The 43,678-nt window shown below is 66.4% G+C and carries 41 protein-coding genes and 8 pseudogenes; 20 read left to right on the top strand and 29 right to left on the bottom strand.

Going from position 1 to position 43,678, the window contains the following annotated elements:
* Nucleotides 1-102: 102 nt before the first annotated feature.
* Nucleotides 103-261, top strand: a pseudogene (locus ACIQMR_RS35995) (IS701 family transposase); the annotation flags it as partial.
* Between the two features lie 49 nt (nt 262-310).
* On the opposite strand, the gene ACIQMR_RS35990 reads toward ACIQMR_RS35995, so the two are convergent.
* The 4 genes and pseudogenes from ACIQMR_RS35990 to ACIQMR_RS35975 form a co-directional block, all read right to left on the bottom strand.
* Nucleotides 311-436 carry a hypothetical protein gene (locus ACIQMR_RS35990; protein WP_401396714.1) on the bottom strand — a complete coding sequence of 42 codons (126 nt, stop codon included), beginning with the start codon at nt 434-436 and terminating at the stop codon, nt 311-313.
* Nucleotides 437-501: 65 nt separating this feature from the next.
* A pseudogene (locus ACIQMR_RS35985) lies at nt 502-660 on the bottom strand (pyridine nucleotide-disulfide oxidoreductase); the annotation flags it as partial.
* 14 nt (nt 661-674) lie between these two features.
* On the bottom strand, nt 675-1,232 hold the full coding sequence (locus tag ACIQMR_RS35980) for an OsmC family protein (RefSeq protein ID WP_401396723.1): 558 nt from the start codon (nt 1,230-1,232) through the stop codon (nt 675-677).
* Nucleotides 1,233-1,382: 150 nt separating this feature from the next.
* Nucleotides 1,383-1,553 (bottom strand): annotated as a pseudogene (locus ACIQMR_RS35975) (helicase associated domain-containing protein); the annotation flags it as partial.
* Nucleotides 1,554-1,632: 79 nt separating this feature from the next.
* On the opposite strand from ACIQMR_RS35975, the gene ACIQMR_RS35970 reads away from it, so the two are divergent.
* Complete coding sequence (locus ACIQMR_RS35970; protein ID WP_401396711.1) at nt 1,633-2,166, top strand: transposase; 534 nt, start codon at nt 1,633-1,635, stop codon at nt 2,164-2,166.
* Between the two features lie 227 nt (nt 2,167-2,393).
* Here ACIQMR_RS35970 and ACIQMR_RS35965 read toward each other — a convergent pair whose 3' ends face one another.
* A complete protein-coding gene (locus ACIQMR_RS35965; protein ID WP_401396708.1) occupies nt 2,394-2,882 on the bottom strand; it encodes a hypothetical protein in 489 nt (162 codons plus the stop codon).
* Entirely contained in the window at nt 2,870-3,010 is a 141-nt protein-coding gene (locus tag ACIQMR_RS35960; RefSeq protein WP_245874039.1) for a hypothetical protein, read from the bottom strand. The genes ACIQMR_RS35965 and ACIQMR_RS35960 overlap by 13 nt, the downstream gene beginning before the upstream one ends.
* Before the next feature lie 663 nt (nt 3,011-3,673).
* On the opposite strand from ACIQMR_RS35960, the pseudogene ACIQMR_RS35955 reads away from it, so the two are divergent.
* From ACIQMR_RS35955 to ACIQMR_RS35940, 4 genes and pseudogenes are all read left to right on the top strand, one after another.
* Nucleotides 3,674-3,966: pseudogene (locus tag ACIQMR_RS35955) on the top strand (adenylate kinase); the annotation flags it as partial.
* 45 nt (nt 3,967-4,011) lie between these two features.
* Complete coding sequence (locus tag ACIQMR_RS35950) at nt 4,012-4,245, top strand: hypothetical protein (RefSeq protein WP_401396705.1); 234 nt, start codon at nt 4,012-4,014, stop codon at nt 4,243-4,245.
* 309 nt (nt 4,246-4,554) lie between these two features.
* Entirely contained in the window at nt 4,555-4,764 is a 210-nt protein-coding gene (locus ACIQMR_RS35945) for a hypothetical protein (RefSeq protein ID WP_401396702.1), read from the top strand.
* Nucleotides 4,765-4,895: 131 nt separating this feature from the next.
* Nucleotides 4,896-5,507: a restriction endonuclease gene (locus ACIQMR_RS35940; protein WP_401396699.1), complete on the top strand. Its 612-nt coding sequence runs from the start codon at nt 4,896-4,898 to the stop codon at nt 5,505-5,507.
* Nucleotides 5,508-5,823: 316 nt separating this feature from the next.
* Here ACIQMR_RS35940 and ACIQMR_RS35935 read toward each other — a convergent pair whose 3' ends face one another.
* The gene (locus tag ACIQMR_RS35935) at nt 5,824-6,294 is read right to left on the bottom strand and encodes a DUF5958 family protein (RefSeq protein WP_401396697.1); all 471 of its coding nucleotides are present in this window, start codon (nt 6,292-6,294) and stop codon (nt 5,824-5,826) included.
* Entirely contained in the window at nt 6,291-6,824 is a 534-nt protein-coding gene (locus tag ACIQMR_RS35930) for a DUF6000 family protein (protein ID WP_401396694.1), read from the bottom strand. The genes ACIQMR_RS35935 and ACIQMR_RS35930 overlap by 4 nt, the downstream gene beginning before the upstream one ends.
* Before the next feature lie 125 nt (nt 6,825-6,949).
* On the opposite strand from ACIQMR_RS35930, the gene ACIQMR_RS35925 reads away from it, so the two are divergent.
* The gene (locus ACIQMR_RS35925) at nt 6,950-7,888 is read left to right on the top strand and encodes a patatin-like phospholipase family protein (RefSeq protein ID WP_401396692.1); all 939 of its coding nucleotides are present in this window, start codon (nt 6,950-6,952) and stop codon (nt 7,886-7,888) included.
* Between the two features lie 560 nt (nt 7,889-8,448).
* On the opposite strand, the gene ACIQMR_RS35920 is transcribed toward ACIQMR_RS35925, so the two are convergent.
* The 7 genes and pseudogenes from ACIQMR_RS35920 to ACIQMR_RS35890 all read right to left on the bottom strand — a co-directional run bounded on the left by ACIQMR_RS35920 (nt 8,449) and on the right by ACIQMR_RS35890 (nt 17,305).
* Nucleotides 8,449-11,523: a hypothetical protein gene (locus ACIQMR_RS35920; protein WP_401396689.1), complete on the bottom strand. Its 3,075-nt coding sequence runs from the start codon at nt 11,521-11,523 to the stop codon at nt 8,449-8,451.
* A 435-nt stretch (nt 11,524-11,958) separates the two neighbouring features.
* Nucleotides 11,959-12,285, bottom strand: coding sequence for a hypothetical protein (locus tag ACIQMR_RS35915; RefSeq protein WP_401396686.1), 327 nt, complete (start codon nt 12,283-12,285; stop codon nt 11,959-11,961).
* A 387-nt stretch (nt 12,286-12,672) separates the two neighbouring features.
* Nucleotides 12,673-13,878 (bottom strand): class I SAM-dependent methyltransferase, encoded by a 1,206-nt coding sequence (locus ACIQMR_RS35910; protein ID WP_401396720.1) that lies wholly within the window; start codon nt 13,876-13,878, stop codon nt 12,673-12,675.
* Between the two features lie 28 nt (nt 13,879-13,906).
* Nucleotides 13,907-14,164 carry a hypothetical protein gene (locus ACIQMR_RS35905; protein ID WP_401396726.1) on the bottom strand — a complete coding sequence of 86 codons (258 nt, stop codon included), beginning with the start codon at nt 14,162-14,164 and terminating at the stop codon, nt 13,907-13,909.
* Nucleotides 14,165-14,313: 149 nt separating this feature from the next.
* Nucleotides 14,314-14,544, bottom strand: a pseudogene (locus ACIQMR_RS35900) (transposase family protein); the annotation flags it as partial.
* Nucleotides 14,545-14,764: 220 nt separating this feature from the next.
* Nucleotides 14,765-15,817 carry a DUF1269 domain-containing protein gene (locus ACIQMR_RS35895; RefSeq protein WP_401396683.1) on the bottom strand — a complete coding sequence of 351 codons (1,053 nt, stop codon included), beginning with the start codon at nt 15,815-15,817 and terminating at the stop codon, nt 14,765-14,767.
* 747 nt (nt 15,818-16,564) lie between these two features.
* Nucleotides 16,565-17,305 carry a hypothetical protein gene (locus tag ACIQMR_RS35890; RefSeq protein ID WP_401396680.1) on the bottom strand — a complete coding sequence of 247 codons (741 nt, stop codon included), beginning with the start codon at nt 17,303-17,305 and terminating at the stop codon, nt 16,565-16,567.
* 382 nt (nt 17,306-17,687) lie between these two features.
* Between ACIQMR_RS35890 and ACIQMR_RS35885 the strand changes: the two genes are divergently transcribed.
* Together ACIQMR_RS35885 and ACIQMR_RS35880 are read left to right on the top strand one after the other, a co-directional pair.
* The gene (locus tag ACIQMR_RS35885; protein ID WP_401396677.1) at nt 17,688-18,371 is read left to right on the top strand and encodes a hypothetical protein; all 684 of its coding nucleotides are present in this window, start codon (nt 17,688-17,690) and stop codon (nt 18,369-18,371) included.
* A gap of 355 nt (nt 18,372-18,726) precedes the next feature.
* The gene (locus ACIQMR_RS35880; RefSeq protein ID WP_401396674.1) at nt 18,727-18,891 is read left to right on the top strand and encodes a hypothetical protein; all 165 of its coding nucleotides are present in this window, start codon (nt 18,727-18,729) and stop codon (nt 18,889-18,891) included.
* Between the two features lie 92 nt (nt 18,892-18,983).
* Here the strand turns inward: ACIQMR_RS35880 and ACIQMR_RS35875 are convergent, their stop codons facing one another.
* A complete protein-coding gene (locus ACIQMR_RS35875) occupies nt 18,984-20,630 on the bottom strand; it encodes an ABC-F family ATP-binding cassette domain-containing protein (protein ID WP_401396717.1) in 1,647 nt (548 codons plus the stop codon).
* Nucleotides 20,631-21,042: 412 nt separating this feature from the next.
* On the opposite strand from ACIQMR_RS35875, the gene ACIQMR_RS35870 reads away from it, so the two are divergent.
* Nucleotides 21,043-21,165 (top strand): hypothetical protein, encoded by a 123-nt coding sequence (locus ACIQMR_RS35870; RefSeq protein WP_401396671.1) that lies wholly within the window; start codon nt 21,043-21,045, stop codon nt 21,163-21,165.
* Between the two features lie 121 nt (nt 21,166-21,286).
* Here ACIQMR_RS35870 and ACIQMR_RS35865 read toward each other — a convergent pair whose 3' ends face one another.
* Complete coding sequence (locus ACIQMR_RS35865; protein ID WP_401396668.1) at nt 21,287-21,580, bottom strand: hypothetical protein; 294 nt, start codon at nt 21,578-21,580, stop codon at nt 21,287-21,289.
* Nucleotides 21,581-22,076: 496 nt separating this feature from the next.
* On the opposite strand from ACIQMR_RS35865, the gene ACIQMR_RS35860 reads away from it, so the two are divergent.
* The 3 genes and pseudogenes from ACIQMR_RS35860 (at nt 22,077) to ACIQMR_RS35850 (ending at nt 24,901) form a co-directional block, all read left to right on the top strand.
* Nucleotides 22,077-22,466 carry a hypothetical protein gene (locus ACIQMR_RS35860; RefSeq protein ID WP_401396665.1) on the top strand — a complete coding sequence of 130 codons (390 nt, stop codon included), beginning with the start codon at nt 22,077-22,079 and terminating at the stop codon, nt 22,464-22,466.
* A gap of 524 nt (nt 22,467-22,990) precedes the next feature.
* Nucleotides 22,991-23,374: a hypothetical protein gene (locus ACIQMR_RS35855; RefSeq protein ID WP_401396662.1), complete on the top strand. Its 384-nt coding sequence runs from the start codon at nt 22,991-22,993 to the stop codon at nt 23,372-23,374.
* 506 nt (nt 23,375-23,880) lie between these two features.
* Nucleotides 23,881-24,901: pseudogene (locus tag ACIQMR_RS35850) on the top strand (hypothetical protein).
* A gap of 316 nt (nt 24,902-25,217) precedes the next feature.
* Here ACIQMR_RS35850 and ACIQMR_RS35845 read toward each other — a convergent pair.
* The 4 genes from ACIQMR_RS35845 to ACIQMR_RS35830 are packed head-to-tail and all read right to left on the bottom strand — an operon-like array spanning nt 25,218 to nt 29,118.
* Nucleotides 25,218-25,868 (bottom strand): response regulator, encoded by a 651-nt coding sequence (locus ACIQMR_RS35845; RefSeq protein ID WP_401396659.1) that lies wholly within the window; start codon nt 25,866-25,868, stop codon nt 25,218-25,220.
* A 10-nt stretch (nt 25,869-25,878) separates the two neighbouring features.
* Nucleotides 25,879-26,574 carry a sensor histidine kinase gene (locus ACIQMR_RS35840; protein ID WP_401396657.1) on the bottom strand — a complete coding sequence of 232 codons (696 nt, stop codon included), beginning with the start codon at nt 26,572-26,574 and terminating at the stop codon, nt 25,879-25,881.
* Nucleotides 26,559-28,442: a sensor domain-containing protein gene (locus ACIQMR_RS35835; RefSeq protein ID WP_401396654.1), complete on the bottom strand. Its 1,884-nt coding sequence runs from the start codon at nt 28,440-28,442 to the stop codon at nt 26,559-26,561. Before ACIQMR_RS35835 ends, ACIQMR_RS35840 begins: the two co-directional genes overlap by 16 nt.
* A gap of 25 nt (nt 28,443-28,467) precedes the next feature.
* Nucleotides 28,468-29,118 (bottom strand): transposase family protein, encoded by a 651-nt coding sequence (locus tag ACIQMR_RS35830; RefSeq protein ID WP_401396651.1) that lies wholly within the window; start codon nt 29,116-29,118, stop codon nt 28,468-28,470.
* Nucleotides 29,119-29,359: 241 nt separating this feature from the next.
* Here ACIQMR_RS35830 and ACIQMR_RS35825 point away from each other — a divergent pair, with 241 nt between their 5' ends.
* The 6 genes from ACIQMR_RS35825 (at nt 29,360) to ACIQMR_RS35800 (ending at nt 34,283) form a co-directional block, all read left to right on the top strand.
* Nucleotides 29,360-29,710, top strand: coding sequence for a transposase (locus ACIQMR_RS35825; RefSeq protein ID WP_401396648.1), 351 nt, complete (start codon nt 29,360-29,362; stop codon nt 29,708-29,710).
* Nucleotides 29,691-30,083, top strand: a complete 393-nt coding sequence (locus ACIQMR_RS35820; protein WP_401396646.1) for an IS3 family transposase — start codon at nt 29,691-29,693, stop codon at nt 30,081-30,083. The genes ACIQMR_RS35825 and ACIQMR_RS35820 overlap by 20 nt, the downstream gene beginning before the upstream one ends.
* On the top strand, nt 30,080-30,319 hold the full coding sequence (locus ACIQMR_RS35815; RefSeq protein WP_401396643.1) for a DDE-type integrase/transposase/recombinase: 240 nt from the start codon (nt 30,080-30,082) through the stop codon (nt 30,317-30,319). Before ACIQMR_RS35820 ends, ACIQMR_RS35815 begins: the two co-directional genes overlap by 4 nt.
* Nucleotides 30,320-32,139: 1,820 nt before the next feature.
* A complete protein-coding gene (locus tag ACIQMR_RS35810) occupies nt 32,140-32,736 on the top strand; it encodes a GNAT family N-acetyltransferase (protein WP_401396640.1) in 597 nt (198 codons plus the stop codon).
* A gap of 430 nt (nt 32,737-33,166) precedes the next feature.
* Nucleotides 33,167-33,706, top strand: coding sequence for a winged helix-turn-helix domain-containing protein (locus tag ACIQMR_RS35805; RefSeq protein WP_401396638.1), 540 nt, complete (start codon nt 33,167-33,169; stop codon nt 33,704-33,706).
* A 238-nt stretch (nt 33,707-33,944) separates the two neighbouring features.
* Nucleotides 33,945-34,283 (top strand): transposase, encoded by a 339-nt coding sequence (locus ACIQMR_RS35800; RefSeq protein ID WP_401396635.1) that lies wholly within the window; start codon nt 33,945-33,947, stop codon nt 34,281-34,283.
* Here the strand turns inward: ACIQMR_RS35800 and ACIQMR_RS35795 are convergent.
* Together ACIQMR_RS35795 and ACIQMR_RS35790 are read right to left on the bottom strand one after the other, a co-directional pair.
* Nucleotides 34,233-34,733 carry a hypothetical protein gene (locus ACIQMR_RS35795; RefSeq protein WP_401396633.1) on the bottom strand — a complete coding sequence of 167 codons (501 nt, stop codon included), beginning with the start codon at nt 34,731-34,733 and terminating at the stop codon, nt 34,233-34,235. The two genes, ACIQMR_RS35800 and ACIQMR_RS35795, sit on opposite strands and share 51 nt — an antisense overlap.
* Before the next feature lie 758 nt (nt 34,734-35,491).
* Nucleotides 35,492-35,686 carry a winged helix-turn-helix domain-containing protein gene (locus tag ACIQMR_RS35790; protein WP_401396630.1) on the bottom strand — a complete coding sequence of 65 codons (195 nt, stop codon included), beginning with the start codon at nt 35,684-35,686 and terminating at the stop codon, nt 35,492-35,494.
* Nucleotides 35,687-36,375: 689 nt separating this feature from the next.
* Between ACIQMR_RS35790 and ACIQMR_RS35785 the strand changes: the two genes are divergently transcribed.
* Nucleotides 36,376-36,672 carry a hypothetical protein gene (locus ACIQMR_RS35785; RefSeq protein WP_401396627.1) on the top strand — a complete coding sequence of 99 codons (297 nt, stop codon included), beginning with the start codon at nt 36,376-36,378 and terminating at the stop codon, nt 36,670-36,672.
* A gap of 9 nt (nt 36,673-36,681) precedes the next feature.
* On the opposite strand, the gene ACIQMR_RS35780 is transcribed toward ACIQMR_RS35785, so the two are convergent.
* The 6 genes and pseudogenes from ACIQMR_RS35780 to ACIQMR_RS35755 form a co-directional block, all read right to left on the bottom strand.
* Nucleotides 36,682-37,851: a sensor histidine kinase gene (locus tag ACIQMR_RS35780; protein WP_401396624.1), complete on the bottom strand. Its 1,170-nt coding sequence runs from the start codon at nt 37,849-37,851 to the stop codon at nt 36,682-36,684.
* A 423-nt stretch (nt 37,852-38,274) separates the two neighbouring features.
* A pseudogene (locus ACIQMR_RS35775) lies at nt 38,275-38,664 on the bottom strand (transposase).
* 5 nt (nt 38,665-38,669) lie between these two features.
* On the bottom strand, nt 38,670-38,936 hold the full coding sequence (locus ACIQMR_RS35770; RefSeq protein ID WP_401396621.1) for a helix-turn-helix domain-containing protein: 267 nt from the start codon (nt 38,934-38,936) through the stop codon (nt 38,670-38,672).
* A 269-nt stretch (nt 38,937-39,205) separates the two neighbouring features.
* Entirely contained in the window at nt 39,206-40,132 is a 927-nt protein-coding gene (locus tag ACIQMR_RS35765; protein ID WP_401396618.1) for a S1C family serine protease, read from the bottom strand.
* Between the two features lie 664 nt (nt 40,133-40,796).
* Nucleotides 40,797-41,354: pseudogene (locus tag ACIQMR_RS35760) on the bottom strand (transposase family protein); the annotation flags it as partial.
* A 1,375-nt stretch (nt 41,355-42,729) separates the two neighbouring features.
* A partial coding sequence (locus ACIQMR_RS35755; protein WP_401396615.1) for an IS3 family transposase occupies nt 42,730-43,678 on the bottom strand: 949 nt, incomplete at its 5' end.

Here is a 43,678-nt window from a genome sequence, read left to right as displayed (position 1 = left end):
GGTCCTGTACGGAAAGCTGCCCCGGGGCGGTGACATCGAGGAGATCGACGAGCTGGTTCGGGGCGCGGTCACCGCGATGTGCCGCCCGTAGTCCGGCCCTAAAGACCGCTCACCTGCAACGAGATCCAGCACCCATTCACCGCGCTCGTCGTCTGGCTCGTCCACGACGCGGCCCACCGGCTCGACTGGTCCCACTGGCGGCGCCGCCACCAGGCCCGATCGCAGGCCAGCCACTATCAGCGACAAGCCACTCAGACGTGAAGATCGCGATCTACAGCTGGAGTATTAGGGGCTGGTAGTGGCGGACGACTCAGCCCAGGTAGAAGTCCCTGCGGGCGGCAACGAACGCCTTGATCGACTGGGCGGGGACGCCCGTCACGCGCTGGACGTCGTCGCTCGTGCGGTCGTAGCGGTCGTCTCGGTGCAGCTGGGCCATGGTGGCGACGGGCTGCTGACAGCGGCAACGTCCGTGGTGAGTGAAGGCCACCTGGGTTACGGGAGGTTGTCGGCGGTGGCTGCGTGCCCACTCCACCGGGCGCCGTCGGCCGGTTCGTCCCTGGCGCCGGCGCCGATGACGGCACCAGCGATCCTGGCCTGGTACGTGTTCTGGTGGGTGGCAAGGCGCCGGTTGACGTCGCCGAGGGCTGTAGACGAGCCGTCGACTGGTGTCTTGTTCAGGTGAGCGTCGTGACGACGTCGACCGGGTTGACGAGGGTGTCTCGGATGGTCGAACGCCTCTCGACGAGGGCGATGAGTTCCTCGAGTTGCTTGCGTGTGGTGTTGGGGGCGTCGAGGTCGACACCGATGCGGATCTGCTGGAGTCCTGGACGGACCGACGCGTCGATCCCGAGGAACCCGCGCATGTCGAGGTCGACTTCGAGCTCCAGGCGGATGCCCTTGAGCTCGATGCCACGCAGGGCGGCGTGCGCGGTGATGGTGACGGTGTAGCAGCCTGCGAGCGCGTGCAGCACGTACTCCGCGGGCGTGGGTGCGGTGTCGGTGCCCAGCGCCGCGACTGGCTCGTCGCTGGTCATCTCGAACTTCGCGACGCGCGTCGCATCGCGCTCGCCTCCCTGGCTCAAGGCGCCCGTCCGCGTGGTGATCCGGTAGCCCCCCTGCCACGAACCGTCGACTGCGAAGGTGGCCCGGGCGAGCGTGGGATTGGTCCGCAGGGTGTCGATGCTGTCCTGCAGCGCGTCGACGTCGATCTCGTTGATGACGGACATCGGCATGAAACTCCTTGTGGGCAGGGATGAGAAGGGAAGCATCGTGGACGGGCGACGGCCACCGCCGGGCGCACCCGAGTGATGTGCCCGGCAGCGGCCGTCGCGTCGGATCACTGGGTGTTGTTCTTCTCGGCCTGGTCGAAGAACTTCATGGCGGTCCTTGCCCAGGCCGTTCTTCGCCCCCTTCCGCCGGAGGTTGGCCATGTGCTGCCCGACGGGCACCATCGCCTCGCCCTCGCCCCACACCGCGTCCTGACGCGGCGCGAGGTGCCCGGTGGCCCGCCGGTACGAGCGCAGCGCGGCCAGCTTGTTCTCCCACGCCTCCTTGTCGCTGAGGCGGGGGGTAGTTGGTGTATGGGGTGGTGTGTGGGCTGGGGTGTTGGTGGTGGGTTGATAACTGGGTTCGGTGGGCTGTGGGGGCTGTGACCTGGGGTTGCGTGACTTGGAGTGGGAATGGCCGGGGCGATTATGGCTGGTTTCTGCGTCTAATGGATCGGTTGTCGTTTCGCCTGGTCGGTGGGGGTGTTGTCCTGTCGAAGGACAGACCAGCACCGGCTGGCACCGCGTCACCCAGCACGGACGCGACGCCATCGTCATCGAGTTCGCCAAGTCCGACTGCGGCAGCTGCCCAGTCAAGGGCCGGTGCACCAGCGCCGCCCGCGGCAATCGCATGCTCACCCTGCGGCCCAAGGAGATCCACGAGACCACCGCCAAGGCCCGCACCGAACGCGCCGGCATCGAGGGCACCGTCAACCAGGCCCTGGACGTCACCGGCCTGCGCCGGGCCCGATACCGCGGGCTGCCCAGGGTCCGCCTCCAGCACGCCTTCTCCGCGGCCGCGGTCAACGTGGTCCGGCTGGACGCCTACTGGAGCGACCAGCCCCTCCGCCGGGTCCGCACCAGCCGCCTCGAACGCCTCGCCTACCGGCTCACCACGTAGACCTCACCAATTGCGCAGCAGAGTCCCTTCGGTTTTCAAAGACTGGTGCACGGCTCCGTCGTATAGAGCACGGATCCAGTCGTAGGCCACGTCCGTCGCTTTGGTGGGCGCAGAGCGAGCCGCCGGGGGAGATGGTCCGGCGCGGTGCGCCCTCACGAGAGGGCGGCGCTCGGACATCGGCCGCGGCACTGGAACTGTCGTCTCGACGGCCATCGGAGGGGCACGGGTCACCCGGAGACGGGCGCAGGCTCTTCCAGGGCGATTACGACCATGACGGGGAGGTCGGTGTCCTGTTGCACCACGCCGGCGGTCAGCATCCGGCCGTCCAGGATCCACTTCCGCACCGCGATGAATTCGTCCTTGTCCGCCGCCGACTGTTCGGCTTCGGTGAGGTGGTCGGCGAGCGGGGATTGTTCGATCTCGGGGAGGAGGCCGGCCAGTACCCCCTCGCCCTCTTCGTAGACGGAGTCCAGGTCGTCGAAGTAGCCGGACTCGTCGACATCGCGGATCCAGACGGCGAACGATACGCGGACCGCGCCGCTGCTGAACGCCTGAGTCCATCCCCGGATGCCGTCTTTGTGCCAGGATGTCTCCACCCCGTTGCGGGGCTTGCCTCTGGGTGTCCACTCCTGGGCCGCGAACCTTGCCGCCGCGCCCTCGGGGGTCAGCGGGACGAGGCCCCGGAGTTCTTCCAGCATCGCGTTTACTGCAGCCATGAACTCATTCCACTCATGCCGTTGCCGGGCACGTGGTACGCCTTCAGCTGCCCGCTTGCGTAGGCCTCGGGGAAGGCCTTGGACAGCACCTCGTTCACATGCGCGGCACCCCATTCATTGGACACCATATAGCGAACTCCCTTGCCTCCGAGATCCTCGTTGAGGGCGAGCAGTTTGTCGGTCTGCTTGGTGAGCCGGGCTTCGTCGTAGAAGTCGGAGTCGGGGTTGTACGGAGACTTCTCCCACTCGCCGAGGTTGTCGCCGCCGGTCCACTTGGCCTCGGTGACCCAGCCGTCCCGCGGGCCACCGTCGATGTGGACTTCCCGACCGTCGGGCAGGATCCACTGTTGTTCGTAGCTCTGGTCGGTGACGAGCCGTTGGTACCGGAACGAGGTGCGTTCGAGTTACTTCTCGGTCAGCCAGCCCAGCCCCTTGAACCGTGAATAGGGTGACAGGCCGAGGGGGTCGCATACCGTGGGGTCTGCTGCAGGTTTGGGTGACAGGTTGACCTGCCCCACATCTCAGGTTCCAGTTCTGCTGGCTAACTGACGGCCTTCACGAAAGGCTGCCGGATATGCCCCGCGCCTACCCTGCTGAGTTCCGCGCCCGCGCCATCGCGTTGGTGCGGGCAGGAGAAGAATAGAAGCAGACGGCCGTTGATCTCGGCATCCATGGCGCTTCTTCGGCACAGGCCCGCGGCAGATGACCGGTCATTGATGTTGTGCCTGGACTGGTCCTTTGATCTGAGTGTGTTCAGGCTGGTTGGCTGGTGTGGGGCGTGGGGTGCCCGGTGCCGTCGGGACCGCGATCACATCTTTCATGTCGACTACAGCCCGCCTGAAGTAGCAGGGACCTGCGATGTCTGCGGCGGTGAGTTGTACCAGCGCGATGACGACCGCGAGGCAACTGTTCCTAAGCGACTGGAGATCTATCGCAGCGAGACAGCGCCGATGGTTGACCACTACAGGCCCAGAATCTGGTGACCACGATCTCGGCCCTTGGCCACGTCCAGGAGGTCCTGGACCGCGCGCTGGTCGCGATCAGCCACAGCCAGGTCGGTACCCCCGGCACGTCCAGCTGCTGACCCCTCCGCGGTCTGGACCGTCTGGACCGAGGAATGCCGGCGGGCGTGACGCTCGACATGCCGCCCCACTTGTCGAGGAAGGTGGTCAGCTACCTCGTGTCGCTCGTGCTGGAGGCCGGCTCCGCGTTCGACCAGGACGTTCGTCTGCCGGGCGATCCGATGGGCGACGTCGGGGTGCGGTACTCCCTCGCCATCGTGGGCGAGCCCGTGGTGCTCGAGTACACCGCCCACCCCGACACGCGAGGAATCCGCATCTGGGTGCCGGACCGGTGCCACTGATCAAAAGTTCCCTTCGCGCTGTGAGTGTAGAACCAGCCGTGTTCGGGGCGCCTGTGGTCAGCGGGTCAGGCACGGGAGCCGAAGCGCGCCAGCAGCGCCTCACGCTGTCGTGGCCGAGGCCCTGGACACGCTGGCTGGGGGATATGTCGAGCTCGCTCAGGTGCAACTACTCGGTCAGGTCCAGAGCGGTTTTGTGCCATCGTCGGCCATCTGTCCCCCGCCTGATCGCTACGCCGCTAGACATGAAGGCTGGGGCTGGCGTGCCGTCATCCCCTAGTGAGGGCCGACTGGTAGGGGGAGGGTCCGACGTTGGTGACGATCAACGTGGCGGTGCTGCTCGCGGTCGTCGTGTTCGTGCGGCTGCGGCGGCGTACGCAGGCGCGCAGTCGTTTCGACGAGAAGTTGACCGTCGTCATCGTGCTGGCGCTGGGCGTCCTGATCGCTCCCACCGCGGTGGGAGCGGGCATCCTGAACGTCCTGGGGCAGTTGGTGGGCGGCGTGACGCAGGCGGGCCGGTGAGCCCCCGCGCGCGGAAGGCCCGGACGACGAGGCCCAGGCCTTCGGTGCGGCGTCCGCCGGCACGGAGGCAGACCCGCGGACCGGCCAAGCGGCGGCAGCGGCACGGGGAGGACCGGCTGGCCGGTCTTGTCGTGGCCGTGGTCCTGGCCGTCGGCCTGGTCGGGGCGGTGGTCAACTGGCTGGTGACCCACTGGTGGGTCATGGTCGTCGTCGCCGCGATCAGTGCGCTGGCCGGTGGTGGCTGGCTCTACCAGAGGCAGCAGAGGGCCCAGTGGGAAGCGGTCCGCGCGCAGGGCCTGCGCTACGGGCTGCCGCAGTTGGACGCCCTGCACCATGCCGGGTTCGAGGACGCGGTACGCGACCTGATGCGGCGTGACGGCTGCCGGGACGCGGCTCGTGTCGGGGGTGGCGGCGACCTCGGGGCGGACGTGAAGGCCACCGATCCCTTCGGGCGGCGCTGGGTGATCCAGTGCAAGCACCGCCGCAATGGTCTCGCCGGCTCCGCGGTGGGCACTCCGGACCTGCAGGTCCTCAACGGCACTGCCCGCCAGATCCACGGCGCCGACGTCGCGGTGATCGTGACCAACGGCAGGGTGACCGCGCCGGCCGTCGCCTTCGCCAAGCAGCAGCGCCTCCACGTCGTCGACCGCCATACCCTCGCGGTGTGGGCGTCCGGCTCACGTCCCCTGTGGGACCTGCTCCGGGCCGTCCCGCCACCCCGCCGCCCCACCACCCTGTCCTGAACACAGCCCACCCGAGGGAAAGACCCCGGGGCCGGGCTAGCCCTCCTGCTGCGTGACCCAGAGCGGGCAGGTCCCGGAGCCCCTTTCCAAAAGGGAGAAGTGGCTGTTGCTCCGTGCAGCATTGCCGACCGGACCCGGCGTGGAGCGAACCTCAGCATCGGCGGCCGAACGGGGTGGTGCCGGCTGAGCATGCTGTGGCGCCGGGTGGCGCGGGGCTGGCGTCGGGCACGGCGGCGCTGTGCGGTGCGCTGCGCCGGTGCGGGGGCCGGTGGGCTCGAGCGTCAAGCCGGAAGGGCGTGCACAGGGCTTTGGCGTGTCACGACGCTCGTTCCGGCTCCGACGACGCGCGCGCGTGAGCCGAGGACTGCTGCACGGGGACTCGTTTTCGCCCGTCGGCGACGGGCAGTCTGTGCCACCAGTGACCACATCCGCCGGAGCAAAAGCGCTCGCGGCGCCGTTCGTCCGCGATCGCAAGTACCGCGACCAGAAGCCGGAACGCCTTGCGGCGTTCATCGGCAGGGGTGAGACCGGCGATCTTCCCCAGTTGCTGGTTGATCTGGCCGCGGGTGATCAGAACCCCGGGCGTGTGCGTCGGGCGCAGCCCGGAGCGGCGGATGCTCTCAGGCCCGTCCTCCGTGACGGCGCGGGCCCGTATGCAGTGATGGCGCAGGAACAGGAGCACGTCGGACTGCTCCTGCTGGCCGTGCGTGTCGAACCACTCGATGCCCTGTGACATCGAGCGCAGGCCCTGGGCAAGTTCGTTGCGGATGATGTCTCGCTCGGTCATGGCTGCAGGCGCCGATGAACAAGCGGGGCGAAGGTCTCTGCGGTCTCGTCTACGAAACCGCAGAGTTCCTGTATGCCCCGCTGGCAGTCGTGTGGGTCGAGGGCTGCCGCGACCCGGGCTTCGAGCCACCGGTCCCAGGGGCCTCCCGGGGCAATGAACCGGGATGCGGAGTCGGAGTCGAGCACCTTGTCGAGGTACAGGAGTGTCCCGAGGGCGGTTGGCTGGTCGTAGTCGAGGTCGGGGCGCGACAGGTAGTGATCAAGGTAGGCGCTGAGTGGTTCGGCATCCGCTGCAGTGCCGAACTTCGCGAGGGCGACGCAGTACGCCGTGCCCGCGTACGGACCCTCGCTGGCGAGCAGGAGCCGGCCGATGAGGTCGCGGAACTCGGTTCGGTGGGCCACAGCGGCCAGCCAGGCGGCAGTCTTGCGCTCGCGCCAGCCACCCTCGAAGAGGATGCCGAGCTCTGCGGGAGTGATCTCGTAGGCAGCCTGAGCCACACCCCGCAAGAACGCAGAGCGCTCGTCGCCCACGCCTCGACGTCGCCCTGCACGCAGATCCCACCTCCGAGCAGCCCCCTGGAGTCTTGACCACGATGACGATGACTGCCACACCTTCTGCGACGCCAGAGCGCGAAGGACCACACCCGGTCTGGCGCGTGCGCACCGAGCGCGTTCAGGTCGACAGCCGCCCCGGCGCACGCACCGATGGGCTTAGCGTCGCGCTGGCCATCGAGGGCGGCGGGATGCGCGGCATCATCGCAGGCGGGATGGCCCTGGCACTGCACGAACTCGGCCTGACCAACGGCTTCGACGCCGTCTACGGCGCCTCCGCCGGCGCCGCGTCCGGAGCATGGCTGCTGAGCGGCAGCCCGCAGTCGCTGCGCTTCTGGGCGAATCCCCGCTACGCCAGAACCGCGATCCGGCACTCGAACCCTCTGCGCGGGCGGCCGCTCGTAGACCTGCACGCCTTCTACGAGGTGCTCTACCGCTACGGCGACCAGGACTTTGCGCCGATGGACTTCGCCTCGATCTTGGCCAGCGACATCGAGTACCACCCGCTGGCCACCGACGCCGCCACCGGGAGATCCACCGACCTTCGGCCCTTTGTCGGCGACGCCGCGGAGTTGCGCCTGGCGCTGCGAGCCAGCGCCGCCCTGCCTCTGCTGGCGGGCGACCCCGTGATGCTGCGTGGGCACCGGTTCTACGATGCGGGTGTCTCCGAGTCCGTGCCCTACCGAACCGCGCTGGCCCAGGGCGCGACCCACGTCATGGTGCTTCGATCCCGGCGCGAGATCGACGCGGCACGCCCCTCCCGCTCCGCCCCGGTCATCGCCAAGACTTTCCTGCGTCGTGAACCCGCAGCCTTGCGGCAGGTGTTCCTCGACCGCGCAACGCGCCTGGCCGAAGACGACGCCGCCCTGGCCCACCACCCGGCGGTCGTCTCGATCCGCCCCGCTCCGGGCACACCGCCGGTCGGCCGTCTAGCCCGCCAGAGCGACCTTCTCGAAACGGCACTGGAGGCCGGGCGCGTCGCCGTTCACGAGGCCTACAGCGACCTGTACGACGACCCAAGCCCAGCGGCTGCTGACTCCTGATGGGACGGGGCCGCCTCTTGGCAGCGGGCGGGCAGCCTGACACCCGCACAGCAGACTCCGAGTTCAGAAGGAGAGGCCGAATCGGGGGCGCCGATGGGGACGCCCAAACTGACCGGACGCTCGTCTCGACGGCGACCACATACACCAGTTGGTTACGCGCGCTTCCGGGGGCGCCTCGATCTCGGCGGTCAGCGAGCGGTGCTGCACGTTGATGAGGACGTCGCCCGGCGATTTCGGCGTCGTAGGCGGCGGTGAGCCGGGCACGCGCACCGCTTCGTTGAGCGAAACCCCGTCGCACCGCAGTGTCGGCGCTAAGAATGCTCAGATGCGTGAGGCGAGACTGCGAACGTCGAGTTCCTCAAGTACGGGCCCAAGGCCCCGACGCGTCCGTCCGGGACCGGGCAGCATCCAGCAGGCCGAGGCACCACCCAAAACACAGGTGGTGCCGGATCGCAGTGACGGATCATGCCCGCGAATAACATATGGGGCAAAATCCGCTGTCGAACGGGGTCGGCGCAGGCTTTCGAACCAACCAGACGCCGTTCCCGCGCAGTCGGACATCAGGTTTCGGGGAGCGGTGCGTCCCAGCGCTGAGCGATGGAACTGTCCAGTTCCCAGCCGTACTTCTGTAGCCTCTTGCCTTTTTTGGCCCGTCCTGCGGTTTCCAGCAGTTCGGCTTCGTCTTGCAGGCAGAGTAGGTCACCGCCGGTTTTCGCGGCGCGTTGCATCCAGGCCATGGCCTCGTCGATGTGCCCGTCCGCAGCTAGCAGGCGAGCAACTTCCCGCATGCACTTGAGGTCGCCGCCGACGGCGCGGCGCTGCATCCAGGCGATGGCGTCTTCGGTCCTGCCTGCCGCCCTCATCAAGCGGCTTGCCCTTTCCTTCACGTAGAAGCCGCCGGCTTCCGCGGCGCGTTGCATCCAGGTGATTGCCTCGTCGACGCGTCCCGCTGCTTTCAACCGCAGGGCCACTTCTTCTTGGGCTGACGGATCGCCTGCGTCGGCGAAGCGTTGCAGCCATGACGTCGCTTCTTCGGTGCGACCCGCTCTTCTGAGCAGCTCGACCGCCATCATTGCCGCACCGTGCTCGCCGGCCTCTGTCCGGGCTTGGTGGAACATCAACGCTTCATCAATGCGGCCTGCCGCCGCCAGTACTTGACCCAGACTCCGCGCGCTTGAAGGGTCACCGGTCTCGGCGATGTCCCTGAGCCAGGTGACTGCTTCTTCTAGGCAGGCGGAAGCCTCCTGCAGACGATTTGCCTCATCCAGGGGCGTGGCGGATACAGCGGCGTCCGCAGGGCGCTGCAGCCAGGTGAGGGCGTCATCGATACGTTCCGCCATCTCCACCAGATGCGACATGTCCTCGGAGAGATGGAAACCCTCCTGCCGGAGCTTTCGGTAATGCGTTATGGCCTCCATGACAAGAGAGATCGCCTTCGGAAGCCCGCCTTCACTTCCTTCCTCTCGTGCGGCGTGATCCTCAGCTTCGATGCCTCGCCGATACCAGGTGATCGCTTCATCGAGAAGTCCGGCCTCCTCGAGCATGTCCCCCGCCTCCGTCAAGGCGTTGTGCTCGCCCCTCTCGGCCCGGGCCTCGTACCAGGACAGTGCCTCCTCCGTACGGCCGGCATCTGTCAGTAGAACAACTGCCATGGTCGAGGCGACGAGGCCACCGACTTCGGTACGGGCACGCAGCCAGGTGAGGGCCTCTTCGATACCGCCAGTCTTCGCCAACTCGCGGGCTGCCGATCCGACGGCACTCAGACTGCCGGCTTGGGCGCCGGCCTGGTACCAGGCGAGGATCTCATCACCCCGGCCCGCACCTTCAAGCAACCGAGCAGCCTCCATTGGCGCACCAAGGTTTCCTTTCTCTGCACGAGCCCGTAGCCAGGTGAGCGCGTCCTCGATGCCGCCCTCTTCCGCCATCAGCCGGACTGCTGCTGTATCGGCTCCTGGATCCCAGAGGTCCTTAAGCCATTCGGTGACCTCTTCACGATGGGCCTCTCGCGGCCTTCCCTCGGCAAGAGCGCTTTCGCGGAGGGCGACCTCCGCGGCGTGCCGGTACCAATGGGTGGCTTCCTCTGTTCGGCCGGCCAGACTGAGCATCTGGGCCACCCGTCGTGGAACGGTGGCGTCACCGGCGTCGTAGGCCGCGCGGTAGAGCACGAAGGCAAGCCGCAGCAGGCCCCGAGACTGCGCGTGGAAGGCGGGGGCCGCAAGGTCGGCCCGGATGCCGTGATCAGTGAGGGCATTCCACAAGGCGTTGGGTATGACAGTGGCGTGGCGTACTTGGTGGCCGTGCTGGTCAAGAAAGTCAGCCAGTCGGTAGTGAGGCTGGGCGAAACCGGGCCGGTCCCGGCGAGGACGTATGCGAGTGAGCGGTCCACAAGCGCCGCGCAGCGGTTCCGTGGCATAGGCGAGTGCCTGCTCGAACCACTCCTCCGGCAGAAGGTCGTATTGCTGCTCGGTGAGGTACCCTTCGGCTGCCGCCTCCAGCAGGTCGCGCGGCAGGGCCAGGCCGTGGCCCACACGCCGGGCGTCCATAGCAGCGGAAATCAGCGCCTTCGCCGCTGGGGCCGCGTTGTTGTACCGCTCGATCAGGGCCGGGGCGCCTGCAAGGTATTGGGTGATCTGCCCCTGCTTGGCGCGCTCAGCGGCGAACGCCAGCCGGGGGTCTTCGTCGGCTAAAGTTCGCAGAGCGTCCAGATCAAGATCGGTGAACGCGTCAGCGACGGTCAGATCGTGGCCGGTCAGCAGGGCTCGGGCCTGGGCGTACGCGTCAGCTTTGCCGGGAGTGGGCGACGCCGTCAGGATGTGCCAGTACTCAGGCCAGAGGGTGCCCAGGATGAGCACGGGTGCTCGATCGGGGTCTTGCAGGAGGGTGCGCATGCCAGCGGCGAGGCGCTCCCCGACCGCGTTGGCTGGGGTCAGGAAGTAGTGCTGGCTCTCGTTGAGCCAGATCACGGTCCGCGGCCCCACCCTCTCCAGCCCCTCCACCGCGGCCTCAGGCCGGCCTGGATCGAAGGGATGCCACAGCCGCCACCCGTCCGGCAGCGCTTGGACAGCCTGCCAGCAAGCCCGAGTCTTGCCTGATGAGGACCCGCCCACCAGAATCGCCATACCACTCACACCGTCGGCTGCCAGACCGACGAGCGCACTCAACTGCCAGTCATGTATGCGCTCAACATAGGCAGGCAGAACCTCCAGAGGAGGGCTACCGGCCGCAGGCAAGACTTCAATGGCGCGGTGCACCTCCAGGGCAAAGGGATCCAGCCGGCGGATCGACCGCCCAAGAACCGACTGGGCCGTTCTAGGCGGGCGTACCGGTTGAGCCTGATCCAGCAGGTTCCGCCAGTAGCGCTCGTCGGGTATCTCCCCGGCCCAGCTGCTCCACACCTGGATCAGAGCCCATACCTTCTCGCTGTTGGCGGGGCTCGGGACCTGGGCCTGTCCGGCGGCATCCGGCAGCCACGTACTGATGCGTTGGGCGCTCAGGGCGACACCGTACGGAGCCTGCTTCAGGACGCGCTCTGTCTCCCGCCGTGAACACGGCCGTCCCGCAGCGCGACGGGCGGCAATGGCCCGGTTCTCCAGGGCGCGCAGACCCTCGTAAAGCTCGCGAGATTGCCGTTGCACCCCATGTCCCCCTTTGCATCCCCGACTCCAACGCCCGCTGCGGGCAAGGCGGTCAGTGCGATGACCTGGAGCGTAGGACAGGTTCGTCCGGAGTGTCCGCCCTTTCGGACACCACCAGGTGCCTGAGTCCAACCTCGCCCCAAGCCCCGGCTGCCCAGCCGGAAATCAAAGATCAGAAGGGGCACCCTGTAATGGTCAAGCATCGCACCGTCTGGCGTCTGAGTCGCGTCGCCCTGTTCAGCCTCGTCCGTGGCATTGCCACCGCAGCGGGTGCTGCAGCCGTTGCCGCAGCCACCTGGTGGCTGCAGAACCGATGAGGGCTCACGACACGGTTGCCGCGTCCGGCCAAGGGCGCGGCACTTGCGGGATGAGCCGGGCATCGCCGCGCAGGTCGCTGATCGGGCGTCCCGCCCCCTGTGACATCCCCGCCTGCACTCACAGCTCACGCGTTCGCCCTGCCAGGTCCGGCCCATCCCAGGCGGCCCGGCGGGCCAGCACCGTGGCCACGGCCACCACATCGGCCTGCCGTCCAAGCCGTTCGCCGTCGGTGATGACGCGGTGGACCGTGTCCCGGCTCGGCGCCCCGTCCAGGCCGTCGTCGGCGGCGATGTCTGCGGTGATCTCGTCCAGGCTCGGGGCGCCCTCGCTGCCAAGTACACCTCGAACAGCAGGTCCTTGAGCCGGCGCAGCGCCGACGGCCATCCCACACGCGCCCGCTGCCTCTTCGGGGCCCGCCCTCTCGCCCCCGGTGTCGCCACTCATCGCACCATCGTCTCCGCTCCCGCCCCCCCACGGCGTGAACAGCGCAGGTCCGGCGCCCGTTGCAGGCGTGTCGCAACTCGGAGTTGATCTCTTCGAGGGCCTCAGCGTGGACAACAAGCCGGCCGGCTGCCCATCCACCCACATCACCTCTGTGGAGGTTCCATGTCCCGCACGCGTCTGACCCGCCGCGAACGGCTCACCCTGGCCGGGGGCAGCCCTGCAGGGTGCCGTCTTCGGCATCCTCCGAGCCGTCGTTACCTGGCTCCTGAACCACGTCACCTGAGCCCACGCCTCGGCCAGCAGTGATCGGGCGGCGTGATCAGGCTCTGGGACCCGTTCGCTGACGAACTCCGCGGCCAGGTGGCGCCGGTGAGTCGAAGTTCCTGCCTATGAAGGGGGCGTAGTCGTTGCAGCGCTTCCGGCGAGTTGATCCCGCCAATGGCTGGCGGCGTCCTGACCGGCCTGCATCGCGTTGAACTCGTCAGTCCGCTTCGCGAGTGCGGTGGCGGGCACCGTGCCCTCGACATAGGACCCGAGACCGAGGTTGAGTGCGCTGCCGCTCAGGAATGTGGCGTACTCGCGCACCGAGTCAACTATCGCGAAACTAGCGGGGTTGCCGTGCACCAAGGCATTCCGGACACGACGACGTCTGGCCTCCAGCACGGCGCCTTCGGCGGTGTAGTACTCAATCAGGGCGCGGTACTCGGCGTAGTCGCTCACACTGGCGAACATCCGCTTGATCCATGCGCGCTCGGACTCGATGCGGCAGAGCGAGAGCAGAGCGGCAGATCGGTCAGCGACAAACAGAATCCACGGGCGCGACGGTTTGTCCGCGAGCCACTCGCGGGTCAGCGCGTTGCGCAGTTCGTCTCGGGATCCGCTGCGGAGCAATGTTGGGCTAGGCACCCGCTGCAGGTGCCGGGCTGCGTACAGCCGGTAGGAGACGTGGTTGTCCGGTTTCGGGGAGTCGATGGTGGTAACCGCTTCCATTCTGAGCCCGTGTTGGACCAAGAGGTCCTCCCACAGTTGCGGGGTGAGGACCCACATGTTCACTGGGTGGTCTTCGGTGGTGCCGGGCAGCCGCAGGATCTCGGGGCGCGGCATCAGCTCGGCCGATGGCCCGGTGCCGTCGGAGTTGGTGTGGAGCGCCGAGAAGAGCAGTCGGCCGCCCGGTGCAAGGCCGTTGGCCAGGACGGGCAGCAGCCGGTCGGGGTCCAGATACGGCATGGAGCCGACGGAGTAGACCAGGTCGTACGGATCGGCGTCGCGCAGGTGGGCTACGGCGTCGGCGCACACCAGGTGCAGACCCGGGGTGTCCGGGTAGCGGGCGAGGGCGCGTTGGTGCTGTGCAGGGGAGGCATCGACGGCGGTGACGTCGGCGCCCCGGGCGGCGAGGTGGGCGGCGTGCCGGCCGAGGCCGCTGCCGAGGTCGAGAACGCGCAGCCCGGCCATGTCGCCGAGGACCTCGATGCCGGGGCCGGTGCCGGGGATGCCCCAGTCCCACCGGTCCAGCTCGGGCAGCTCGAGTCCTCGCGTGAGTTGGTGGTTTCCGTAGGTGTTCCAGGTCTCAACGGTGTCCGATTCGGTGGTCACCAAGTCCATCCGGTAGCCGGGGCGGGGGTCAGGGACGCAGGGCGTAGCAGCGCAGGACGTCGAGGTCGGCGGTCTGGACGGCGGACCAGCCCGCGGTGAGGAGCTCGGCCTGGGCGGGGGTGATGCCGAGGTCCTGCAGGGGGTCGGTAGCGGGGCGGCGCCCGGTGATCTCGGTGACCACCCAGAAGGTCCCGCCCGGGGCGAGGAAGTGGCGGACGCGGCCCAGGAAGGCGGCCTTGTCGTCGATCCACCGGTAGACCAGGCGGCAGGTGACGATCGCGGGCACAGCCGCGCGGCCGGACGTCCGCCGAGCTCGATCGCGATCGACCGCAGCCAGCCCGTCAGCCCGGTGCTGGAGCGGCGGTGCCGCTCGGACAGACCCGGCACCTGCGCGACGAACGTCTTGCGGGAACAGCTCTTCCGGTCACAGAAGTATCGGCGGACGCGCAGCCGGACTATGACCCGGCGAGAGCCCAACGGCCTTTCATCCAGGGTGCGTCGGTACGTGCTGTGGATGCGTCTCGCCTCTTTCCGGCAGTCCGGGCACCGGCCCGGGCGAGCAGTGGACACCGCCTCCACCACAAGGACGTCTATGGAGCCGCTGACGCGCTCCACTCGCACATCGACCCCGGGAAACAGCACATCCTCGACCGTATTGCTCGCCATGGCAGGAAACACTCTGCCGAAACGATCCCTCGTTCCCCTCGCTCACCTGGAGATTCACGGAACTGCGGCCAGAGCCCTGGAATCGGCCAGGGCTGCTCGTCGCCTCACTTGCTCCGTTACTTAACTGAGTGGGGAACAGGAACGAGCCCTCGCAGGTGGAGAGCCTGCCGCCCGTTCGTAAGTGTGCGGACAGCTCTTCGAGATCGTTTCACTTCTCTTGTCACGCCTCCGTTGCCGTGTGCCCCTGCGCCTCGGTCTCCACCTGAGCGACTTCAAGAGTCTGAATCGTTCCGCCCAGGTCCTTGAGCTTCCCCGCGACGGCGTCGGTCTCAAAGTCCCAGGTGAGGACCCCGACGGCTGTACGACCGTCGTCAAGTTCGCGGCCGATGCTCGCCATGTCTTCGTCGGTCATCTTGAGACCTTTGTGGAAGAACTCGCCGATGACCCCGCCGCCGGCCCCGGCGGCGAGCGCACCCCCTGCCAGGGACAGGCCGCCGGTGGGTATGGCCGCGATCACGCCGAGCGCTACACCGACCCCCATGCCTTTCTTCCCGGCCCTCCGGCCGAGCTTGTGCTCCTTGACCTTGCCGTGGCTGTCCCTGACGAGCACGCCGATGGCGTCGACCTTCATGTACTCGGTGGCCTTTTCCCAGTTCTTCAGCGACCGCGCTGCCTGGTCGGCGCTTTCCTCGTCGGGGAAGAAGGCGAGGACGAGTTGTTGCCTGTCTCCCCCCGCGTCTTCCCTGAGCCTGCGGGGCGTCACTGCCTCTTCTCGCGAGATCCCGTGACGGTCGAGGTAGGCGAAGATCTTCGTGCCACTGTCGGAATTCCCCTCCAGCTCGGACTTGAGCCAGTCCCGCATCGCGTCCTCGTGTTCGAGCAGGTCCTCGGCGAGCGCCTTGAGCTCAGGCGTGTGGGCGTGCTTGGCCATCATCTTGTACAGCGGATCGACCTCACGGGTCTCCTCGGCAGTCAGCTTGGCCACGTTCTTGAAGGAGTGCAGACCGCGCGCGAGCGCCGCGCCGTCCCTCCCCAGCTTTTCGGCCTGCTCCAGGGTGATGTGCACGCCCGCGTCGTGGCCGAAGGGCTCGCAGTAGTGGACGTTAAACCATTCCATCGTCGCGCACGCCGTGAACTGCTCGGCATGCTGCGGATACATCTCGGTCAGCGTCTCGAATAGCCCGACCCCGAAGATCTCACCCTCCCAGGAGATCCTCAGCAGGTCGCGCTCCGTCCGGCCGCCGGCGAATCGGTGCTTCTCGACAAAGGTCATGTGCACCCACCTCGTGATCCATCTCGCCGGAGCCCGGCCTGGTTCCGGCAGGCAGCAGCCTTTGAGGGGGCCCAGGAGCTCGAAGGGTCCATGTGCGGCATCGCATCGGCCAAGACCGCCAGCTCATCTGTCGCTTTCGCCCCCTCACTACCAGTAGGCCAGCACCAAGACGCAGGTGCCAGCGGGCTCCTCGGGTGTCCTATTGAGGACTTTCGGTGGTCGAGGCAACACTCTCAGCTGATGACGTTCAGGCGGCGGGCAGGCGCGGAGGCGCTCCGGCCACCTGCGCCGATCGTCTGAGCGGAGTGCCAGCAGTTAAGAACTCAACCGGCACGCGGCGGACAGCAGTCGAGGAGAAGCCGGATCAGTGAGCCGTCACCCGCACCCCTGCACGGAAGATCCATTCCGTGATACAGCGCCTGGACCTTGATCAATCTCGCCGATAGCCACGGCTCCATTGATCCCCGACGCCGGCTACGCGCCGGCCTTCGGCCACCCTGGACAGTCCGTCCCGCCCCCTGGACCTCGCCAACTACCGGGCAGCCCCTCCCGTGTGACGCGCAGGTCAGATGCCGTGTGGGTGGGGAGATCCATCGAGCAGGTCTGGGTTCCCCCCTGAGCAGGGGGTGGCCGATTTCAGGAAGCGCCATCAGTGAGACGGGACAGCTGTGACTGTGCGCGCTAGTTGGCCCGTAAGGCCAGATCCGCGCTCAGCCACGGGAGAAACCTCGCAGACTTCCCGACGGGTCAGGGGGTGGGCGAGGCTTCCGTGAGTGCCATCCAGTCTCGGACCGTCTTCTGGTGCGAACCGCTGGCCGTGCTCGCAGCCACTGCTTCAGCGTCCTCGACGCAGCACGGCTTCGCTGCTCGGGTGAGCAGGATGAGTGGCCACGCAGGGCCCGTACCGGCTCGCTCTCCATCGAAGGCAGTCCAGTCCCAGGGGCCGTCGAACCGCCATGCCCGGCCGGTGATGTCGGCGACTTCGTCGCCCACCTGGAGCGACGCGTACGGACGCATCAGCAACTCGAACGTGAAGGGGATCCCGTCGCCGGGGTGGATGGTGTACCCCGAGCCATCGCGATGGCTCCCGTCCGGGAACTCGCGATAGGACAGGCCTTGGCGCAGCACGGTCACGGTCTGGGTGGGGTGCGGCAGCCAGGCAGTCTCCAGCGGGGGATCGTGGTGGTCGACGGCCGTCACGTGCACCACGGTGGGCGGCACGCCGACCCGGCAGACGTCTCCGGCCTTCAGTTGTTCCGGCGGAGGGTCCGTCCGGAACAGTTCGGCCTCCACCTCGTGGCCGCTGCCGCCCACGCCAAGGGCGACGATGCCGTTCCAATGAGCGAACTCGTTGTCGCCGTCGACTGCCCACCACGGCCATCGCACCGACACGTGATCCCAGGTGACACCCTGCTCAACCCTGGTAACCGTGAAGGGGCACGTGACCGAGAGCACGTCACCGACCCGAAAGTCCCCCGCGTCCATCATTCGGCCAGCGTAGACGGGGCCTCTCGGCGGTCCACGCGGGCCACCAGCCAAGGGCCTGCCCGGGCCCGTGAGCCACCTGCCGCGCACAGGGGCCAACTAGCGTGCTCACAGGCCACCTATCGCACACAGTCGCAGGAGCGCGCGGCGGGCGTGTTCCGGAGACCGTCGGACGTGGGTGTTCGAGTCTTTGTTCGGTGTCGTGGTGGGGGAGGTGGCCGTAATGGGGGAAGAGTAGAGACCGAAGATCGCGTCGGCGTGGCATGTCCGCTGTCGGCCGGGCCTGCCGGACGGCGAGTACCGGCAGGTCCTCGGCCTGCTGGACGCTTTCACGCCCGTCGTGCAGCCGCTGCCGCCTGGTGCGGCGCTTGCGCAGGTGAGGGGTGTGCTGCGTCTGCATCGCACGACGCCGGTGGAGCTCGCCCGCCGTTTCCGTCTCCAGGTCCTGGCCCGGTACGGCGTGGACGTCCACATCGGCATCGCGTCGACATGGAGCCTGGCCGCGATGGCCTCCGCCCGCACCGGCGCTTCGGGGATCCTGCATGTGGAGCCCACGGAGGCGGCCGTCACCGCCTTCCTCGCGCCCTTGCCGGTCGAGGCGCTGCACGGGATCGGCCCGGTGCAGGCGGCCACGCTGAAGAAGTTCGGCCTGCACACGATCGCTGCGCTCGCCGCGGTTCCGGAGGCCACCGTGCAACGGGTCCTCGGCGGCCGGGCGGGGCGGATCCTGTCCCGGTGTGCCCGCGGGATCGATGCGCGCTCCGTCACGCCCCGGCGGTTGCCGGAATCGACGAGCGCGCGCTACGACTTCGCCCTCGACACCCTCGATTCGGCGCTCGTCCGTTCCGCCCTGCTCTATGTCGCTGTCACTCTCGCGGAGCGTCTGCGGCACCGCCGGCAAGGCGCCCGCGGCCTCACTCTCACCGTGGGGTTCGCCGGCGGAGTCACCGTGTCGCGCACCCGGAAGCTTCCCGAGGCGTCCGCGCACACCGAAGACCTCGAGACCGGCCTCTGCCGGATCCTGGACGCGATGGCGTTTCAGCGGGCCGCGTCCGCCGCGTCACCGTGATCGCCGAGGATCTCACCAGCGCCGACAGCCCTCAGATCGGCACCCCAGGTCTCCCTCGACCCGGGGCGTGAGGCCCGGCTGCGGCTGGAGCCTGTCCTGGACCGCATCAATCGGTGCTACGGACACGGAACAGCCGGTCCGGCCGCCCGCTATCGCGCCGCCAGTTGAACCACATCCCCTGGACGGCGGGCGCATGACCATCTGGCGCGACGCAACCGAACTCACCGCAGCGGACCTGTAGGCCACACCGACCGCTGCACACATCTACCCGGCCTACCGCGAACCGCTCGTCCGACTGGGCATCCAAGGAGAGACCCGCCGGGGCGCGGCACTGGAACGACGCGAGTACCCCGGGATGGGCATCGCCTTCCGGCTCCTGCTGTGGCCCGTGCCCTGCGACGCCCGCGCCCTGCCCACCCGTTGGGTCTGGGCCGACCCCGCCGCCATGCGCCTCACCGCGGTCGGCATCCACCCCGTCGAGCTGCGGGCGCGAGCCTTGAAGAGCGGGAAGGTGTGCTGAAGTGGTGAGGACCGCGCCTACCGGCATGGATGAGGCTCAGGTGCCCGTGTCGGATCAGGCCCCGTTCCGGTCAGGTGCCGACGCCGGTCAGGTCAGGTCCTGGTCGGGTCAGGGCCCGGTCGGGTTCCCTTCCCGGCCGGCTCCCGCTCACGTCCGGTCAGGGTCAGTTCCGGGCCGGTGAAGCCCTGGCGCATCCGGCGGTCGTGGGTGACCGTCACCAAGCTGCCGCGGTAGGCGGCGAGGGCGGCGTCCAACTCCTCGACCAGGGCGGGGGAGAGGTGGTTCGTGGGTTCGTCGAGCAGCAGCAGGTCGATCGGGTCGGCCAGGAGGAGTGCGAGTTCGAGGCGGCGGCGTCGGCCGGTGGAGAGATGGCGGACGGGGCGGGTGAAGTCCCTCTCGTGGAGCAGGCCCGTTGCCGAGAGCTGTTCGGCCCGGTCCTCGCCGTAGGCCTGGAGGACGGTGCGGCCGTCCTGGTCCGACGGGGTGGTCTGGCGGAGGTGGCCGACGCGGACCGGGCGCACGACCTCCCCGGAGACCGGGACGATTTCGCCTGCGAGAACCTGGAGCAGGGTCGACTTGCCCGCGCCGTTGGGGCCGGTCACCAGTAGTCGGCCACCTGGCGGGATCTCCAGGGAGTCGAGGCTCAGCCGTCCGGGCACCACGACGTCCGAGAGGCAGACCCCGCCCGCCGGTTCGCCCTCGATACGTGCCGTGAACCGCAGTGGCTGCGGCGGCGCCGGCACGGGGTTCGCGGTGAGCCGGTGCAGGCGCTCGCGGGCCTTGCGGATGCGGCCCATCGCGCCGTGCGCGCGGGACCGCGCCCGGAAGGCCCCGGCTCCGCTGAACGCCGCAGGGGCCTTGCGCGGAATCGCGGACAGCAGACCGATGTTGGTGGTGGCCAGCCGTGACTGGCGGGCCACGTCGGCGCGCCAGTCTTCGTACTCCCTCGTCCAGCGGGCGAGGTCGGCGGCCTTCGTGGCGAGGTGGCCCGCGTAGCCGTTGCCGTGGCGCCGGACGGTGTGCCGGTCCTGGTCGACCTCGAGCACGGTGGGGGTGACGCGTTCCAGGAAGACGCGGTCGTGGGTGACGGCGACGACCGTGCCGCGGTGCGCGCGCAGACGTTCCTCCAGCCAGTGGACTGCCTCGTCGTCGAGGTCGTTGGTGGGTTCGTCGAGGAGCAGCAGCTCCGGGGAGGCCGCGAGGACGGCGGCGAGTGCCAGACGGGAGCGCCTTCCGCCGGAGAGCGTGCCGAGCCTGCGGTCGGGGTCGAACGGTTCGCGTTCGCCCAGTCGGCGCAGGGTGGTCGCGACCTCGCGGTCCGCGCTGTGGCCGCCGCGCGCTTCGAACTCGGCGAGCAACCGCGCGTACTCCGCGGCTCCCGCCTCGCCGGTCGTGGCCAGGGCGGACTCGGCGGTGCGGATACGTCGCTCCAGCCTGCGCAGATCGGCCAGCGCCAGGTCGATCACGTCGCCGACGCGTGCCGATCCCGGCAGACCCAGGGTCTGGGCGAGATGGCCGATGCCGCCGGGGGCGACGACGGTGACCGTGCCGTCGTCGGGTCGCTCCCGGCCGGCGAGCAGCCGCAGGAGCGTGGACTTGCCGGAGCCGTTGTCGCCGACGACGCCTGCCCTCTCGCCCGGTCGGACGCTGAAGGAGACGCGGTCGAGGACGGTGATGTCGTCGTAGCGCTTCGTGACGTCGGCGAGCGTGAGCTGGGATGTGGTGGTGGCGCCGGGCACGGCGAGGACGAGGACGGGGACGTCTGGGAACAAGGGCGACCCTCCGAGGCAAGTAATGGCGAGACGCAACGTCTCGTCTGTATCGGAGAGTAGCAGTAGGCCGTAGAGGCGGCAAGACGCTCCGTCTCGCTGTAGGTCCCGTAGGTCCCGGAGTCCCGGAGACCCGGGCCGGGGCGACCGCGTTCAGTACGGTCCCCCGGGTTCACCCGGCCGCGTTCAAATCGTTGCGGCCCCTATGCGCACGCACGCCGGAACCATCCGGCGGCGGGGGCGCGCCGTGCCACGCCGCGCCGACGTTGCCGGACGACGGCGGACACGTCGGCCACACCGGAGACGCCCCAGGCACCCGGGCGGGGCGGATCCTGTCCCAGCGTGCCCGCGGGGTCGATCCGCGCCCGTCACGCCCCGCCGGATGCCGGAATCGATCAGCGAGCGATACGACTTCGCCCTCGACACCCTCGACACCCTCGACCCGGCGCTCGTCCGTTCTTCCCTGCTCGATGTCGCCGTCACCCTCGCGGAACGTCTGCGGTGAACACGGGTGGTGGCTTCTACGGCTGGAGTTTCTGACCGTCCCCCCGCGAGGGGCGTTCGTTCTTGACGCCGCTGCACGCCAGGAGTTCGGCCCAGGTGGCGTCGAAGTACACGGTGAAGAACTAGGATCGGTCTGCTGCGACGATGTTGCCGGTACGCAGTTGCTCGTCGCGGTGCCGAGCGCGGAGGATCTCAACGGTCTCGTCGAGGCCGAGGGTCGTCAGGCCGATCTTCAGCGACCGTCTCAGCCTTGTCGCAGCGATCCCGAACACCATCCACTGAGGCGGCCGTCCCTCGAAGAGCATGACCTCGCCTCCGGCGGCGACGGCGTCGCGTGCTGCCTTGCAGGCACTGGTCTGGCCTTTGAGCATCGCAGTTACGTCGGGCTGGCTTGGGTTGTTGTCCTCGGTGGCCATCGGGCGACTGTAGGGAGCGAACGCGGGCGTTGCTACAGGATTCGGCGGGGCCCGCCGGGAGCTGAGCCACCCTGCGTCTGCTCCCGGCTCAGTCGAGCCGAGGGCTCGCCGTCCCGCCCGCAGGTGCGGTAGTCGAGCCCGATCCAGCAGTGCCCAACGCCGGATAGCAGCCCAAGTGGTCCCGGCCGCGCACAGTATCTGCCATGTCGGCCACTGCTGGCGGGGGCCACGGTCGATGGCGAGGACCTCGTGCTCGGTGTCGGCGCCGCCGTGGTGTAGCGGTCTCCGATCCGGCGCGGGCCGATCTGCAGGGCGACGAACTCCTCGAAGGTCATCTCGAAGCCCTCTCCACGGTCTCCAGCAGTTCGCCGTTGACGCTGTTCTTGCACTCCTGGCACTGGCTCACGTGCTGGAGCTGACGGCGCCGCAGCTATCTTGGACACCCTCGTTCTCGTCTCCGCAGGCACCCCTTGGACCACACCACAGGGAGGAACCAGTGTCATCCTCGCAACTGCTCACCCCCGAGGAGAAGCTCGCCGACGCGAAGAAGCTGTTGAGCCTCCCGCGTATCGTCGTGATCTGCGGCTCCACCCGCTTCATGACCGAGATGAACGAGGCCGATCTGCGGGAGACCAAAGCCGGAAAGATCGTCGTCAAACCGGGGTGTGACATGAAGTCGCCGCACGAACTTTGGTCCGATCCTGTCGAGGCCGAGGCGCTGAAGGTTCGACTCGACGATCTGCACCGGGCGAAGATCCGGCTCGCTGATGAGGTGCTCGTAGTCGGCGACTACATCGGAGACAGCACCCGAGCCGAAATCGCCTACGCCCGGTCGCTGGGCAAGCCCGTGCGGTTCACGCACCCCGAAGTCGACCCTGACGCCTGACCGCCCGCTGCCACCTCGACAACCAGGGCCGGCAGCCCGCCGCCTGACCGTCTCGCGGTGGCTTCGGCCGCCGCCCTCCCCATACCCTCCGCAGGCGTTCCTTGGAATTGATCATCCAGCGCGCCGCGGAGCGAGTCCGCCCCCTCGGGAATGTGCAAGCAGTCGCACGGGAGGCCCACAAAGCCGCTGAGTTCCACCGGCCCGTACTCCCACACGCCGCTCAGGCAGTGACCGAGCAATTCGACACCCTTCCCGATCGCGCCATCGTCCTTGAATCCCCATATTCCTGCCCACCATTGACGCGCCGCGTCTGGCGCACCCCCACCCACGCCCCTCACGCACCCCCAGCTCCCCGACCGAGCAGGACGCCGGCGTCCCAGCGCGTGATCTGGACCGCCAGTTCGCCCGTACCTCTACGCGGTCAGCTTCTTTTCCCGGGGCCAGACCTTCACCCTCGTCACCCTCCACGTCCTCTACAGCAAAGACGCCACCGACCGGGTACCGGAGCTACGGGCTATCCCCCAGTGGCGGGCCGGCCGGCCGGCTGGCCGGAGCAGGAGTTCGGCTGGGACCACAACCTCATCGCCCTGGGCGAGGCGACTTCAACGTGGCCGCGCCGACGACCCACTCTTCGAAGCCTTCACCTCCACCGGCCTCGTCCCCGCCCCACAACTCACGGGACTGCTGCGTACCGTCTTCGACGCCCCCGGCGCGAGCACTTCTACGACCAGATCGCCTGGTTCACCAAGGGCCAGAAACGCCGCCCCGAACTCACCCTGGACTCTGGCACCGGCGGCCAGGTCGACTTCGTGCACCACCTCCAGGACGACAAGACGCTGACGGAGCTGTCCTGGCGCATCTCCGACCACTTCCCCCTCTGGGGCGAATTCACCATCCCGGCCCGGTGAGCGGCGAGGGCAGTGGTTCGGAATCCGGGGGGATGGGCTCGTGCAACGTGCGATGGAACACGAGCTCATCCCTCTCGGGATTGCCCCCGGCCCGTCAGCGGGGACAAGCCCACCGCACGAAGGAAACCTGGATGAGGCGAACGGAGCGCGGCGCCTGAGGGCGCGCCCCGGATTACCCGCTGATGGCTGTCCCACGATGGTAACGGCGGGGACCGACAGTCTGTCAGGGCTGCCGACGTCCCGGCGGCACCAGGCACCCGCCGCCGCGCAGGAATCCATGAGGTGGCCGTCATACGCGCCGCCCACGCAAATCTGGTCCCCCGACTGGCCGTCCACATGTACCGCTCCGCCACTCGCAAGGCACGGACAGCTGTACACCGGTTTGGGAGACAGCGGAGGCTGATGAACGAATCGAAGCGCTCACGGGTTTGACGTGGCCCGGTGCGGCAGGTGTCGCTGAGAGGCTGCTCGATGACCGGCGGTGTCGGGCACCAAAGGTCGCGTCCATGACGAGAACCACGCCTCCGCGCCCTTTCGATGTGGAGGCGCTCTTCCCGGGACTGGCCGACTTCCGGGGGACGACAACGCGGCTCCATCCGCGGCCGGGCAAGCCAGATGTGTCGGCCAGTTCCGTGGGCGGTCCCATGCTGTGGCCGGCGGACGAGCCGTGGGAGGCGCATGGCCGTGGGCGTGGGCGCCGACCGGCCGACATCCGCCGCTATCGGCAGGTTCTGGCTTCCGTGTGGGCCCGCGAACAGGCCCCCGACGCTACGGACGAGGAACGGGAGCTCCTGGACGAGCTGCACCGGAAGCACCGGATCCTCGAGGCTTCCGAGACCGACCCGCTGCCGATGATCGGCCTTGCGCAGCTGTATCGGCGGGATGTCCCCGACCTGCCGGCGGGGCCGGGTGACTGTGACCTGTTCCAAGTGTTCTGGTGCCCTTTCAGCGCGCACGGCCCGGGCCGGTACGACCTGGAGCTGTACCTGCGCTGGCGGCGGTCGGGGGAGGTTGGCGAGGTGTTGACCGTGCCGCCGCAGCCGCTGGTCGTCGGGTCCGACGGCTTTGTGCCAGAGCCTTGTGTGCTGCACCCGGAGCAGGTGGTGACCTACCCGTTCGCCGGCCTTCTGCCCGAGGAACTGTGCGCCCGGATCGACACCTGGGAGGAGCCCCTTGAGGAGGAAGCCGTGCAGGCGGCCGAGGGGAGCACGGCAGAGCCGCCTGGTTACCAGTACGACCTGTCCATCCCGCCCGGCTGGCGTGTGGGGGGGCTTCGCCTCCTGGCACGCGACAGACCCGTACCCCATGGACTGCCTGACCTGCACGACACCAATGCACCTGCTGCTGACCATCGACAGCTCGGAGTGGGACGGTGGCAGCGGCAGCTGGAAACCGCTGGAGGACCGGGACCAGCCCACTCACCGGTGTGCCACTCCCACCGAGGTCACCGTGGGCCGCTGGGGTGAGCTCAACGTCTTCGCCTGCCCCGACGATCCCGAGCATCCGCACCGCTGGAGCATCCAGTAGCTCGTCAGGCCCGAGTGCTGTCGCTTCACATGAACATCGAACACGCCGTGCGGAGACCAAACGGTGGGCACGCTGGCGCTGGACTGAACCCGGCTCTATCGGCACTCCTGCACCAGCCACACGAATGACGTCCCGCTCTATGTACTCGGGATTCGGGGCTGCTGGAGAACCATGGCTGCCGAGCTCGTTCGTCCGGGGCCGGGTGTCGGCGAAGGGCCCTGCCCGTTCCAGGGGTATTGATGTACTGGGCTGCCGGAGCAGGGCGAGGCATTCGTGCCCGGCTCCCGCTCGGGGCGCGGCATCCGGCCTTTCGCCTTCAGCCCTCGCCGTGCAGATACCGCAGCACCGCGAGGACCCGCCGGTGGCCGCCCTCCGTGCGCGGCAGGTCGAGCTTGGTGAAGATGCTCGCGGTGTGCTTCTCCACCACGCGCTGGGAGATGCCGAGCCCCTCGGCGATCGCTGCGTTCGTGTGGCCCTGAGCCATCAGTCCGAGGACCTCGTGCTCGCGCGCGGTCAACTCCGCCAGGCCGTGTGCGCTGTGCTGGGCGGCCAGCAGCTTCGAGACCACCTCCGGATCGAGCGCGGTGCCGCCCGCGGCCACCCGGTGCAGGGCGTCGACGAAGTCGCCGACGTCGACGACGCGTTCCTTGAGCAGATAGCCGAATCCGGACATGCCGATGGCGGCGAGCCGGTTGGCGTAGCGCGTTTCCACGTACTGCGAGAAGAGCAGCACCCCGAGGTCCGGATAGCGCTCGCGCAGGATGAGAGCGGCGCGCAGTCCTTCGTCGCGGTGCGTGGGCGGCATGCGGATGTCCGCGACGACGGCGTCCGGCCGGTGTTCCTCGACTGCCTCGAGCAGTGCCTTGGCGTCGCCCACCGCGGCGGCGACGTCCGAGCCCCGGTCGCGCAGGAGCTGGACCAGGCCCTCGCGTACGACGGCGGCGTCTTCGGCGATCACGATGCGCATGCGGCGGATCCTAGGACCTGGTGCCCAGCGGCAGTTCGACGGTGGCGGTGGTCGGGCCGCCGGCGGGGCTGTCGATCAGCAGCCACCCGTCCACCGTAGTGACCCGCTCCGACAATCCCGCCAGCCCCGTGCCGCCGCCCGCGCGCGGCCGTGCGCCGCCGCGCCCGTCGTCGTGTACGGACAGGTGCAGCGCCCCGTCCTTCGCGTACGCCGACACTTCGGCGCGGGTGGCGCCTGCGTGCTTGGCGGCGTTGGCGAGGAGTTCGGCCGCGCAGAAGTACGCGATGGTCTCGGTCGCCTCTCCGGGCCGCTCAGGCAGGTCCACGTCCAGCGCCACGGGCAGCGCGTAGCCCGATACCAGGGTTTCCAGGGCGACGTCGAGGCCGTCGTTGAGGGCCGGTGAGTGGATGCCGCGCACCAGGTCGCGAAGTTCCTTGATCGCGGTGCGGGAGCCGTCGAGAGCGGAGTCCACCAGCTCGCGGCCGTGGGCCAGTTCGGGGGCGTCTCCGGGGACGCGGGCGAGTTGGTCCTTCGCGCCGGCGAGGGCCATCGCGACCGCGACGAGGCGGGCCTGGGCGCCGTCGTGCAGGTCGCGTTCGATGCGGCGCATGGTGGCGGCGGAGTCCTGGACGGCCAAGGCACGGGTCTCCTGCAGCTCCTGGACCCGGGACTCGAGCCGTCCGGGCCCGATCAGCGCGTGGGCCATGGGCGTACGACGCGGTCGAGCAGTCCGCGTGTCGACCAGGTGGTGACGACGAGGATGCCGGCGCCGGTCACAGCGGTGAGCAGGGCCTGAGGCCAGGTGTCGGGTTCGATGCCGAACCCGAAGCCGATGCCGTAGCGGCCATCCCCTTCGAGTGCCCGCCACCAGAACGGATAGGTGAGCGCGGCGAGACCGTAGAACCTGCCCATGACCGTCACCGCGAAGAGGACGAGGCCGATGGGTGTGTACGCGACGGTGAAGGCGGCGGCGCGCCAGCCGTCGCCGTCGGTGAGGGCGGAGCGCAAGCCGCGCGGGCGCTTGGCCGGCGCCGGGATGTCCTCGCCGAGCAGGCCGCGTAGGAGGCTCTCCAGATGGGCGTCGTCCGCGAGGACCTTGGGGTCCGACCGGGCTGCTTCCTTGAGTTCCGCATCCACGTGGGCGAAGGCCTCGATCAGGCTCCGTGCGCCGGGGCCGGCGGGCAGGCGGCCGGCCTGGACGTCGCGAAACGCCTGCACCGTCAGCTGGACATGGTGCTCGTCCTCGGCCTCCTCGATCTCGGCGAGGAACAGCCGCTGAGATCCGCCGGGGCCCGCGGCGTAGCCCTCTGTGGTGGCGACGGAGATGTGCTTGAGCGCGATCTTCGCGGCGAGCAGACCGCCCGGACGCTCGGCGATGGCCTGCGCCAGTGTGCGTCGGAGCATACGGGCGTTGACCGGGCCCTGCGGAATGAGCGCCAGGCCCCATCGCTCGCGGTTACCGGAACGCTCAAGCCAGTTGCGCAGGTTGACCAGTCGGTCGCCGATCATGCTCGTGCTGAAGTGCGGTTCGCCGACGGGGCGGCCGACGAGACGCTCAGCCAGCGCGACGGCTCGGTCCACTTCCTCGATGACCACCCACTCGTCCGGTACCCCGCCGAACGGCTTCCACTTGATCACCCGGCTGGCCAGCCGGAACCGAGACCCGGTCCCAGGGGCCGGCTGCTCGCAGGAGCGGGCGCCGACCGTGATCTCGGCCAGCTCGCTGGTCCGCATCCCGCTGAGGGCGCAGGTCAGAATGAGGCATGCGGTGAGCACGTAGCCCGCCATGATCTCCACATCCCCGTCGGCCAGCGGCTTCGTAAAGGGCACCGGCTCTCGGGTGCATGCCTGGGGGATCGGCGAGGCCGTACGGGCCCACGCTCCGGCGAAGCCCACCTCCGCGGCGACTTCGAGCAGGTCGGGGCTCTCCTTCAGGTGCCGATACGCCCACGAGCGGCTGAGTTCCCGCACGCCGATATTGCGGCCGGGGCGGTTGGCCGCAAGATGTGCGAGCGGGTCACGGTCGGAATGTTCTGCGACCGCCTCTGCCTTCTGGGCCGAGATGGCGGGCAGCGGTTCGCGGGCGGCACGCATCTGCGCCAGGACGTCCTGTATGGCCGGGAGGTGCTTCACGGTGCAGCGCGGCGAGTCCGCGGCGGCTGCCGTATCGGCACGCAGTTCGTCGAGCAGGTCCGCCAGGTGCGGGCCGATGTCGTTGACCAGGTAGAGGCAGGTCGCCAGCAGGGGCTGCAGGATGTGGTCGGGCACCGGCGGGACGCGGTTCGCCCGCCCGCTCTTGGCCCCGACCACCTGGGCCGCGGTCTTGCCTGGCCAGGGGATGAAACCGGGGCGGTGCCCGTCGGTGGACAGGAGCTCGCCGTACAGAGGGACCAGTTTCATGGTGCGGACGATCTCCGAGAGCGTGCCCGGGTCCAGCCGGCGTTGTGGCTGGTCCGGCTCCGGGACGCTCCAGGAGCGCGCCTCCAGGTACTGCTCGCAGAGCTCCTGCCTCACGTCCTTCAGCGCGTAGATCCCCTGCCGCTCAGCCAGTTGAACCAGGCGGGCGGGTTGCATGCGGGTCCGGTTGGCCGCGCGCGGGCTAGAAGCGGGCGCGGTCCCGGCAGATGATCTCGATCCCAGGCCTCTCGGCCAGCCAGGCCGCGAGGGTGTCCACCTCCCGGTTCGGTAAGAGGTCCACGGGGCGGCGGGTCTCGACGTCGACGAGCACGGTTCCGTAGATCCGGCCCTTGCGTTGGGCGTATTCGTCGACTCCGACGACGCGGGGCGTGGAGGCGGGCGGATCCGGGAGCGAGGTGATCAGCCTCAGCAGGGTGTTCCGGCTCACTCGCAAAGACGTCCGACATCCGGGCGCCGGCCCGCCCCGCGAGCGCGAGCCCGACCGAGACCAGCGTCGAACGTAGCCGCTCCGTCCGCGGCCGAACCGACGGGTGAGCGCCGGCACCTGTTCGACAAACGTCTTGCGCGGGCAGGGCGCCTCGACGCAGAGGAAACGGCGCACTCGCAGATCCACCACGACCAGCTTGCCTGCGGTTGGCAGGTCACGGGGAAACCGCAGGTAGGAGCCGTGTATTCGCCCTGACCAACACCCGCAGCCCGGACAGGCCGCCCCACTGGCCGTGGTCTGGGCCTCCACGCGCACGACGGTGTCGGTCACCTCGACCGACTCCACCGACACGTTCTCCACCGACCAGAACAGCAGCTCATCCAGCTGCGGCCGTACTTCGCTCACGGGGCAGAACTGTCGACCCCACTCCACCTAGGCAGGACGATTTTTAGGCGACTTCGTCAGCTATCCAACGACGAGCAACAGTCACGCTGCGTACCCGCCCACAAGAAGAGGACCAGAGCCCAAACTTCGTGCACAAAGCCGGACGACCGTCTGCCAGGATCAAGCCCCCCACCGCTGACTACCGAATAGTCTCAAAACGACCTCTCAAAGAGCGTTCTATCTCGGAACGGATGTTTGGTGGGTGTCTGCGGGGTGGATTGGTCTGGGGTTACTGAGTCGTAGATACCCGGATGAGCTTCGCGAGCGCGCGGTTCGCGAGGTCCGCGGCACCGGCCGGCCGATCGCGCACGTCGCGAAGGACCTGGGCATCTACAAGGAGGTCCTGCGCGGCTGGGCCCGCCAGGCCGAGGCCGACCGCGGTGAGCGCGTCGCCCGGCTGACCACCGCCGAGCAGGACGAGCTCAAACAACTCCGCAAGGGTGTGGCGGAGTTGAGGCGGGCGAACGACATCCTCAAAGTTGCCAGCGTGCTTTTGCCCAGGAGATCGACCGTCCCCGGACGAGGCCGAGCAGGTGATCGACCACCTGCGTGACAGAGGTCTCGGGGTTGATCCCGTCTGCCGGTGCTGGAGCTGTCGCCGTCGAGGTACTTCGCTCGCAGGAAGCGGCCCGCAGTCGGCCCGCCGGCTCCGGGACGAGCAGGTGATGCCGCTGATCGAGCAGGTCCACGCGGAGTCGGGCGGCACCTGTGGCGCCCGCCGGATCATCCGCGCTCTTCGGCGCAAGGGCCACGAGGTGGCCTGCTGCACCGTCGAGCGGCTGATGGCTGAGCTCGTCATCGAGGGCGTCATCCGTGGCCGGCGGCGCCGCACCACCCTTCCGGAGCCGTCGGCACCCCCCCGCCGGACCTGGTCGACCGCGACTTCACCGCCTCCCGGCCCGACCAGCTCTGGGTGTCGGACATGACCTATGTCCGCGCCTGGTCCGGCTGGGCATACGTGGCATTCGTCCCGGACGTGTACTCACGGATGATCGTCGGCTGGCAGGTCGCGAACCACATGCGGACCGAACTCCCGCTGGACGCCCTGGAGATGGCAGCCACTGAACCATTGCTGGACCGCCTGCACAGACCAGACTGCTGCGTTGACTGTACCCACAGCGGCGCTCGCTACGGCAATTGTGCAGAATCCTCCCACCAATAGCGGCATCGCCACCCAGCTGACTCCAATAATCGTTCCAGCAACGATTCCCTTTCGAACAAAATCTCCCGCCGCCAAGAGAGCCGAATCCGCGAGGTCAATGGATATGCTGGCGTGTTGGGAAATATGCCACTTGAATGCGTCTGTCAAGGAGTCGACACTGTCAAGGAATGCCCGATGCTTCTCGCTGTATAAGAATTGTGCACTTTCAACGTCTGCGGCATACTTCAGCGCCACCTCGGCGATTCGATTGTTTAAATGCGCAAGCCTGTTCACGCTATAAACCGGCCCCTCGTGTGAGTTTGCGTCGAAGTCAAGCGATTTGTCGACGATTGCCTGATGCTCGCGAATTTTGTCAATGTAGAACTGGGCTGAGGTGATCAATTCACATGCGGCCGCCTGGATTCCGTGAATGTAGGCTTTGTGGGCTTGATGTAATTCTTTGAAGTACAAATATGAAGCAATCGGCCCGCGTGTCACGCTGTGGAGTTCTGTGACGGCGACCCTTTCTGCTTCTGTGGCGACGTCACTAACGATATGCCGCGCCTCTTCCAGTGAGAGCTGTGCCATGGCCAGTGCATCAGTCGAATCGGGTGTCGGATACATGCCACTTTCCGTATCGTATCAGTCGAATCGATGGGCTTAGTGCTGCATTTGGCGAGGGGGTTGCTTTAGTGCCTCAGATTACCCTTTCCGCGTCATTAGTGAATGCGGAAGATGGCAAGCGGTCTGTGCGACTCGCCTATGAATGCGCGCGAGGAATCCTATCGGCAATGCGGGTGGCAAGCTTGTTTAACCAGGAACGATTTTGCACGATTGGTTACTTTGAGTCCTTCGAGCATGCCGTGAGTCACAACATGGGACTTTATGATGGCCGTCCCACTTTGAGGTCGGGCCGAAGGGGAAGACATCCGGGCAGACTTGCGGGGTTCGTGACCGTCCTTCGGAGCTGGCTGAGAAGAACCGAGCAGAGAGCTGAAGCCATAAGGTTCGACGATCACCGCTGAGGAGGGAGTTGTGCTGGGGCGGCGGGTGAATGGTGCTCGAGCCACCAGCGCCGGCTGACAGCCTCCGGTAGCGACGGCCACGTTCAGCCGGGACGGCCTCTGCCTACGAGCAAGTTCTTCCGTAGCGGGTAGTGCGGCATCGCGGAGCTCGGCGGCGTGCCGTTCACATCTGCCCCGCCAAGACAAGGCCCGCGAGCCTGGGAGAGCTGACGATGGCCCGGTAGATCTCGATGCGCTCGTGGCAACCGAGGTGGCAGGACGGGCGCCCGCTGGTTCGTCAGGTGCACGATGCCACGCCGCACTCGGTACGCAGGAAGACTGTGACTCGCACGCTGCCGCTCGTGCATGGCCACGAAGTTGTCCGGGATATTCTTGTTTCAATTTGTGCGTGCTGTCACTACATGTCCGCCGACTGTGCGGCACGTCGAGAGATGCCGACCTCGAGCAGTGCGCAGTCGCACATCGGGTGAGTCCGAAGGGGGATTAGCCGAGGCGAGGGTGGACCGAGCAATTGGGTGCTTGAACCTGGTGAGGGCACGGCGCGTAAGAGGCGCGCTCTCCGCTATGCCGAGGTGAGTCTGGGTGTGCACAAAGGAATTGGTCGACTCGCGCTGTACCGACGAGTTCGCAAGGGGCGAGAAAAGAGTAGCCCAATAAGGCAGGGAAATGACCTTCTGGCTACCCGATCGGGATGGACGTGGAGGCGACGGGGTGATTTTGTGGTGAGACCACTTCCGGACCTGTCTTCCTCTGTGGAGACTAGCCTTTGGGCGACATATCCTCTTCTTCGCACACGACGAGAGAGCGCCAGTCGAAATGTTCGATCAGCAAGCATATGGAAGTTCAATTCAAATAACGAGAATTGATGTCGCTTCGCGCGCGCTCGACACTTTGCGCGTTCAGGCGCAGGCCCTCGGAATGCATCGTTTTGCGCTTGACTTCCGCCTGCGAGAGAGGCTTCACCGCACCCGCCTCCCAGGTCTCAGGGGGTATGGTGCCATGGAAGGCGACGAGCTTCTAGGGTTTACCTACGGAATCCCAAGTGACCATTCTGAATGGTGGCGTCATTATACCGTACCCCATTTGCGCGACTCGGGTAACACAGGCTGGACTGAGGAAGCATTTCTGGTGTGCGAGCTGCACGTCCTGCCCTCCTATCAGCATCGAGGGCTTGGGACTCAGCTGATCAGCGAACTGTGTGCGCATGCTGCTGAGCCACGCTCTGTGCTGTCGACACCGCACGGACCGACGCCAGCGCGCCAACTATATAAATTCCTTGGTTATCGAGACTTGGTCGAGAAAGTAAGTTTTCCGGGAGTTCGCCAACCATTCTCGCTCATGGGGGCGGAACTCCCTCTTGCTGCCCGAACCATTTTAGCGGAGAGCGTGGTCGTCGGTACTGATTCGCATTGATGGGGTATTCAAGCAGAGATTGCAGAACCCTCGAAAACCTGAGTTGGCCATTAAGAGCCCTTGCGTAGATGGATATCCGGCGGCGGCAGCAGCCGCAAATGCGGACGACGGCATTGTGTCCGTGCCAGCCTCAGGTACGGCGACGCCGGGGCGGCGTTATCGAGAAGCCAGCTTCGTCCTCGAAGGCAATCCAGGCCTCGCACGCTGCCGCGAGCCTTACGCGGGGCCACACCTAATGGGCAGCGAAGCGAGGCACCGCCAAGCCATACCAGGCTCCTTGAGGCCTTGAAGGAGACAGCGGGCTTGTTTCACTCGGGAGCGAGCTGATAGCCCTGGCTCCACCCAGCGACTCGAGCGCCACTGAACCTGAAAGCGTGATGTCGGGGCCGTTGGCCAGACGAGGGCTTGGCTCGTGCGGTAGACCTCGGGCGTGAGGTACGCACAGGGCGGGGTTTTGACCGACGCTGGCAGGGCGGCGCGGGAGCGATTACGGCTTCAGGCCGTCGCACGTTTCGAGGGCGGGGACAGCAACAGCGGGATCGCTGCCGCTCTGCGGGTGAGCGAGCGATCAGTAGAGCGGTGGCGCCGAGCTTGGCGAGAGCAAGGCGAATCTGGGGTGCTGTCGAAGGGGTCGCCGGGCCGGCCGAGACTCAGCAAGGTCCAGATCGCCCGATTGGAACGGGAGCTGGAATGCGGCCCGCTGGCTCACGGCTGGGTAGACCAGCGGTGGACACTGGCACGGATCAAGACGCTGATCGGTCGGCTGTTCCACGTCTCCTACACGGTTGAGGGCACCTGGCAGCTGCTGAAGCGACACGGCTGGTCGTGGCAGCAGCCGGCACGACGCGCGATCGATCGTGACGACGACGCGGTCGAAGTGTGGAAGAAGGAGACCTGGCCGCGGGTAAGAGCATCGCGGCGGAGCGCGGGGCCTGGATCGTCTTCGAGGACGAGGCCGGGCAGTCGATGACTCCGCCGCGGGCCAGGACCTGGGGTCGCCCCGGTTGCACGCCGGTCGTGCGGGTGCGCGGTCGTGGTTCCGGCCGGGTCTCGATTGCAGACATGACGTGCTACAAACCCGGCGAGCGATCCCGGCTGTTCTACGCCGTCCGCGAGTACACCGGGCGCAAGGATCAGCCGAAGGGATTCGGATGGCGGGACTTCCGCGACTTGATCGTCCGAGCGCGCATCCAGCTCGGTGGCCGATCGTGCTGGTCTGGGACAACGTCCGACTCCATCTGACACGGCCGCTGCGCGAGTTCATCGAAGCCAATGCCGAGGGGCTCAGCGTCGTACAGCTGCAGACCTACGCGCCCGACCTCAACCCGACCGAAGGCGTCTGGTCGCTGGTCAAGCGAGACATCGGCAACCTCGCGGCGGCGAACCTCGGTGTGATCACGCGCGCGGTCAAGCGCAGGCTCAAGAAGTTCCAGTACCGCCGCCACCTGATCGACGGCTGCCTCGCAGGCACGGGACTGGTCCTCGGAGCGTGTCCGTCAGAAAGTTCCGAAGAATCGGTCCCACCAAGTGGGCCGCTGCGCGTATAGGTGCGCTCTACTCGGACCGTCGTAGTCGGACTCCACCAGCTCCTCCGGGACGACCGTGAAGCCGAGCCCGATCAGGACCCGCTCGACCGAGGCGAGATCGACGGCATCCAGTTCGCCCTCGTCCTGTGCGTCCTGCGTCCCGAGGAATGCCCCCGGATTCTCAGCACAGACCAGGGTAAGGGACCCGAACTTGCTCACGCAGACGACGAGACGGGTCCCGCACACGGTGGCCTCGGCGGGCACAATGACACGCCCGAACTCGCTGGAATCCTGCGTGTCCTGCTCAGCCACGCACGGAACCCCGAAGTCACTTTCGAGCCGGGTGACCAGCTCGCCGAACCGCGCAGCGACTGCGTTCCGGTCGTACGTTGCCGGCCACTCAAGCCACTGCGGGTCATCGAGTTCACGCAGCAACGCCAGCAGATCCGCCCCACTCTCCGTCACCCCCACATCATGTCGCAGCACCTGCTTCGTGATCTACACGAGGCGAGGCGATCCCGCTCTCCGACAGCACTCATTCAAGTTCAGTAGCAATAGAGCGGGAGTCGGCCCGCTCCCGAGGGTGATTGCGGTCAGGGATCCGGGCCTCTCCGCCACTGGGGGTCGTCAGCCTCTACGGAGACGGATCTGGCCCCTGGTCGGTACAGCCCTTGAACCGAACCAAACCGTCTCTACAGACGACAGAAATGGCCCCTGTGTGGTCCCAGTGAGACCAATTCTGACGGTCGCTCGCCCGCTCCTGGCAATGGCGGATTCGATGTCCGTGGCCTGAGCCATATGCACGGATCATCTCTCATCTCATCGCGGGACCGGACCCGGTTCGCGACCGCCGGCTCACTCAAGGCGTATGCCGGAAGTGCACCCGCACCCGGGCCAGCGGCAAGAGCTGCGTGGTCATGAGCCGCAGGGTCAAGAGCCAGCGGCTGGCCGCGGTCGGCTACGTATGGGCCTTCGTCTCCCTCACCAGGTCACCGGGCTCCAGAGCCCACTACGACCGCCGCAAAGAAGCCGGCGACCGCCACGTCGCCGCACTGCGAAACCTGTTCAACCGCTTCATGGGAATGCTCTTCCACTGCCTCCAGGCTGGAGCACCTACGACGAGACCAAGGCTTTCCCTAACCAGTCACCGGCAGAGTTCTCCACCGCAGCAGCTTGACGCGTTGTCCGCGTGGGATGTCTCCTTCTTCCAGAGCTCCACGGCGTGCTCGTCACGGCTCGAGTGCTCTGCGGGCGAGGGCCTGCCAGGACCAGCCGCCGTGCCGCTTCAGCAGCCGCCACACTGTCGTCACCGGCAGACTCACCCGCAGCCGCCGACGGATCACCATCTGCACCCGGACCAGGGCCCACCGTTGGCCATCGAAACCGTGGACTGCCGGTGCCTTGCCGAGTTTCTCTTCCAACACGACGAACTGCGCGTCGGTGACGGTCGGAGCGTTCGCCCGGCCCCGCCGAGCGCAGGGCCTCCACGCTGCCCCTCGCGCCAGGCACGGCGCCAGCGTTCCACCGCCGCACGCTCACCCGCAAATCCATCGCGATCACCGCGGCCTTCTCACCCGCGCGAACCGCTGCCCGGCCCGAAGCCGGATCCCCTCACGAAATGCCCGACGCTCAGCGGTCAGGCCCCCACCCGCCGGATAAACTCCAGCTGACGTGAGCCCGTCCGGGGCATCCGTGCGGGCCGCACAGATGCCATGAAGCGACCACGCACTCAAGGCGTCGCCCGACGCGGCAATCAGGACGCACACCAACCACGTGCAACGGCCCCGTTCGACCGCTTCAGCTCCACCCGGCGACGGTACCGTCAAGCAAAGCTGCAGATCACACGCTTATCCGGGACAGGCCTTACGGAGACCCTGCTCTCGATAGTCTGCAATCGCTTGTCATGGAGGATGCGGCCGGATAGCGGATCGTGGCGCGGTTGCACACTCCGACGAATCAACGGGCTGTCCCCTGTGCACAGCCTCGCCGGAGCAGGTGCACGGCTGTCAGCTGCGGATGGAGAGTCGCCGACGTCGCCGGGGCGAGGACCTCGACGGTCGGCCTTTGGCGACATGCCGTGTCTCGGCTCGGGAACCCCTAGTCTCGGCTCGCGTTGAAGGACTATCTTGACCTGCTGGTGCGGGCACACATCCAGCTCGGCGGCGCGATAATGGTGGTCTGGGAAAATGTCAACAACTCACTTGGCCGCCGGGCTGAAACAGTTCGACGACTGTCCATCATCACCGAATGTGCGACGGAGGGCGTGAAACCCCAGACTGGCGGCACCTGGTTGACCGATGTCCCCGGCTCTCGCCACTACGGCGTGAATCAGGCGGATAGCCGTGTCAGCAATAGTCCGGCAGGTCGGCAAATGCGCGGATTGGTTGCAAGGTTCCGGCGAGGTTTGTAACGCGTAGTGTTACTCCGGCGGAGGGGGACGGTTCCTGACCCCTTCAGGTTCCGTGGGTACCTCTACCAACGCCACCGTCCCCTGTGGGCTATTAGGCTGCAATGTGAAGGTGCCTCCGGCTCCCTCGACGCGGATTCGATGTGACGCGATCCCGATGTGCCCTTCTGCGACGCGTTCGCTTAGGGTTTCTGTCGATATTCCGACACCGTCGTCGACAATCCGCAAACGTACACTGCTCGCGTCTATAGCAGTAAGTGAAATTGTGACACTGTGTGCATTTGCATGCTTGACTATGTTATTCAGGAGCTCTGCGGCAACACGATACAGCAAGCGATCCGCGGACCCTGCCGTCGAGATGTCAGAATGGAATTTTATGGCGAGTCCGGTTCGCTTCGCGACTTGGTCCGACAGACTCTTAAGAGCTGTTACCAATCCCGAAGCCTCCAAAATCTCTGCATGGAGAGCCATGACTGAGGACCGGAGGTGGAGAGTGGCTTCGGCAAGTGCATACGCTGCTCGGTCAAGCGCCTCGCTCGGCAGCTCGTAGGCTGCCTCCTCGATGTCGTGGCGTGCCGCTAGAACATTTTGCAGTGCCCCGTCATGGATTGCCTCTGCCAATTCATTCCGTTCACGCTCCTCGACAGACATTACGCGCGCGAGAAGCCATGACCGGTGATCAATGAGAGTCCCGATTTCCCGATACCTGCGCAGCTGAATCGCAGACAACAGCACACATCCTGCTCCGATGACCATGATGAACAAGGCATGTGTCAGAGTATAGTGCCAGTAAGGGTTTCCGTGCCGTTGGCCTACTGCGATGCCGAGGATATACGCCAGTGTTCCACATATGGTAACCAATGCCGTGACGCGTGGCCGGATCTGAAAGGCCGCAAGAACGGGAATGAGAAGGAATGCATCATCGACAAATGGCGAATTCCAACTTTCGTCAGAAAATCCCCCGGATATCGCTAGTATCGCCGTAAGGAATACCAAATCCAGGGGGACGGATGCCCATATCAGCCATTGGTTTACTCGCATCGTATTCTGCTCAAGCCGCCTAAAGTAAGCCCACAGCGCGACGGAGATGCTTGCGGCTGCATAGATAGCCGCAAGGGCTATCGTGGGTCCAAAATTCTCCAATGGCGGAAAGGAGGCTAGTTCTATTATGAGACTTGCCACGATAATTACGCGCAATGTTGCTTGCGCTTTGAGCGCCCTACGCCGATTAATCGCCACTTCGACTTCGGATGATCCTATGTGGCCGACGGTCCAAGGGCTGAGCCATCGCGAGATTCGGTCGCGGGAGTGATGCTGTTCCTCGGTTTTGGTTGATCTATCGCGGCGAATGAGTCTCATAGCGCTTCCTATCGCTTCTTCCCCCAGTATCCATGAAGGGTTCGGTCATTGCCGTTCCTGGCTTCAGGAGGCAGGGGGCGAGGCTGAGACCGTGCGCGATGCTTTTAGCCTACGAGAGGATGTTCTGGCTGCCGACGCGGCTTGAACGGGCGCGCGGCATCGATTTCGACCGAGGGTGACTTACCGATGGCACAGAGTGTTCCGGTGCTTGGCATCGCTGGCCCCCCATCTACTGACTTCGGCTCGTCAAGGTGAGAGTGGATGGTCGAGGGTGTGGGGCCGGTACTGGAGGCGTTTGAGTCGGTTGCGGACGAGGGCTTCGAGCCGGTCGAGGGCGAGCGAGGTTGGCCAGGCTGCGTTTGACGTGCGCCAGACCTACTCGACGGGGTTCAGGTCGGGCGAGTCGGCGGGCAGGAGGAACACGGTCAGCCACTCCCGCTCGGCGATCAGCTCACGCATGGCATGAGAGACATGAGTGCTGAGCCGGTCCCAGACCTGCACGATCGGTTTGACGAGGTGATGGGTCCCGTCGATCAGCGCGATGAAGTCGCGCTCGCCCATGCTGCGGCGCTTGCTCTTGCCCGCTCGGTGGGTGCGCAGGCGGTGGCACAGCCGGGTCCGGGAGCCCGATCGCATCGCGATCAGCCCCGCCCCCTCGCCGCGGTCCACACCTGGTCCTCCACCCAGCCATGCGCGGTCGGCCCTTCATCGAGGTAGCCGGCCAGCTTTTCCAGGCAGCGCGGGGACAGGCGGCATCGCGATCCGCTTGGGCCGCGGGAGGCCAGAGCCTGCACGCCGCCGTCCCGCCACATGTGATGCCACAGGTAGGCCGACTTCAGGCTCACCCGCAGGCGCCGTGCCACGTCCGGCGGCTTGATGTTCTGCTCGAACAGCTCGGCCGCCTGCATCCGAACCGTCTCCCGGCGCCGACGTCCCGCAGGGGTCAATCCCGCCCCCATCCGCATACCTCATACACCACGAGATACAGACAACGCCCCGGGCTCGTCAGGGACTTCCAGAAAGATCACCCTAACGAGCCGAAGTCAGTAGTCGTCGATGATCCCTATTCATCAGTCTCCTCAGGGCCGTCGCCGTGGCACGGTGACGGCCCCTGAGAGGGTGAGTGTTTCTCCATTGACTTCAGATGAGTCGGTTGGGATATGAATCTATAGCACCTCTAAAAGTCTCCACGATGCTCTCCGAGGACCACGGTGGTTGTGTGGATATTATCGTCATGCGTAAATTGCAAGCGCACCTTCTCTCCGGGGTGGTGAGACCACAGTGCACCCTTTAGTTCTGATGGTCCGGTCACGGGGCGTCCACCGAAGTTGAGTATGACATCTCCGGGCTTCAGGCCGGCCTTGGCGGCAGGACCGCCGGGAGTTACTGTGGGCTCCCCAGAGGGCCGTTTCGGCATTATCTGGACTCCTTGACCCCTGAATGTCGTGTTGCACAAGAATCCCATCTGGGCATACACGGGCTTGCCATGCTCGATTAGCGCCTTGGCGACCCATACTGCCTGGTCTATTGGAATTGCGAACCCTAGCCCGACACTTCCAGGCTGCCCAGCATCCCTTTCTGTTGCTGCACGAAGTGCCGAGTTTACTCCAACAACTTCTCCAGAGCCATTCAGCAGCGGTCCGCCCGAATTTCCTGGATTAATGGGAGCGTCGGTTTGCAACGCGTCCAGGAACGAGGGGGAGGAACTCTCTCCGGTGGTCACGGGGCGATGAGTTGCACTGATGATCCCTGAAGTGATCGTGCCATCGAGGCTGAATGGGGCACCGGCGGCCACGACTGGCTCGCCTACCAAGACTCTATCGGAGTTGCCAAGTGGCAATGCTGCGGGCGTCATCGTGGGGGCGTGATCCAACTTGACCACTGCGATATCGTAGCCCTTCGCCGCACCAATAACTCTTGCTTGATGGCGTACGCCGTCGGAGAACTTAACCTCGATCTTTCCGCCATTGGCTGCGGGGGCAACGACATGCGCGTTGGTCAAGATATCCCCGTGCTTGTCGAAAATAAATCCTGACCCCACCCCGTCACTGTCTCGTCCCTTTACATACAGCGTGACCGTGCTTTTCAGTGCCTCGGTGGCCACCCTTGTGACTCCAAGCGTCTCTCTTTTCGCCGTATTCGACAGCGCAGCGTTCAGAGAGTGAGTGGGCGGAGCGCTTCTGGGGGATAGAAACGACGATACGGTCCCGCCTGCTCCGCCAGCCAACAAAGCGAAACATGTTGTGGCGGCTATTAGGCTCTTCTTGGAGAACGCGAGTCTCATACTAGATGCCGGGTCGGTCCCAGCTGGTGCACTATTCAGACACTTCGGTGAGCACGCGCAGCTTCCGTCGGAAGACGGTTTGCTAGCGGGACCTTCCTCGAAGCACACAGCGTCTCTTGCTTCGCGTAGCGAGGAGGCGACGGCGTTGCCTGGGTCGTCAAGCAGACTTGGCTCCAGCTCTTCTCTGGGGTTCGCCGGCTCTGGCCCGAGACTACTTGCTGCGTGATGGCAGGTACAGGTATTAGAGCGACCTGTTGAGGGCGGATTCGCACTGCTCGCGTCCACGGCAGCCTGCCTTCCTAAACCAAGATCGGGATTTCTGGAATTGACTCGTCCTATGCAGGTTGCTCTCGACAGGTGGCGCTTGGGATCGGCCAATTGGCCGTTGGCCGGGAGTACGCGGCATCCACCGGGCAAGTCCAAGTACGCGATCAATCGCATCCGAGTAGACCTCTTTCAGCCTGCGGTCGCAGGTCATCAGTGTGTGCACGGCTTGGGCGGTGTGGACAGTTGAGCCTGCGCCTTGCGCGGGCGGATCGACGCTCACCTGGATCTGCACGGTGGGGAAACCTGGACGATGCCGTGAGCGCGAGCAGTGGTCAGATCAGGGGTGCGGCTTGGCGACGCTCGCGCGAACGCCAGCGGTGCGCCGCCCGGAGCAGCGATGACCTGCACGTTCATGCCATGCATCTTGTGCTTCATGGAGTAGTACGGCTGATCCGCGGCGATGCGGTCGTGGGTATCGGGGTGCCGTCGACGATCACGATGAGGTCTTCGCCCCGGCTCACCAGCACTTCATGCAATCCTGCTGCGCACCCTGTCACCACATCGAGCGTCTCGTCGTCGTAGCGCCACGGATGTCGCTTCTGAGGTCCCGAACCCGGCACCCACCTGCGGGAACGTCTTGTTTGTGGAGAAGCGCAAATATCAGCAGCGCTGGCTCGCAGCAACCGAGCTTCGGCCGCGGTGAGCGCAATTCACGCCGTTAGGCGTAGATCAGCCATGCCGCGTGCTCAACCAGTTCTTGGGAGATGTCGAGCATGGCAGGACAGGCAACTAACGAAGCCCCCGGCCGATGGTCGCAGTGAGGAGGATCACCACGAACCAAGGACGAGGGCTTCGCCACGTCACCGCGCTGACCTGGCCTTACGAATCTTGAGAGCCCAGGATGAATGAGATTCAGTAAGACGACGCTTGAGTGATCACCGCATCCCCTTGGCTGACGCAGGGCCGAACGATAAGTGCGTGCTCGGTAGGTCTAAGGGCTGTCCCGTAGTCGCCGGTGGGTCAGCGCGCGGCGTCGGATGCGGTGCATCGCAAGGCGGAGGGTCGCCCTCATACTGGCCGTATTCGGGCGATCCGACAACTCAGCGAGATCCTGTAGCTGTCGTCGTGCGCCTGCTGGGGATTACGGGACAGCCCTTAGTGAATAGCTTCAGTAGAAGTGTGGTCGGCTGACCTTCTCTCGCCCTTTGACGAAGAAGGTTCAATTATCCTCGGAGCACTCTGGATTGAAAGGTCCTTCCTCTAAGAGCGCTCGTGTTTGAAATAGTCGCAATAGCCACGTTGCGTAATCCCTTCCTGGAGGCATGCTTCCTGTCAGGGCATGGGCCAGACGGGAGTGCAGGCTCGCTTCAGACAGCCACCTTCGGGCATCAACTTTTGCCATTCCAGCCCTTCTGTCCAGAAAGCTCTGCAGCGCCTCCAAGTCAGGTGAATCTTGCCCATCGCCTGACTCGTCGAGGAAAGTTGCCAGTGTGTCCTCGTCCCGATTGTCCCAGCGATTATCGGTGAATTCCACCATCTACTCCGAACTGCGTGATAAAGCTCCTATTTTGAATTCTGTGCCTTCGTGTAGTCGCTGAGACTTGGGGCGGAGGGCGAGTGCTGCATTCGCGTTCTCTTGCGTGCTGAGACATTGTCCCCTCCGGCCGCTGGTTGAACCTACTTTGACGCAAATGGGTGCGGTCGGGCAAATGTCATGATGTCGAAAACATCATGGGTCTGGCGACAGAATGTCGACTCCACTTGTGCTAGCCCTATCTATCCTCTTCATTCAGGCCCTTGGGTGGCTAGTCGGCGACACTGTTTGTGGTGTAACGGCGCCAGGAGCAGAGCATCTTGTACTCGACTCCTCTTGACTGGAACATCGGCCCTAGCGTGATTTCAGACAACTGTTAAGTTGGGCTGCAGTCGCCTGGTTCGTCATTTGCTGCGCGGTCAGCCGAGTAGACGCACAGGAATCCTCTGCATCGATACGCCAACGACGTCGTGAACCTGCGGCACTTAGAAATGACGCTCATGTCGCGACCCGTTCGTGATGTCGTGATTCCATGCCGAAGTGGGTGAATTCACTCCCTGTAGATCACTCCGACGCCGGAATATGCTGCGAGGTGTTGGGCGGCAGTCGAACAGGTTCAGCAGCAGGTCGACAGCTGAAGCTTCCCCGTGATCTTGGACAGTCGATGTTTATGCCGCGAGTTGTGTTGGTGCCGCTGTCGGGTCTCGGCCGGGGTGAGGTAGCCGAAGAACTTGTGCTTGCGCAGTCGGTGGCGGTTGTAGTACGTCTCGACGAAGTCGAAAACCTCGGCGCGGGCGGTGGCCCGGTCGGGCCAGACACGGGTGCCGATCTCTTCTTTGAGCAAGGCCCAGAAACTCTCCGCGGCGGCATTGTCGAAGCAAGATCCGGTGCGTCCGCAACTTTGCCGGAGGTCCAACTCACATATGTGGCGGCAGAGGCTGCTGGTGTATTCGCTGCCGCGGTCCGAATGCGCTATGCAGCCGGGCTGGAGACCACCGCGTCCGGCGGCCATCTTCAGCGCGTCGACGACGAGCTCGGCGCGGTGGTGGCCGGCCATCGAGTAGCCGACGACCTCGCGGGTGGCCAGGTCCAGCCAGCAGGCGAGATAGAGCCAGCCCTCGGCGGTGGGCAGGGCGGTGATGTCGCCGACCGGCTTCGTGCCGGGGATCTCGGCGTGGAGGTCGCGGCCGATCAGGTCGGGGGCCAGCTTCGCCTTCTTATCCGGCCGGGTCAGCGACCATCGCCTGCGGCGGTGGGTTCCCTGGACGCCGTGCTCGCGCATCAGGCGGGCGACCCGCTTGCGGTTCACGCGTTGCCCCAGGCACCGCAGCTCGGCATGGATGCGCGGGACCCCGTAGGTGTGGCGGGAGCCGATGTGGATGACGGTGATCTCGTGGGCCAAGGCCTCGTCGGCGGCCTTGCGGGCCGAGCGGGTCTCGGCTGCGGCGAGCCAGGCGTAGAAGGAGGAGTGGGCCACCTTGAGCAGTCGGCACAGGAAAGCGACGCCGTGGGTGGTCTTCTCCGCCTCGATGAACGCGTACGTCGCGTTCACCGGTCGCTCTCCT

This window comes from Streptomyces sp. NPDC091376, assembly GCF_044757085.1.
Taxonomy (GTDB): domain Bacteria; phylum Actinomycetota; class Actinomycetes; order Streptomycetales; family Streptomycetaceae; genus Streptomyces; species Streptomyces pratisoli.
This window is presented reverse-complemented; position numbering and strand designations above follow the sequence as displayed.

What these genes read in the sequence shown, in the direction of transcription:
- ACIQMR_RS35960 (WP_245874039.1), bottom strand. Translation starts at nt 3,010, where the DNA reads ATGGTGTCCAATGAATGGGGTGCCGCGCATGTGAACGAGGTGCTGTCC.
- ACIQMR_RS35880 (WP_401396674.1), top strand. Translation starts at nt 18,727, where the DNA reads ATGGGCATCGCCTTCCGGCTCCTGCTGTGGCCCGTGCCCTGCGACGCC.
- ACIQMR_RS35965 (WP_401396708.1), bottom strand. Translation starts at nt 2,882, where the DNA reads ATGGCTGCAGTAAACGCGATGCTGGAAGAACTCCGGGGCCTCGTCCCG.
- ACIQMR_RS35935 (WP_401396697.1), bottom strand. Translation starts at nt 6,294, where the DNA reads ATGACCGAGCGAGACATCATCCGCAACGAACTTGCCCAGGGCCTGCGC.
- ACIQMR_RS35890 (WP_401396680.1), bottom strand. Translation starts at nt 17,305, where the DNA reads ATGATGGACGCGGGGGACTTTCGGGTCGGTGACGTGCTCTCGGTCACG.
- ACIQMR_RS35835 (WP_401396654.1), bottom strand. Translation starts at nt 28,442, where the DNA reads ATGCAACCCGCCCGCCTGGTTCAACTGGCTGAGCGGCAGGGGATCTAC.
- ACIQMR_RS35845 (WP_401396659.1), bottom strand. Translation starts at nt 25,868, where the DNA reads ATGCGCATCGTGATCGCCGAAGACGCCGCCGTCGTACGCGAGGGCCTG.
- ACIQMR_RS35870 (WP_401396671.1), top strand. Translation starts at nt 21,043, where the DNA reads ATGCCGGAATCGATCAGCGAGCGATACGACTTCGCCCTCGACACCCTC.
- ACIQMR_RS35815 (WP_401396643.1), top strand. Translation starts at nt 30,080, where the DNA reads ATGACCTATGTCCGCGCCTGGTCCGGCTGGGCATACGTGGCATTCGTC.
- ACIQMR_RS35810 (WP_401396640.1), top strand. Translation starts at nt 32,140, where the DNA reads ATGTTCGATCAGCAAGCATATGGAAGTTCAATTCAAATAACGAGAATT.
- ACIQMR_RS35980 (WP_401396723.1), bottom strand. Translation starts at nt 1,232, where the DNA reads ATGCCGATGTCCGTCATCAACGAGATCGACGTCGACGCGCTGCAGGAC.
- ACIQMR_RS35915 (WP_401396686.1), bottom strand. Translation starts at nt 12,285, where the DNA reads ATGAGTGGCGACACCGGGGGCGAGAGGGCGGGCCCCGAAGAGGCAGCG.
- ACIQMR_RS35990 (WP_401396714.1), bottom strand. Translation starts at nt 436, where the DNA reads ATGGCCCAGCTGCACCGAGACGACCGCTACGACCGCACGAGCGACGAC.
- ACIQMR_RS35770 (WP_401396621.1), bottom strand. Translation starts at nt 38,936, where the DNA reads ATGCAGGCGGCCGAGCTGTTCGAGCAGAACATCAAGCCGCCGGACGTG.
- ACIQMR_RS35865 (WP_401396668.1), bottom strand. Translation starts at nt 21,580, where the DNA reads ATGGCCACCGAGGACAACAACCCAAGCCAGCCCGACGTAACTGCGATG.
- ACIQMR_RS35895 (WP_401396683.1), bottom strand. Translation starts at nt 15,817, where the DNA reads ATGACCTTTGTCGAGAAGCACCGATTCGCCGGCGGCCGGACGGAGCGC.
- ACIQMR_RS35840 (WP_401396657.1), bottom strand. Translation starts at nt 26,574, where the DNA reads ATGGCCCACGCGCTGATCGGGCCCGGACGGCTCGAGTCCCGGGTCCAG.